Below are 56,524 nucleotides of genomic sequence, written 5' to 3' on the forward strand. Positions count from 1 at the left end.
GGCAAAACTGCTCCCACAGGGAGGCAGTTTGTTGTCTTTGAAGCGTTGTGGTCATGATAAGGATAAGTGCAGTTAGGTTTGCTTAAGGCTTGCCTGAGATGGCAAGCGGGGTATGTATGTCACTACATTAACGAAAATGTTGCAGATTGTAAACTGCCTGAGGTAGATAACCCCCAAGCATGGGTCGGGAATTGCCCCTCAGATAGTGTGTTTAATTTGGTATGGCGCTTTTGCGTTGGCCTAGATGCTTGTCCCAGGCCCGTTTAGCCCGGTTGACTTGGCAGGGAGCAGGGATAGATTCGAATAACTCTAGGGCGTTACAAAAGTGGGCTTGGGCTGCACTCAGGTCTAGGGGCAGGCGGGCGAGGGCGCACTGGAGGTGGGCGGTGGCCAGGTCACCATGGGCACCAACATCATCGAGCAGGGCGATCGCACTCCGACAATCCTCCACGGCCCCTTCCAGATTCCCTCGCTGACTCTTTAAACGTCCCATCCCCACTAGGGCATTGGCCTTAATTTGCAGGTAGTGACCCGCCTCCGCCGCCTGAATAGCTTCTTTGAAAAGGGATTCCGCCGTATCAAGATCTTTGAGATTCAGATAGGTATGGCCCAAAAGCTGGACAAAGAAGGCGTGGCGGCCGCTCTGGCCCCGACCTCTCACTTGCTCAATCACAGAGTTAGCCAGAGTTTTTGCCAAGGCCTGTTGGCCTTGATATGACCTGACCAGGGCAAGGCAGGTGGTGGCTTTGTTAGCCCAGGGCTGGTGGCGGGTGCCGGTGACGGTGGCAATCACCTGGCTAAACCAAGTGGCGGCGGCCTCTAGATTCCATAAATCGAGGTGATAGAGGCCGAGGCTGAGCTGGGAGTCGACCACCAACATGGTGAGGTAGTACCAGCGGTGGGTGGCGGGGTCGGGATTTTCGGCACGCAGGCAGGTTTGGGCGATCGCCATGGCGTTTTGCTGACGGGCGATCGCATCCCCCAGGCGCCCCTGAATCCAATAGAGATCGCCCAGAATGTTGGCCAGCTCGCTGGCGTCGGCATGCTCGACAGAAATGTGGTCGAGGGTGGCGGTAATGGCGTCGGTGACCGGCTGCACCAGGCCCATGCGGTAGAGGGTGCTGCCCAGGGGCAAAAACTGCTGCCACTGGTTGTCGCGGCTATGGAGAATCACCCGCGCTGCCGCGCTGTAGTCACCGATGGCGATGTAGTGATAGTAGGCTTCGAAGGCCTGAAGGGCGTCGTCGAGGGTACAAAGACGCTGAATGCGATCGCTCCAGCAGCGGGCGGCGGCGCGGTGAGCCAACTCCCACTCGGGGGAATTCTCGGCAGTGATCTGAGCCAGCGCTCCAGCCCGCACTACTGGATGCAGCCCATAGCGGCCTTGGCGGCACTCTAGCAGCGATCGATTGCGCAGAGAGGTGACTACGGCCTGGTGACGCTGGGGGGGAATATCGGCCATAAGACACTGCACCAACTCCCAGGGGATAGTGGGCACATCCTGATAGCGGTAGACCCCCAGGCGGCAAAAGAGGCGATGGGCCTCGAGGTCGAGGGCGCGCAGGCGACAGATCTGGCTCTCAACCAGGTTTTTGAGATCCACGGGGCCGAGCAAGTCTTGGCTGTGGGTCTGCCAGTAGAGCACGAGGCTGCTGTCAAAGTCGGCCTCGACAACTCCAGCGAGAATTTCCATCGCCTTGGCGTTGCCGCCGTAGGCGCTATGCATAGCGGTCAGCACATCCCGATTTTCAGGAATGCCTCGGTAGGCAAAGTAGGTGACCCAGGCAGCAAGGCCCAACCCCGGCAGCCGGTAGTGGGCAATGGGGATGCCGGGTTCGCAGAGGCGATCGCGGCTGGTCATCAGGGTCAGCGTTTGCCCCCGATGATCTGCCAGCACCCGCAGCAATTCGCCATAGCGGCGGTGAGCGGCAATAAACTGGCCCTGGGCATCCAGAGCTGGTTCCAGATTGTCGATTAATATGGCGACGTTTTGCTGGCGCAGCTGGCGACGCAGGCGATCGAGCGTGACGCCAAACTCACGCCCCGGCTCGACGCCAAAGTCTTGGCGCAGCCATTCTTCCACCACCCATTCGACGGGGGTAATGTCGGCGGGGTCTTTGGCCATCAGCAATTCGAGGGTGAGATCGACCGGCTGCTGCGTCAAAAAATGCTGGGCCAGGGTGGTTTTGCCGAGGCCGCCCTCGCCCTGGATCAGGATGGTGCGATCGCCCTGGGCAACCAGGGCATTGAGGTGGGCGATCGCCGCCTGACGACCGACAAAGTTGGGATTGATTAGGGTTAAAGCAGCCTTCTCTACAGGCAAAGCTTCGCGCTCACCTGCGGCATCCGTAAACCCGAGGGCAGCACTGGCTCCTGACACATCGATGCCCATCTGGAGCAGCGATCGCTTCAGGGCCGACTTCAGAGTAGATTTGGTCACCTTCTCGCCGGTCACCTTCGACAGCAGCCGCCACATTTGGTAAGCCACATCTTTTATATGGCCCTCGGTATATCCGGCGGTGTTGGCAATATCGAGATACTTTTGGCCGTGCCACACCTGGCGCAGAATAGTGCGCTGCAAATCGTTCAGATGCCGTCCGGTGACGGTAAAGACAAGCCGGTCTGCCAGATCTACTGCATCTGAAGCCATACGCTGTGTGGTGCTCCTACGGCCACAACCTTAGCCGAGATTAAAAGTCTCTACATCCCTAGGGTTGCGGATTCCGACTTTTTCCGCCCCTAGCAATTTAGGCATTGAGGAGTAGGGCCGACTGTTGCCGACTGACCCCAGGCGATCGCAGCGCTAGGGTGAACCTACATAAGTCTAAAGCGTTCATGCGGTGTTAACGATGACTACGGCCATAGTGCTTGCAGCCTCTATACCGGGCAATGAAGATTTGGCAGGAGCTTGGTCGCCCAAGATCGGGTTTGAGCAGGCGCGGCAGAGGGTTAAAGCGCTAACCCAGCGGTATGTGACGGTGGAGTGTTTAGGCGATCGCCTGGCTGACCTGCCCCACCAGTTCCACCAGCCCCAGCCCCGTCGTTGGAGCACCGTAGACTGGGGTGCGATCGCCCCCGACCAGCTCAGCGGCATTTCCCTCGACACCTTCTGTGCCATTCTGCTGGGCACCATCAACACCGAAGCCCCCATTCGCGGCTACACACAGGCCAGCCGTCAATACCTAGGGCATTTTCACTCTCAAATGGCCCAGTTCGTCGGGGGCACCGTGGATAGCGCTGGGCAGCTGATCACCCTAGGCCTGTGGGAACGAGAGGAAAAACGCCACACACCAGCGCTGATCACGCTGTACAAAAAGCTAACGGGGAAGCCTCCAAATTTTATGCCTCACCGCGCTCGCCCCTACACTCCCAGCGGCAACCCCCGCGCCGACCTCTACCGCCATGGGCTGCACCGCATCGCCACCGAATACAGCGCCGCCTGCCTCTACCTGTGGATGATGGCTTACACCACCGGGCCGCTCCAAGCGGTTTTGGGGGAGTTGCTGGTTGACGAAATTAACCACATGACTAAGTTCTGGGGCTTTGGTCGCTGGGCCTACCCCGAAACTAACCTGGGGATGATTGGCCGCACCCTCGCCCAGGAGATGGCGCAAAAGTGGCGACAGCCAAATCTTCAGGGCAGCCTGATTCACACCCTGCGCCGCATGACGGCAGAACTAGCCTGGGAGCAGTGGAGCCTTAGCCAGCGACTCACCTTGCTCTACACCTTTGACCAGGTGATGCGAGTGCTGTGGCGGTGGGATCGCTCCCTAACGCCTGCCTATTTAACCGCATTATTCGGTTCCGCCCCCAAGCCATGCTGCCTGCCGCCCAATCATCGAGCCGCCATGCACGCCCCACTTTTAAGGAACATAAATCTATGAGTCAACCCATCAAGACTTCAACCCTGCCAGCAGACCTGCACCCTGAAGCGCTACCTGCCCACGTAGCGGTGATTATGGATGGCAACGGTCGCTGGGCCACCCAGCGGGGTATGCCGCGAGTAGCAGGTCATCGCCAGGGGGCCAAAACCGTGAAGAACCTGCTGCGCTGCTGCAAAGACTGGGGCATTGGAGCGCTGACGGTCTACGCCTTTTCGACCGAGAACTGGCGGCGACCGATGGAGGAGGTGAGCTTTTTAATGCGGTTGTTTGACCGGCTGCTACGCCGTGAACTAGCGGAGATGCAGCGCGAAGGCGTACGTATTCAATTTTTAGGCGATCTGTCGCCGCTGCCAGAGCGGCTGCGATCGCTGATGGCAGAAGCGATGACCCTAACCTGCCATAACCAGCAGGTGCAGTTTAATGTGGCGGTTAACTACGGCGGTCGGCAGGAGCTGGTCAACGCCGCCCGCACCCTTGCTCAGCAGGTGATCAGCGGCGCACTATCCCTCGATGCGATCGATGAAACCACCCTGGAGAGTGCCTTGCTGACCCAGGGGCTGCCCGATCCTGATCTGCTGATTCGCACCAGCGGAGAACAGCGGCTGAGCAACTTTTTGCCCTGGCAGTTGGCTTATACCGAGCTGTACTTTACCGATCTGCTGTGGCCCGAGTTTGATGGGGCCGCGTTTTACCAAGCGCTGCGGTGGTATCAAGGCCGACAGCGACGCTTTGGGGGCGTGGCGACCGCCTCCCAGACAATACCTTTACTCAATGGGAGCCTCTAGGGTTTTGACGGTCTTGGGCAACAAACATGACAGCCCCAGGCATACCAAGCACAGCGCCAAAACCGCCAGCAGGGTGATCTGCATGGCCTCTACGGCGGCAGTTTGCAAAATTCCTTTGAGGGCGGGCTGAACTGAGTCGGGCAGCTGGGCAAAGATACTGGGGCGATCGCTGCGGCGCAGCGTTTGAATCGCTACCTGGAGCGATCGAATTGACTGGTGTCTCACCTCAGGATCAATGGCCTGCCCTAGCTCAGCAACAATGCCATCCACAATTTTGTAGGAGGCCACACTGATTAACGCCGTGCCCAACAGCCCCCGCCCTAGAGAGGCCCCCAGGTTTTGGAAAGGACGGTACACTCCGCGAGCCTCGACTTTTTCAGTCTTGAGGGTATCAGCAAAGGTAAGGGAGGTGATGTAGGTGGCAAACATGCCGCTGCCCGCTCCCATCACCACTAGGGCTGGCAGCAAGCCCAGAGCTGTAACCGGTGGAGCGATGGTCACCACCAGCAGGGCGATGCCCAGACTTTTGACCACCAGCCCCGTCTGCAACAGGTAGCGGGGCGGAAACTGGGGTCGCCGCTTCACCAGCACCAGCAGCACCGCCAGCTGAGCAATGGTGAAGGGCATCACCGCGATGGAGGTTTGGATCGGGTTGAGACCCATCACCGCTGGAATAAACTGAAACAGGTTGAACTGCACCCCCACCGTGGTCATGGTGTTAAGGGTGCCAATGGCCAAACCAAGGGTGTAGATACGACGGCTAAACACCCCCAGGCGCAGCAGGGAAGGCTGGCCCAGGCGCGATCGCTGCCGTTCCCAAAAGATTAAAATGCCCAGACAAATTAACCCTGACGCCATCAGCACCGGAGCGATGGAAATGCCAAAGGGAGCCAGCACCCCCTCTAGCCGCTGGGGGTCGCCCTGGGCCTGCCACCAGCCCAGATCGGAGGCCAGGCTCAGCCCCACCAGCGTCAGCCCAAACCCCGCCACCGACAGCAGCCCGCCGACCCAATCAGCCGCAGCAGCCCGGGTCGGAGCTGATACCACAATTGATCGCACCAGCAGCCAGATAATCGGTAGCAGGCCGAGTTCAAGGGCAAAAGCCCACCGCCAGCTAAAGTCAAACGCCATCACCCCGCCAGTAATCGAGCCCACTAGAGCACCGATCACACCGGCGATCGTCAGAGCCACCAGGCCATACTTTTGCATCACCTCATCGGTGTAGAGCGCATCCATCAACGCCACCGGAGTGCTGACCAATACCGCCCCCGCCACGCCAATCAGCCCCGCCAGCCCCAGGGTAAAAATGCCAATATCTGGGCTGAAAATGATCAGCCCCAGGCCCAAGGCAAAGAGGGCCATCGCCGCCGCCAGTACCGGGCGACGGCCCAGCCGTCGGCTCAGATTCTCGGCGGTGGGGGCAAAGGATGCCGTCACCAGCGACATCATCACCAAGGCCGACTGCACAAACCCCACGCTGGAATTAAACTCCACCACTAAGGGCGGCATGATCGGCTGCACCACACCAATGGTGTAAGACAGCATGAAGAAGATCAGGCACAGTCCTAGGGGCTGCCCCCAAGCATCCCCTAGGACCCGTTGATTAGCCATAGCAGAGAGCAGGAGCTGAGCGTATGCCCCCGAATAATGAGTCCTAGCAGATTCAGGATACAGGAGGCAGAAGCCAGGTGAGCTGCGATCGCTCCCCTGGCCCTTGGAAACGGCTACTTCGGAACGCTAGCAGCGGCCCCGGCCCCCTCCATCTGGTTGAGGTCAAAGATAAAGGGCACGTTGCCCCCCTGGCCCATCACCAGCACGCGGGGCACCTGGGCACCGCCGTCTTTCCAGGCTTCGATCGCCTCTTTTTGCAGCACCAGTTGCCCCCCTTGGGCCTTGAGGGTTTCAGCAATCAGCCGCTGGGCTTCGGCCCGCCCCTTGGCCCGGTTGATCTCGGCCTGAGCCTCCTGCTCGGCCTCCTGGGCGATGTAGACCGCCCGGCGGGCGCGCTGCTCGGCAATCTGCTTGTCTTCGACCGCCTTGGCAAACTCGGCGGAAAAGGTCAAATCCACCACGCTGGTGTCGAGCACAACAATGCCGTACTTGTCTAAGCGCATGGTAAGGGCATCGTCAAAGTCTTGCTTCAGCTCAGAACGCTGGGTGATCGCCTCTTCTACGGTGCGACGGGCAGCGGCAATCTTAAACGACTCCTGGGTCTGGGGAGCCACAATCTTAGACACGATATTTTCGAGCGTGCCCTGGGTGCGGCGAATAGTTACCACCTCGGTGGGGTCGAGGCGAAAGTTAATGGCAAAACGGCCCGACAGATCTTGCAGGTCTTTGGTGGAGCTTTGGGCTGGCACCTCAAACTTCTGCACCGTCACATCGTAGACATCTACGGTAGACACCAGGGGCGGCTTGAGGTGAATGCCCTCTAGCAAAACCCCATCTTGAGACTTACCGAGAATGCTAAGCACCCCGGCCTGACCAGGATTAATGATGACAAAACTGCTGGTCACCAGGGCCAGGGCCACAATGGCCAAAAAACTGAGCACTACCGGTGGCCAGTTGAGGGTCGAAGATTTCAACGGAAGTTCCTTGTCACACTGCCCTTCTAAGGTATCGGCTATTGGGCTGAGCCGGGGTGTTCTTCAGCAAGGCTTCGGATTGGCTATTCTGGCAGACCGACCACCTGCCCCGAACCCGTGACCACCTCGCCGACCAAGTAAGCCTTCACTTCATGCTGCGTCAACCACTGCAAGGCGGCGTCAACTTCGGCGGGGGGCACTATCAGGGCATAGCCTAAGCCCATGTTAAACGTGTGGTACAGATCTCGCTCGGGTACCTGGCCCGTCTCGGCCAGCCAGCCAAACACCGGGGGCATGGGCCAGCTATTTTTCTCTATATATATACTTTGATCTGGCCCCAGGCAGCGAGGCAAATTTTCGGGCAGGCCGCCCCCGGTGATATGGGCCATACCGTGGAGGGGTACCCCTTCACGGCGGGCCTTGAGCACCGGATCAACATAGATCTGGGTGGGGGTGAGCAGCACCTCGCCCAGGGGGCGATCGCCCAAACTGGGCACAACCTCATCCCAGCGGTAGCCGCTGCCGCCATCGGGACGCTGGCCCTCGGCCACCACCTTGCGCACCAGGCTAAAGCCGTTGCTGTGGAGGCCGCTGCTGGCCAGACCGATGACGCGATCGCCCACCTGTACCCGGCTGCCGTCCAAAATCTGCGATTTCTCGACTACGCCGACGCAAAAGCCCGCCAGATCATACTCGCCAGGGCCATAGAACCCAGGCATTTCAGCAGTTTCGCCTCCGAGTAGGGCACAGCCCGCCTGACGACAACCCGCCGCGATGCCCTCCACCACCTCAGCTAGGGCAGCGGGTTCCAACTTGCCAGTAGCCAAATAGTCGAGAAAAAACAGCGGCTCAGCCCCGCTAGTGAGAATGTCGTTGACACACATGGCCACCAGGTCAATGCCAACGGTGCTGTGGCGCTGGGTTACCTGGGCAATTTTGAGCTTGGTGCCCACTCCGTCGGTGCCCGACACCAGCACCGGCTGTTGGTAGCCAGCGGGTAGCTCACAGAGACCGCTAAACCCGCCGAGCATGCCCAGCACCTCCGGGCGGCGAGTGCTGTCTACGAGAGTGCGAATGCGCTGCACAAAATCCCGTCCAGCTTCTACATCGACGCCAGCATCCCGATAGTCCATGGGGTTTCCTCCTGTTTGGGCCAGTTGCTCACCGCTAAATATGGGTGTCGCCAGCATCAATCACTGCATCACTACACAACGATTGACACATGAATGACTAAGCAATGGCCAGATCAATACGATTGTCTATTAATGTCGGGCAATGTTGGGATCTAGTCGCGACCAGATCCTAGGCAGATACCCCAGGGTAAGAGCAGCCCCATCCCAACTCAGCAGGGGAGCACTACCCGTAGGAAAACTTCGGATCCCTTGGCGAGCTTGGTAGAGCACTGAGCATGCCAGGGAATGTCAAGACCAAGAGCAAACAAACATGAAGTTTTGGATCCAAAATTTAGCTGAGATGATTGGGGACATAGCGTCAGCAGGGAACCACAGGCTCGGGTTGGCTTCTTGTCGGCGATCGCCATTTAGCGATCGCCGACAAGAAGCCATGTGATGAGGAATACATTGCCCCCCTTGAAATCTTCACCTTTTGGTGACACAACGGTGTCCAAATCGATTGTCTTTTCATAACTCAATCAGCCCAACCTATAACAAATACAAAAGTTAGCCCTTGTTCTGTCGGGGCCAGCAAGTCCAGCGTCAGAGCTGACTTGGGCCGCTTCTGGGTGAGCTACTACCGTTTTATTTTTCGTTCAAGGGTTAATGCCTAGGTAATCTCCCCGGATTCGTTACCCCATGTGAACGTGCTAAGTTACGTGTCGACCAAATTTAACGGTCAACCAAATTACCTATCGAGTCAAAACCGAAGACCAATTTGTAATGGGTACGGGATTTAAGGCTGCCCTGTTCAGCCTGTTCTAGCTCCTAGGGCCAGAATCTATCTCCTGCTCTTTCTGTTGATTTCTTTTGGTGTACATGAAACATTCCCTACTGGGCGGACTGACGGTTGCCGTCACTATGTCTGCCATTGGAGCACCTCTCCCAAGTCAAGCTCAAACTGCCAGCGAGAAAACGCTCTCCCTGGAAGCAGAAGCTGAGCAGCACGCCGATCCTCACGTTTTGCCCACCCTAGAGCCTGACACAGGCCTGCTGATTGACTCCGTCTCTCCATCTGCTGAGCCCAATCAACTCGAATCAGCGCTCTCACCTCACATCGCTGAGGAAACTCCAGAAATTCTCGATACTGCGGCAGTTCATCCCCATGCCCTTGATGCTCGGCAAGCCGCCACAGTGTACATTCGCTCAATTCCAGTAATCACCCTGGTGGGTGATTCGCTCGAAACCTTGAGCGCTAGCAGCAGTCCTGCTGCACTTGCTCCGACCTATGAGATTCCGCTTCAGCGGGCCAATGAGATTTTGGCTAGGCTTCAGGACTTAGCCGCTGACGGCGAGGCTACCGATATTGAGGCCCGCTGGGACAGCGACAACAAAACCTATGTGGTGGCCTGGGGCAGCGAGGCTCTTGTGACCCTCGACGATCGGACTATGCTGCCCGACACCACCGCCAACCCTGCTGAGGATGCATTGCAGATCGCCAATCGACTGCGTCGTCTGCTGGGGGATGCTCCACCTCTGGCCCGCGTTGAAGGGCTACCGGCTCCAGCCGCCCCGGCCAATCGTGTGGGCATTGTCACCTCTACCCTAAGTGGAATGGCATCGTGGTATGGCCCTGGCTTTCACGGGCGGCGCAGCGCCAGCGGCGAGGTGTTTAACCAAAACGCGCTGACTGCGGCCCACCGCACCCTGCCCTTTGGCACCCAAGTGCGAGTCACCAATCTATCTTCGGGGCGGTCAGTTGTGGTGCGCATCAACGATCGCGGCCCCTTTGGCCATGGCCGGGTGATTGATTTGTCGGCAGCGGCGGCAGCCCAAATTGGCCTACAGGCCAGCGGCGTCGGTCGAGTACAGATTGAGGTGCTGTCAGCCCAGTAGCTCTCTGCCGCAACTCTGTCGGTAGCCTGCTGAGCCCGTTGCTTTGGCAGTAGTCCAGCTTCAACCCTTCCCATCGTCGAGACTGGGGAGGGTTTTTGGTGAGTTGGACTAGCGGCGGAGCGCTGGCAGAGGCAGGTCAAAACCATAGACAAACAAAGGGCCGAATCAATATACCCCTGACTCTAAATCTGGTAGGGTATTACCTTTGGCAGGGGTGGTCAGAAATTCAGCTGTCACATACACTCACGCATTCAACGGTAAGCCCATCAGAAGGTAGGACATTAGTGCGGGTACTCAAGACGGTTGAAGGCCTGGGACGTTACCTCCAGCAGGAGCGCCAGGGCTCAGTGGGCAGCGATCGCCCTGAGGTCGGCCTGGTGCCCACCATGGGCAACCTGCATCGGGGCCACCGAAGCCTGATTGAGCGGGCGCGCCGAGAGAATGCGCTGGTGGTGGTCAGCCTTTTTGTGAACCCGCTTCAGTTTGGACCCCAGGAAGATCTGGCCCGCTACCCCCACACCCCTGAGAAGGATCTGAGCCTGTGTGAAGATGCCGGGGTAGATGCAGTCTTTATGCCCACTGCCGCCGTGCTCTACGGCAGTGCCACCCCCCAAGCAGCCAACCTGACCCAGGTAATGCCCCCCAAGGCAATGATGGCGGTGCTCTGTGGCCCCCATCGGCCAGGGCACTTTGAGGGGGTGGCAACGGTGGTGACCAAATTGCTCAGCTTGGTGACCCCCGATCGCGCCTACTTTGGCTATAAAGACGCCCAGCAGTTGGCCATTCTCAAGCGCTTGGCTCGCGACCTCGGCCTGCCGGGTCAGATTATGGGCTGCCCCACGGTGCGAGAGCCCAGCGGTCTGGCCCTCAGCTCTCGCAATACCTACCTCAGCGAGACAGAGCAAACCCAGGCGGCGGCTCTCTACCGGGGGCTGACAGCAGCCCAAGAGGTCTTCAAGGCCGGGGAACGCCACAGCTCGGCTCTGGTCGCTGCTGTCCAGCGAGAGTTGGCCCAGGTGTCGGCTCTGCGCCCCCAGTACGTGGAGGTGGTGCACCCAGAAACCCTGGAGCCGCTCGAACGCATTGAGACCCTGGGCATGGTAGCGGTGGCGGCACACCTGGGCCAAACCCGGTTGATCGACAATCTACTGCTGCGCGATCGCCAGCCCATTGTCGCCATCGATGGCCCGGCTGGGGCAGGTAAATCGACGGTGGCCCGCCAGGTGGCCCAGCGGCTCAACCTGATCTATCTCGACAGCGGCGCGATGTACCGGGCGGTAACGTGGCTCGCTCTAGAGCGCGGGGTCAACCTTGAGGATGAGGTGGCGGTGGCCGAGCTGCTCCACGACTGCACCATTCACCTCACCGCCTCGGGCGATGACCCGGCCTTTGCCGCCTTCCCCAGCCGCGTCTGGATCAACGACACCGAGGTCACCCAGCTGATCCGCAGTCCTGAAGTCACCGGGCAGGTATCGCTGGTGTCGGCCCAGCCCACCGTGCGTCAGGTGCTCCTGCGCCAGCAGCAGCAGTATGGTGTTACCGGCGGCGTGGTGATGGAGGGTCGCGACATCGGGACCCAGGTGTTTCCCCAGGCGGAGCTGAAGATTTTTCTCACGGCTTCGGTGGCTGAGCGAGCCCGCCGCCGCCAGAACGACCTGGCCGCCCAGCAGCAGCCCTCGGTACCCCTGGCCGAGCTAGAGCAGGCGATCGCCGATCGCGATCGCCAAGACAGCAGCCGCCTTGTCTCACCCCTGCGCCAAGCCGACGACGCCATCGAGCTGATCTCCGACGGGCTGTCGATCGCTGAGGTAGTCGACAAGATCGTTGCTCTATATCGGCAGACGGTAATACCTAATTGACCGAAATCACTTGACCTAGCCGATCTAAAGCCCCCGACCGGGTTTACTTAATTTCTCTGACTGAGACACCTATGGTTATCACTGGCACCACCCAACTACTCGGCGTCATCGGCGACCCGGTGAGTCACTCCCTGTCACCAGTGATGCACAATGCCGCTCTGGCAGAGCTGGGAGTCGACTACCGGTACGTGGCCTTTCCGGTAGCGGCAGCGGGCTTAACAGATGCGATCGCAGGCTTTGCCGCGATCGGGGTGCAGGGGTTTAACATCACCATTCCCCACAAGCAGGCGATCGTGCCGCTGCTGGCCACAGTGAGCGCAGAGGCCCAGGCCGTAGGGGCGGTGAATACGGTGTGGCACACTGACCAGGGCTGGGTTGGCACCAATACCGATGTGGCGGGGTTTATCGCCCCGCTCAAGGCGGCGCAAGACTGGTCGGGGGCCACGGCCCTGGTGCTGGGCAACGGCGGCGCCGCTCGGGCGGTGGTAGCAGGCTGCGGACAGCTGGGCTTTGGGGCGGTGCAAGTGGTAGGGCGCAGTCGGGCGAAACTAGACGCCTTTCAGGCCATCTGGGCTGAGTCTCCCCTCCGGCCCCCGCTCTCGACCTATGGCTGGGAGGATCTGCCCCAGCTTTTGCCCACCGCCGACCTGATCGTGAATACGACCCCCCTGGGCATGGGCCGCACCGCCGACCAAACACCCCTAAGTGCGAACGAGTTAGCCCTGGCTCCCGCCTCGGCCCTGGTCTACGACCTGATCTACACTCCCCGCCCCACTCGCCTGCTGGAGCTGGCGACCCAGCGGGGCCTAGCCACCCAAGATGGTCTTGAAATGCTGGTGCAGCAAGGGGCCGCCGCCCTAGAAATTTGGCTTCAGCAACCCGCCCCCGTTGCCACCATGCGCCAGGCTCTGGTGGACTGGCTGGCCGGAGGCCAATCCTAGTGCCGCAAGGCAGAGTACCAGAAGGCAGAAGGCTAATACCAATCGTCCATGCCGCTAAAGCAGCACTCCCAACGATGAAAAGCCATGCTATTTTCAGGGCAAATCCAGCTCACAAAACCCCGATTCAAAGCCGATACCTGGTAGGGGCATTGCACTGCAATGCCCCTACGCATAAGGGTGTATGGACATAATTTGGGCTTAAACCCATCGGGCAAAATAATCGCTACTGTATTCAGCAGTACAATAGCCACTGGTTTGCTAACGGTTCTACACCCATGATCGAAGTTGAGCACCTGAGTAAAACCTACGGGTCGACCACGGCCATTCGAGACCTCACCTTTGAGGCCCAGCCTGGAGAAATTCTGGGTTTTTTGGGGCCAAACGGGGCGGGCAAAACCACCACCATGCGGATTTTGGCGGGGTATCTGCCAGCATCGCAGGGGACGGCTCGGGTGGCGGGCCACGATGTCCACAGTGAGTCGATGGCGGTGCGGCAGAGCATTGGCTATCTGCCAGAGTCGCCGCCCTTATACCCCGAGATGACCGTCCAGGACTTTTTGATTTTTGTGGCCAAGATCAAGGGCGTGCCTTCAGACCTACGGCAGCAGCGGGCCGACCTGGCGATGGATCACTGCGGTCTGCTCGACAAGCGCAAGGTGCTGATTCGCAAACTGTCGAAGGGCTACCGCCAGCGGGTGGGCATTGCCCAGGCGATCATCCATGACCCGCCGGTGATTATTCTCGACGAGCCCACGGTGGGGCTCGACCCGCGCCAGATTAACGAGGTGCGCCAGCTAATCAAAGGGCTGGCGGGCAGCCATACGATCATTCTCTCGACGCACATTTTGCCGGAGGTGAGTATGACCTGCGATCGCATTACCATCATCAACCGGGGCCAAGTAGTGGCCACCGACACCCCCGACAACCTCACCAGCCGCCTCTCCGGCGAAGCCGCCTACGAGCTAGAGATCAAAGGCGACGTAGACATTGCCCAGCGCCTGCTGAACGAGCTGGCTCCGGTGCGCCAGGTGACACTGCTGGGGCCAGAGCACCTGCCAGACTATCACCACCGGCTGCGGGTGAATACAGAAGGCGATCGCACCCTAGGAGCCGTCATTTCTACCGCCCTGGTCAACGCGGGCCTCGAACTCCACGAACTCCGTCGCCAGCAGGCCACCCTAGAGGATGTCTTTCTCAACCTCACCACCACCGAGCCATCGGCATTACCTGAGCCGGCGATCGCCGCAGAGGCACTAGACCAGGAAGAAACCTAGCCCCGCCCCGGAAGGAAACTGAACTCATCCTCAATCCGAAATCCTCACAGACCCACCCCTCACAGGCCCACCTCTAGCCCCTCTCAAGAGAGGAACTGAGCTCAATCTACAAATCCTCAATTTAGAATTTCTCAGGGCAGACGCGTGGGTCTGCCCCTACCCATTCGCCCCCATCCATCCACCCCCTACTCCCAATGACCCTGATCTTCAAAAACATCCTCGCCATCTACCAGCGCGAACTCCAGAGCTACTTTGCTTCGCCGCTGCCGTACATCATTGCTGCCGTGTTTTGGCTGCTGGGGGGCTTTTTTTTGGTGGCGATTTTGCTGGGGCCTCAGGGCATTTTGGCCCAGGCGGCGATGGCCGATCAAGCGGTGCAGATGGGTATGCCCCCAGCGCCGCCCTTTGATGTGGCCTACGAGTTTAACAAGGGTTATGTGGGTCTGCTGGGGTCGCTGTCACTGTTTGTGCTGCCGATGCTGTCTATGGGGCTCTACGCCGACGAGCGCAAGCAAGGCACTCTAGAGCTGTTGGCCACCTCACCCGTAACCAACTGGGCGGTGGCCCTGGGCAAGCTGCTGGCGGTGGTGAGCTTTTACCTAGCTATGGTTTTGCCGCTGATGGTTTGCCAGTCGGTGGCCCTGGGGGCGGCAACTCCGCCCACGGGCTCGGGGGTGTTTTTGCTCTCTCACCTGGGCCTGGTGCTGATGGCCGCCAGCATTTTGGCCCTGGGCATGTTTGTCTCGTCGCTGACCGAGAGCACGGTGCTGGCGGCGATCATGACCTTTGCACTGATTTTGCTGCTGTGGCTGGTCGATGCGATCGCCCAGGGGCTGCCTGGGGTGCTGGGGCAGGGGCTGGCCCACCTGTCGCTACTCAAGCATTTCACCGACTTTACCGAGGGCATCTTTGACACGGGCGGGCTGGTGCTGTTTCTCTCGTTTATTGTACTGGGCCTGTTTTTGACGGCTCAATCCATCGAAACCCTCCGGTTCCAGCGGTCTTAGGGTTTTCCAGTCCAGCTTATCCGCCGGTGGCTACACCCCTTCCCCAGCAAAGGGGCAGTCCCTCCAGACATCACATCAGCAGCAGTAGCGAACCATGACCATGAAATCCTTCGCGGTTTATCAAAAGTATCTGAAATACCTCGCCCTGCCAGGGCTGGCCCTACTGACCGCAGGTCTCCTGGTCGGCACCCTGGCCGGGTGGACGCTGCTGCCTGCCGGGTTGCTGCTGGGCGGCGTGGGCCTGCTGCTCGTGGGCCTGGTGCTGGGCAACTACGGCCAAGGTACATTTTGGGGCCAGCGCTCGACCGAGGCCGGTGCCAACGCCCTGGTGTCGACCCTGGCGGTGCTGGCGATCTTGGGCCTGGTCAATTTCTTGGCGGTGCGCTACGCCAGCCGGGTCGACCTGACCGAAAACCAGCTGTTTACCCTCGCACCCCAGTCGCAGCAGGTGGTGCAGGCTCTGGAGAACCCCACCCGCGTTGTGGTGTTCGACCCGTTGCCCAACCCCCAAGACCGGCAGCTGCTAGAGAGCTACCGCCAGGCCGGGCCGCAGTTTACCTTTGACTACGTAAACCCCTACAACGATCCGCGCCAGGCTCAAGCCTTTGGGGCTACTCAGACAGGCATGGTGTTTTTAGAGAGCGGGGACAGCCGCCGCTTTTTGCAGAATGTGGGGCCGGATGAGCGGCTGTCGGAGCGGACGGTAACCAATGCGATCGACCAGGTGGTGAGCGATCGCCCCCTCACCGTCTACTTCACCCAGGGCCACCAGGAGTTTGCCTTTGACGGCAGCGAAACCGGCTTTTTGCAGGCCGCCACCGCCCTGGAGGGCAAAAGCGCCGTCGTTCAGCCCCTGGATCTGTCCCAGGCTGGCTCGGTGCCTGAGGATGCCAGCGTAGTGATCGTTGCTGGCCCCGCCGCCGAGTTTTTTGAGGCCGAAGTCGCCGCCCTGCAAACCTACCTCGACGGCGGCGGCAGCCTGATGCTGCTGATCGACCCGCGCACTAGCCCTGGCCTAGATAGCCTGCTCGACCCCTGGGGGGTTAGCCTTGACGATCGCATCGTGCTCGACACCTCTGGGACTGGCCAACTGGTGGGCCTCGGCCCCGCCGCCCCGCTGGTCACCGACTACGGCGATCACCCGATCACCCGCGACTTTCGCAACGGGCGATCGTTCTTTCCCCTAGTCAGACCGGTGAATGTGGAAGAGGTGGCTGGGGTCACGGCTGTGCCATTGCTCCAGAGCAACCCCCAAAGCCGAGCCGAGGCTCTATCTACTGAAGGCGAGCTCCAGTTTGACGAAACTGCGCCACCCTCTGGCCCCTACACGCTGGGGGTCGCCCTCAGTCGCCCAGTAGCGGGGGCAACAGCAGCTGAGGATGAGCCAGCGCCCGAGTCGCGCTTAGTCGTAATCGGCAATGCCACCTTCGCCACCGATGGCCTGTTTGAGCAGCAGCTCAACGGCGATGTCTTTCTCAACGCGGTCAGTTGGCTGGGGCAGCAGACCGACGCCACCCTCTCCATTCGCCCCCGCGAAGTGACCAACCGCCGCATTGTCATGACTGTGCAGCAGCAGATCGGCCTGGGCGTATTTGCATTGCTGGTGCTGCCTTTGATTGGCTTTGGTCTGGCCTTTCTCATGTGGCTACGCCGCCGGTAGCTGGCGCTAGGGGGTCGGGTGTTCACCTGCATATCCTGAGGCTATGCCCTCCCCCCCACCTAGACAAATCGCGATAAGCTGTTAAAGGCCAACGTTGCTTACTTCTCCTCGACCCATGGCACTACGCAGTCTTTTTACAGCTCTTTTGGTAGCGGGTCTCTGGCTGCTGAGCGGCGTTGGGCTGGTAGCCCAGGCGCTCACCCCCATTGAGCTGAGCAATGTGGCCTACCACCCCTGCCCTGCTGAGTATGCCGAGGGTATGGTGGCGGCGGGCTCTATTCAAGCGGCCAAATGTTTTTTAATCACCGGCAAAGCCATTAACCACACCAACAAGCCCGTGCTAGATGTGGATATTTTTGGCCGCGTTTTTGATGCCAACGACAACCCGGTAATGCAAAACCGCAGCCGCCTAGGAGGCATTCCAGAAGTGCTGCCCGGCGAGAGCGACTTCGAAATTCGCATTTCGGTGGCGGCCAACCAGCCAGAGCCGCTCAAGCTCAAGCAGTTTAAGGCCTCGGGCTTTGCCAATGCGATCGGGCGCTAAGACTGCCTCCCAGGGCTAGCTGCGAAACAGCCGCGTGTATAGCGCCTCGTGCTGCATGGTGGCCAGCGATGTACCCCAGCTGCTGAGGCAGAGGTCTTCTAACCCGTTGACAGCAAGGCAGCGATCGCCAGTTTGCTCCAATACTGGGTATAGCCCCAGCAGCATCTCTTGACCCACCGTCTGCCCCAGGGGCACCAGCTTGACGGCACTGGTGATCAGGTTGGCAGCCCAGCTGTGTAGATAGCCCAGCACTGCGGATTCCGGGTCGATCTTCCAGTGGGTCGCAACCAGGGCAAAGGCCACCGCAAAGTTGCAGGGGCTGCCCACAGCGTTAAACCAGGGTTTGAGATCGGGTTGCAGGTGGGTGGCCATGCGCACTAGCGATCGCCCCATATCCCAGCTTTGCTGGCGGGTCTCTTCACTGTCGCGCAAGGCCGAGAGCTGGTGGTTGAGCGCTGCGATCGCCTCGATCACCTCACCTGTGCCAGGTTGATCTAGGGAGATAGCCCGCCGCTGGACTAACCCAATGGCGGCGGTGTCGATAGCAACCATGCCATGGGCTAGCTCTTGCTCTAGCCAGGCCACCATAGCCTCAGGGGTGACAATCACCCGCTGCTCGACCAGGGTTTCTAGCCCTTCAGAATAGCTGTAGGCACCCACCGGCAGAGCGGGGCTGGTGAGCTGGAGTAGGCACAGCAGGGCTTGGGCGTTAGTTGTGGTCATGGCCGTGGCTGTAGGGATGGCCGCTAGACCGGTAGGCACCGGTTTCAGGCTCAAAGGGTAGGGTTGCCGGTGACAGGGTGAGGCCCCCAAGCTGGGCCAACATGCCCTCCAGTACGGGGTCTGGCTCTAGCTTAAGGCTCTCTGGAGCCAGCTCTAGGGCCACATGGCGATTGCCGAGGTGGTAGGTGGCCCGCAGCAGCTCAAAGCCAGATTGGGCGGTGACGACCACCACAGGTTCTGGCTTGGCGATCACGCGAATCCAATCGTCGGCATCGCTACCGAGTAGATCGCCGCCGCGCAGCACCGTACCCCTGGGCAGGTTTAGGTAGACCGGGGTGCCCTCGTCAGCGGTAAACCGATGGCGCGACTTGGCGCGATCGCCCGCCGTTAGCGACAGGGTCGCCACTACGGGGGCATCGGCATTGGGAGGCAGCAGACGAGTTACAGTCAGCAAAGCGCTCAGAGAGAAGACAGTCTATTTTTTCTACCACAACGAACGGCCATGCTGCTTAAAGTGACCCCAATCATCAACCTCGGCCATCATTGCTAGGGCTATACCAGCACCGCTTCAACGGGTCGCCGGAGCGACTTGGGCATCGCTGGCCCCCGACCAAAGCGCACCACCAGGTCAGGCCGAGCAGCCCCCAACCCCAGCGCCTGGGCAAAGGCGGGCCGCAGCGCCGCTGCTTCCACCGGCTGGTTAAAAAACGCACTACGAATGCCCAAGGCCGTCGCTTGTAGGGCAAAGCGCTCGTAGCAGCGGCCTACCTCCACCCAGTGGGCCTGGTCGCTGGGCTCAGACACAAACACCGCCACCCCTGCCGAACTCCGCAGCTGCCGGACACACTTCTCATTCTCTGGGTTGGGCCGCAGCACCAGCGGCAAGATCAGACGCCCCAGCCAGCGCGGCAGCGACGGATTCCCCGACGCCGCACTGTAGAGCCCATCGCCTTTGCGTTCTGCCTCCGCTTGGTTAAAGCGAATCCACGACATCAGCTCTTGCACAAAAGCAGGATTTTTGAGCTGAGCGGTGTTGCCCTGCACCACAAACTCCTCCACTATGGCCAACTCAGCCGGACTCGTCAGCATCACCACCCGCACCCCATCCCCCGTTCCCGCCGCCGCCAGCAGAGCTAACTCCCCTGGGGGCAGGGGCTGGCCGTCGTACTCCGTGCGGCTGCACTGGCGGTAGGGAATAGCCTCAAACAGCGGAGCGGCCTCTGGCTCACAGGGGGCAAAGGTTAGGTGTACCGTGCCTTCCCCAGTGGTATCAAAGCTTATCTGCCCGGCCAGTCCATGGCCCTGGGCCGCCTGTAGGATATTCTCGGCAGCACAGCCTAGGGAAACGTAGAGGTGGTGATCGTCGGGATCAACAACCGGGCAGCGGCGGGATAGGTCAGGGAGGATAGCAATGCTCTGCTCATCTACCTGAAACCGCCAGCACTGGGTGTTGTGGCTAGAGGCGGCCAGGGTGCCATAGTGAACGAGGTCTTTGAGGAGGCCGGAGTTATCCATGGGGCTGCCTCTGTCTAAGTAGAGAACATTGCGATCAGCGATAGCAGGCTCGATCAATGGTGCAGCGGAAAAATTCACCCTCGGTCTCAAAACGATCTGTACCCAAAAACCACCCCGCCCGAAGTTGGGTGGGAATGGTGTAGCCGTCAAAGGTGCCGCTGGCTTCAGCGATGATGCCAAAGGTGTCGTAGTGATAATCGCCCCCCTCGGGGTTGCCCCACCGCTGGATGATCGCCTGCCGAATTGCCCCCTGAACATCTAGGGTCAGCGTCAGGTGGGCGGGTTCGCCGAAGGTGGTAAAGTCTGCCCGCACCTGAGAGTCATTCAACTCTGTCCAACCGATCTCAGGATGGCAGAGCACCGAGGGCAACCACACCGCCTCGCCCTGAATGCGCCCCACCCCCGATCGCGCCACATCGGCCCCACTGGCCTGCATCACCGGCAGCAGCCCCAGCAGTCTCCAGCGCATGTCGCCCTGGCCATCTACCAGGCGATCGGCCCCAAAGATCGGCAGCCCCTGCATCCAGGTGGTGGCCCGCCAGATCATGCCCCGCTGCCAGTGGATCACTTCTTCGCCCGTGAATCGATGCCACTGGTCGCCCAGCTTGATGGTGCCGTGCATCTTTAAGCGTACTGCTGATACCAGGGGAGTGCTGGGGGCGATCGCCCAGCTCAGGTAGCGACGCGCCAAGCTAGGCAACCGGTCGAGTGTGGCTGGGTCAAAGGTCGCAGTCGCAGCGGGCGAAGACTTCCAGAGGTCTTCTAGAGCAACGGGTTTAGCGGCAGCAAGAGGTCGAAGCATCGCACCCTCCTATACACAGACCGAAGCAGATGCCTTAAGTAGATCTACTTATGATCTTAGGGCGATCGCCCCAGCTCACCCCAATAACGATTCAAAACTTAAAGGCTCATACCAAATCCTGCTCGCCTACCCCCAATTCAGCAGGGCGACCCGCTGTTTGCCCCTCCAGGTTGGCCGGTTGGAAATCGGGGGTATGGAATTCGGATGCGGTGTTACAGCCACCCTAGCCCCCCAGAAAAAGGCATTTAAGCCCGCTTCAATGGGGACGTGAGGAGAACAATGCTAGCGCCCAGGGGAAAGGTAAAAGATGGGCAGTCCAATCCGCTACATTTTCCTCCTTGAAGCTGGCACAAACAAAGAAAATCCCGGCAGGATTATCTCCTGTCGGGACGCTTCTACTAATAATCAACTCCGATCACTACTAAAATCTATCGCTTTGATAGATTGGCCCGATAGATTCGCTTGCGGCGAGCCCGTTGGCCTGCGGGCAACCCGATCATCCCTAGCAACCCTACGATAGGTAAAGCCTGCTGGCGATGATTTAGTGACGAAGTTTGTACTTCAGCTGGTTGATGGGGTTGAGTTGTCTGTCGATACTCTGCCCCAGCCAAAGAAACCAGCCCGGCCACAATAAAAGCACTCAGGTGATTGAGCGAATGATCGATCGCAGGCACTTCGTAATGGATGGTAAAAGTTCTCGCCAAAAACCAGAAGAAAACACCAATGCCAATCAGCAACGCAACAGTGTTAATGGCAGGGCTACCGGCAAATGTATAAATCGCCCCACCCGTAGGGCCATCAATGGCCCCTTGAAAATCTTCAAAGGTGGAAAATGGGCTTGACATAATTCCTTGCTCCTTAAAATGGTCAACACCAAAGACTCAACCTGCTGAGATGATTCCAACTAAATACTTATCTGGGGTCTCGCCGCGATCGGCCTAGCGGATCAAGTTCGCGTCATTGAGATAGATATTTTTAGCTGGGATACTTTTAAGACTTCGGTGCTACCTCCGTCATGGGCATGACCGGCAAATTGCTATGACCGTTTTGCTGGGACAAAATCGAGTATTCTGGATAGCCTTCAATACCGAAGTCAGCCAGGTCAAGGCCAGCAATTTCCACGTCTTCAGAAACCCGTAGCAGGCCCATCTTCTTAAGCACTAGGCTCACCCCATAGCCAGGCAAAAAGCCGAGCAACAGGGCACAAATAGCGACTCCCACAAACTGAGCACCGAAGTTAATTACAGGAATGCCTTCAGGCTGCGGATAACCGGCGGCGAAAATGCCTACAAAGAGCGCACCCAGCACCCCACAGTAGCCGTGTACAGCAAAGGCACCCACGGCATCATCAATGCCAGCTTTTTCGACCGCGTTGCCCACAAATGGCATGGTGTAGGCCCCAATAAACGCCAGCAGAATGACGATTGCAGGACTGTAGAGATCCATTGCCCCGCCGACGGAAATAATACCCGCCAGACCGCCAGAAATGGTGTAGAACGGGTCTGCCTTAGAGCCCATGTAAGCGCCGACCAAACCCGCCGACAGCGCCAGCGTTGTATTGACTCCAACCGATGAGAGGGTCATCGGGTTGCCGTAGATGGAGGTTGCTACGGTTTGACCAGGTACAAAAATAACGCAGGCGGCCAAAAAGGCATAAAAGCCAACAAAAATTAGCATCAGCCCCACCATGGTGAGGGGCAAGTTGTGGGGCATGATCACCCGGGGATTACCCTGGGCGTCAAACTTACCAATCCGGGGGCCGAGGTTGATCAGCACCCCTAGAGCAAAGAACCCCGCCACCGCATGGAGCAAGCCAGCACAGCCAAAGTCGTGGTAGCCCAACTGCGTAAACAGCCAGCCGTAGGGGTTCCAGCCCCAGGCGGCGGCTACTACCCAGGTAAAAGAACCTAGCACAATCGCCAAAATGGAGTAAGCACCGACCTTGATGCGCTCAATCACCGCACCCGAGAGAATGGACGCAGTCGTCATTGAAAATAGCGCAAAGGCAAACCAGAACACGCCAGTCAAGTTGTCGGCAATGTTTGGCCCCAGAGCGGGAGACCAAGGATACGAGGCCTGCACTAAGGCCAACACATCGCCCACCACTCCTTCAGAGGCTGAGTCTGTCCAAGGCCCGACTACGCCACCCTGTAAGGGAAACAGCGGGAAAGCATTGTACACCCACCAACCAAAATAGAAAAAAGTCAGCCCCACCAGTGAGAGGGTCATGAGGTTTTTGACCATGGTGGCTAGCACGTTTTTGGAGCGAGCTGCGCCGCCTTCATAGGCCAAAAAACCCACGTGGATAAGCAGCATAAACACAGAGGCCCAATAGTAATAGGACTCGGTTACAAAAGCTGCTAAAAACTCTTGTGATTCAGGAGACATACGACGCTACTCCTAGCTGTCTAGAACGATATACGAGGGAGTCACAAACTAGGCATCAGAATCAAGCCCGCCTTAGCTAAGGCATGCTTGATATTGCCTATCAAGCCAATTCCAATAAGATGCCTAAGTTGTGCTAAAAAACGAGACATAGAGTAGCCAGAGGCAGCTACAAACCACCCAGGCTGAGCCAGAATTGACCGCTAACCGATCTTGGCAGATAAGGTCAACTTGTTATGTCAAGAGTGTGCAATGCAATTTAAGGATGGGCTGTAGTCAGCGATACTGAACTACTGCTGAAGGGTCGAATAACGGCCCACAAGTTTTGAATTTGTGGGCGAGCCAGGTGGAGTTCTAACATTGGCTGACCCACGATCGGATGGTGCCACATCACCACAGAAATCTGCCCCACTTGCACCGGCACCGCCCGGTGCAGGGGTAGGGGATGGAGTCGATGGGGTGCCCGAACGGTGGCCTGGGCAGCTAAGACAGACAAGCGATCGCTGGGCAAGGTCACCGCCGCCATCCAGGCTAGCTGGGCGACCCAGAGCTGTAGGTTGAGGGGGGCAATAACCTGATCGAGCGGGCCGGGGTAGGTGATGCGAAAGTTGCGATCGCACAGCCGCAGCACCGAGCAAGCCTCCCCCTCCAGCGCTGTCTCCAACGACTGAAACGGGGCCAAATGATCCACCGCCGCGCCAAACAACGCTCTCGCCGCCACCAAGCCATCGGCCCCCACCATATCCCAGGGCTGTGAAATCGTGAAATCGCTCATGCTCGCACCCGGCTTTTGGTAGGGTCAAAGGCCGCCAGGGTTCCGACGGTGGCCCTTACCCGTCGCTTCAAACCATCCAGCATGCCCACGTCCACCTCGGTTCCGGGCTCTGCGTAGGCTGGAACGATCTGGGCCATGGCAATGCTGGCGTTGAGCATGGGCGAAAATGTGGCGCTGGTGATCTGCCCTACCCGCCAGCGTTCTCTAGCGGCAAAGACCGGCTGCCCGTGGGCGGCGACCTCTGGCCCCTCTAGCACTAGCCCCACCGCCACCCGAGGGGGGTGCAGGCGAAGGGCTTCGAGCGCCGCTTTGCCAATAAAATCGGGCTTTTTCATCGCTACGGCCCAGCCAATGCCCGCCTGGTAGGGCGAGATTAAATCGTCAAACTCGTGGCCCATCGCCAGCAAGCCCGCCTCAATGCGAGCGCGATCGAGCGCCTTCATGCCCAAAGGCAGCATCCCCAACGGCTGTCCCGCCTCCATGAGAATGCCCCACAGGGCCGCGCCGTGCTGGGGCTCTACAAACAGCTCGTAGCCCAGTTCCCCGGTATAGCCCGTGCGAGATATCCACACTGGGATTGCCTCAATCAGAGATTCTACAAACTGAAAGTAGCCGAGGGACTGAACCTCTGGCACTAGGGTTTTGAGAAGATCGCGGGAGCGGGGGCCTTGGAGAGCGAGGTTGTGGAGATCCACGGTCTCGACTACCACTGACCACCCTTTTTCCTGGGCGATCTGTCTGAGCCAGGCGGCGTCGGTGTCGCAGTTGCCCACGTAGCGGTAGTGGGTAGGGCCAAAACAAAAGACAATGCCGTCATCGACAATGCCGCCGTGGGGGTTGAGCAGACAGCCGTAGGCCCCCTGCCCGGTTGCAATCTTCTCCAAATTGCGCGAGAAAGCGTACTGCAACAGGGCAAAGGCATGGGTGCCGTGAATCTCAAATTTGCGTAGAGCCGAGAGATCCATCAGCGCGGCCCGCTGGCGCAGCGCCCAGTACTCGGCCCGATCGCCCTGGTGGGCAAAGGTTTGAGGCACCCAAAAGCCGTTGTATTCTGCCAGGTCGTCGGTCAGCTGGCGAATGCTAGAGGTAAAACCGCTGTCCTGGGTCATCCGCAGGGGTAAATCTGCCGCCACCCGCCGCCCCATCGCCCGCGCCAAGCGCTGACCCGCTGCATAGATGCGCACATAGATCGGCGTGGGGTGCCAGCCGTTGGCCGGGTCAATGTCGTCGGGGCAGGAGGAGCTGGCGCAGAGCAAATCTTGGTGAGCCAGCAGCAGCACGTAGTCGCCGGGGCGAGAGAGGGGCTCTGCGAAGGCGATCGCCCCCTGGCCGTCAACGCTGGTGTTGTAGAAAAAGTTGAGCGCAGGCCAGCCGGGACGGGGGGCAATGCCGTAGGCGGCCAGCACCCGATTAAAGTTGTCGCTACAGCTGGGGTGGCCGGGGTAGCCCGCGTCTTCGTAGTAGCGGGCGGTGCAGGCGAGCAAAAAGCTGTCGTGGCGACCACAGGTGTCTTGCACCACCTCCGTCAGCGGCTGCATTGACTGGGAGAAAAGTTTGCTGGGTAGCCCCGCCTGGGGCACGGCGACGCCAGTCAGGGTGCGAGTCACCGTGGCATCGAGGGGGTCGCTGTAGCTCTCACCACCAAAGGCCAGGAAGTCGGAGCACTGGGAGCCTTCGACATCAATGATTTGGATATATTGGCCAGCGGTGACGGTGTAGGCGATCGCCGCCCCCGGCGCAATGCAATACTCGGCCACTACTTCGCCTAGGGGTGGCGGTAGGTCGGTAAACGGGGCTGTTTTAGGCGGGTACAGTGCAGTTGTCATAACAAGATTGCACCAGAGGTACTGGCTTGCCGCAGTGGTGCAGACTACCGAACCAGATCAATTTAGGAGCCAGATGCTGCTGCCAGCAACCCAGCTATCGTCAGCCAACAGCTGACGTTTTGAACCCGATTTACCGCTGTCAGTGGGGCCTAGCTCCAGTGAGTCTAAAGCGAGATCCGCTCGATTACATCCGCTCTAGCACTCGAATGCCCAGCAGCGAAAGGCCCAGCTTGAGGGTTTTGGCGGTCAGGTCGCACAGCAGCAGGCGCGAGGTGCGCTGGGGCTCGTCGGCCTGGAGCACAGAGCAGCGATCGTAGAACTGGTTAAACTTTTGGCTCAGCTCAAACAGGTATTGGCAGAGGCGGTTGGGATAGAGATCTTGGGCTACGTCTCCCAGCACCTCGTCGAGCTGGAGCAGGTGGCGGGCCAGGGCAAACTCGCTGTCATCTTCTAGGTGAATGCGGGCCTCGGCAGGCAGGCTGTCCAGATCAATTCCGCCTTTGCGGGCGATGCCCTGCACCCGCACGTAGGCGTAGAGCATGTAGGGGGCGGTGTTGCCCTGAAGCGCCAGCATTTTGTCAAAGCTGAAGATGTAGTTGCTGGTGCGGTTTTGGCTCAGGTCGGCATACTTGACCGCGCCCAGGCCCACGGCTTCGGCCACGTCTTGGATAAATTCCTCCGTTTCCTGCCGCTCTTCGGTGTGAATGCGGGTCTCCAGGTCGGTGCGGGCGCGACTGACCGCCTCATCCAGCAGATCCTTGAGCTTTACCGTGTCGCCAGCGCGAGTTTTAAACTTTTTGCCGTCTTCGCCCTGCACCACACCAAAGGGCACGTGGGTCAGCTCGACACCCTGGGGAATCCACCCGGCCTTGGCCGCCACCTGAAACACCAGGGCAAAGTGGTTGCCCTGGCCCGCATCGACCACGTAGAGCACCCGCTCCGCTCCATCCTGCTGGGTGCGGTAGCGAATGGCGGCCAGATCTGTAGTGGCGTAGTTGTAGCCGCCGTCGGTTTTTTGAATGATCAGCGGCAGGGGGTCGCCGTCTTTGTTGGTGAAGCCGTCGGCAAAGACTACCTTAGCCCCCTGGTCTTCGACCAATAGCCCCAGGGTTTCCAAATCCGTCACTACGTCCGCCAGCAGGGGGTTGTAAAAGGATTCGCCCCGCTCTTGGATGGTGATATCGAGGCGATCGTAGAGCTTTTGGAACTCTTGGCGCGACTGATCGCAGAGGGTCTGCCAGGCTTTGGTGGAAGTCTCATCCCCAGCTTGTAGCCCCACCACGGCCTCGCGAGAGCGGGTCTTGAAGTCGTCATCTTCGTCGAAGCGTTTTTTGGCCTGTTTGTAGAAGGTCACCAGGTCGCCAATATCGACGGTAGAACCCGCCTCTAGCGCCTCGGGGCAGGCTTCCTTTAAATGGGTAATCAACATACCAAACTGGGTGCCCCAGTCGCCCACGTGGTTGAGCCGCAGCACATCGTGGCCCATAAACTCTTGCACCCGAGCGATGGAGTCACCGATGATGGTCGATCGCAGATGCCCCACGTGCATCTCTTTGGCAATGTTGGGGCTAGAGAAATCGACGATTACCGTTTGGGGAGTCTTCACCGGCTCTACCCCCAGGCGCGGGTCGGTCTGCATGGCCCGCAGCTGATCTTCTAAGTACTCGGTCCTAAAGCGCAGGTTGATAAAGCCGGGGCCAGCAATTTCGGGCGGTTCGCAGAGGTCGCTGAGGTCGAGCTTTTCGACGATCTGGGTGGCGATATCGCGAGGCTTTTGCTTCAGCGGCTTGGCCAGAGACATGGCCAGGTTGGCCTGGTAGTCGCCAAACTTGGGGTTGCTGGTGGGTACCAGCATGGGGTCAGTGCCCGCTAGGTCTGGGCCAAAGGCGGCGACCAGCGCCTGGTCAAACCGAGCGGTGAGTTGTGCCAGTGTAGACTTCATGCTGTGCTTTCCCCTAACCCCTGTCTAAAAATCCTGCCTGCTGCCGTCGGGTGGGCAATACCCACCCACCACGCTACTACCAAAACGCTCTATGGCCCATCCTCACCCGCTTCTGACCGCCGCGACCATCGCCGCCCTGCCCGAATCTACCTTCGTCCATCCCCTCAATCCTAAGGCAATCCGCCACGGTAGGTCGCTGGGAGATGCCGTTGGCTTTGAGCACCTCGGCATTCACCTGGTACGGGTCGAGTCAGGCTACGACTCGACCCAGTACCACGTTCACCACGCTGAAGAAGAGTTTATCTACATCCTCTCTGGGCGGGGGCTGGCGGAGATTGGCGATGAGACTGTGGAGGTTGGCCCCGGCGACTTTATGGGCTTTGTCACGGGAGGGTTGGCCCACAGCCTGAGCAACCCCTTTGAAGACGATCTAGTTTACTTGGTCGGGGGTATGCGGCTGGAGTTTGATATTTGCGACTACCCCAGGGTCAACCGACGGCTGTACCGTCGGGGAGAGCAGCGGGAGTATGTGGAATTGGGAGAATGAGCGATCGCACTTACCACCGCTTCCTCGGTGTTGACCTGGGCTGGCAGAGCGGCCCCACCGGGCTCTGCTGCCTGCATATGTCGGGAAAATCGCTGGAGCTGTTAGCGCTAGATCGCCTTCAGAGCACCGCCGACATTCTCGCCTGGATTGCTCACTGGACAGAAGGTGCCACCAACGCTGTGGTTGCTGTCGATGCGCCGACGCTGATACCCAACGAAACGGGGATGCGCCTGCCCGATCGCCTAGCCCACAAGTATTTTGGCCGCTACGACGCGGGCTGCTACCCCGCCAACCGGGGCCGCCCCTTTGCCGAAAAGCTGATCGCCTTTGGCCTGGCCCTAGAGGCGCTGGGCTTTCAGCACCAGCCCCACGGTGAACCCCAACCCCAGGGACGGTTTCAGCTAGAGGTCTTCCCTCACCCGGCGACGGTGCATTTGTTTGGCCTCAGCAAGATTCTCAAGTACAAAAAGGGCACCCTGGCCCGGCGTTGGCCCGAGCTGCAAAAACTGCGCCAGTACCAGCTCGATGTGCTGCCCAAACTAGACCCAGCGCTGGTATTACAGGAAGCTGATTTACCCGAAATCCCCACCACTGGAGCGGCGATGAAAGCAGTGGAAGACCAGCTCGACGCCCTCACCTGCGCCTATGCAGCAGCCCACTGGTGGGTGTGGGGCCTGGAGCAAAACTGGGTGCTGGGCGATGTCAGCGAAGGCTACATTGTGGTGCCAGCCCCAGTGAACAAAAGGGACGGAGATTGGCTTGTCTAACAGCGATGTAACGCCGTAATTTATGACCTCTTGATTGGTGAATATGACTCTTAGAGCGCGATCGCCAATGACCTCAGCTTTTCTACCTTTGAGAGCTTCATGCCATCGGGAGACTTTCTATAGAGGCAATTAAGCTTTTTATATCATTAGTAAAGTCGGGGTCGTAGCGCACTCTAGACACATTTAATCGAGTGAGCGGATGTAAGCTTTCTGGCAAGTCCTTCGCTTTAGGAGACTTCGCGTTCCCGACCAATACTGGAATGACTCGCAAATCAGTCATGCTGAGCGCCGTCTCAGCCTCTATTCGAACATGATCATTTTCCTGAAATAGACGAGGCAAGGCATCTGACTCTGGATCACTCTTAAGGCTACTCCATTCTTCACCAATCATAATGAGGACTACAGCAGCTCTATTCGTAAGCCAGTCTTTATAGTATTTGGAAAAGTCTTCTCCTGGTGGAATACTATCTACATCCATGAAGACAGTTTCAGCGCCAAAATGTTCAACTAACTTTTCTCTAATTCGCCCTGTAACAGCCTGCGTATCAGCACGACGGTATGAAAGAAAGATGCCGTTCTTTGGCGAATTCTGGGTATCTCCTAACCCTAAGGATTGCTTGAGATTCTCTAGAATTGATCTGTAATCTGGATCAGGTAAAAACCACTGATAATCATTGAGAAATCTCATTTCATCAGATTCGTCAAGAGCTTTTTCTAGCAAGGTCATCTGTTCCTTGTCTTCAAATATTTTCTCTGAGACTACCGGATAGATTGGTAGCTCTCGGATCTTAGCTAGCAAAACCTCATGTTTAATATTTTCACTGGTAGCAGAACCAGGGGAAAGACATACAATAAAATGCTTTGCTTGTCTCAATCCAGAATACATTGCCTCACGCCAGTTATCTCCGACTTTAAAATTAAGCAAATCGAGCCAGGTAGAAGCCCTTGCAAGTTCTAAATCTCTTGCTAACCTCTGAGAGAACTCTCTGTCTGTCCTCAAGTAATAGCTAATATATACTGGCTCAGAGTTTAGCGGAGATGGCTTTTTAACTGGTTGTATTACATCTGCCAGCTCTTCGAAGTTCTTCTCATAAGATCCTCTACCCCAAACTGGATAAGAGCCACTAAAATCTAGAATATAAAGATCTTCAATCCCTCTAATAGCATATTGAAATTTATGCCCAGCATCGACGATATCCTTAAGCGGGCTGCTATCAGAAGAAAAATTATCAATCAGAACTGGAAGAATTTTAAGATTGTATGCCCGAGCCAAGTAGATTTGAGTCCGGCATAATGCATCCTGCAAAAAACTAGGTGATAAGCAGGCAATGAAAAAATCAGAGCTGATTATTCCTTTGAATAGCGACTCTCGCTTCGGCTGTCCTGGCTTGACATCTTTGGTGTCAAGCCAGGTTGCTATACCTCTCTTTTGCAAATCATCATGCAACTTCTTGACAGCTAGATTATTGTCTTTGTGATAACTTACAAAAACTTTTTGTTTCATAGGAGTTCATGAACTGGAAGACTAATGATCATGACATCAATTTATAAATAGCGATTAGAGGTCAAACTTCCAGCACCAATGACTCTCTAAATACCCAATATTTGTGAGTAGTGTACTTCAGTCTGTCGAATAGCCCAAGGGCTTGAAAAAATTCGTTTGTAGAAATTCTCAAGCCTAGGGAAGATACTCGGTTTCTTAAAGAAGCCGAGTATCTTATCGTAGTGTACTAATCCACCCCCTCAATCGGCGCGAAGCCCTGGCGCTGGACGTTTTCGCTGACGTGGCGGGGTTCTAGAAATTGCAGCAGGTAGTCGGGGCCACCGGCTTTAGAACCCACCCCCGACATTTTGAAACCGCCGAAGGGCTGGCGGGAAACGATCGCCCCCGTAATCCCCCGATTGATGTAGATATTGCCCACGGCAAACTCGGTCTGCACTCGCTCAATGTGGGAGGGCGTGCGGGAGTAGAGGCCGCCGGTTAGCCCGTAGTCGGTGTCGTTGGCAATGCGCAGGGCATCGTCAAAATCCTTGGCTTTGATGACGGCGAGCACCGGGCCAAAGATTTCTTCCTGGGCGATCGCGGCATCGGGCTTCACGTCGGTAAACACTGTGGGGCCAACGAAGTAGCCGTCGGCGGGGGTGGGCATCTCTAGGGCCAGGGTGGCTTCGGCCTTGCCCTTCTCGATGTACTCCTTGATTTTGGCCTGGGCGTTGGCGTCGATCACGGGGCCGACCTTGGTGCTGGGTTTCACCGCTTCGCCCACGTTGAGGGAGCGGGTGGCTTCCACCAGGCGATGGACAAAGGTGTCGTACACCGAGGCGACGACGATCGCCCGCGAGCAGGCCGAGCACTTCTGGCCGCTGTAGCCAAAGGCGGAGTAGACGACACCTTGGACAGCCTGATCCAAATCCGCGCTTTCGTCGATGATGATGGCGTTTTTGCCGCCCATTTCAGCGATTACGCGCTTGAGGTGGCGCTGGCCCGGTCGCCACTGGGCAGCGTCGGCGTAGATGCGGCAGCCCACCTCGCGGGAGCCGGTGAAGGCAATCATGTGCACATCGGGGTGGTTGACCAGGTGCGCACCCACCGTGGAGCCTCGGGCTGGCAGGTACTGAAACACGCCGGGGGGCATACCTGCTTCGATCAAAATTTCGGCGATCTTGGCGGCGATCACGGCGGAATTTTCGGCGGGTTTGAGGATGGTGCAGTTGCCGGTCACCAGGGCGGCGACGGTCATGCCCGTGGCGATCGCAAGGGGAAAATTCCACGGCGAAATTACCACCGCAATGCCCCGGGGGAAGTACCGATAGCGGTTGGTCTCGCCCGGATAGTCGTAGGCGTAGCCCCCGTCGAGCCGCTCCATTTCGTCGGCGTAGTAGCGGCAGAAGTCGATCGCCTCAGAGACCTCAGGGTCGGCCTGGCCCAGGGGTTTACCGACTTCGTAGACCATCCAGGCGTTGAGCTCGTGGCGGCGCGCTTCCATAATTTCAGCGGCGCGACGGAGGATGGCTCCCCGCTCTTTGGCCGGGGTGGCGGCCCAGGCCGGGAAGGCGGCTTTGGCGGCGGCGATCGCCGCATCGGCCTGTTCTTGACTCGCCAATCCCAGCTTGCCCACCAGTTCCGCTGGCTTCGAGGGGTTCACCGAGTCGGCTGTGGCCTCCGTATCGACCGCTTCGCCGTTGATGATCGGGTTGTAGCGCTGGCCGAGCTGGGCGTGGACGGTCTTGAGGGCTTCGGTGGCCTGGGCGCGTTTGGTGGCGATCGCGAAGTCGAGGTCAGGGGCGTTGGGGTAGGGCACAGCGTGGTATTCAGCCTCAGCCCCCGCCACATCTTCTGCCGCGAACTCGGGTGCCGCCAGCAGGGTTTCTACGGCCACATCTTCTTGGTTTTGGCGCAGGAAGGAGCTGTTGGCGGTGTTCTCCAGCAGGCGGCGAATCAGGTACGACATCCCCGGAATCAGTTCGCCAAAGGGGGAGTAAACCCGCACGCGGTAGCCCTTGTCGGCCAGGGTTTTGGCGAGCTTATCGGCCATGCCGTAGAGCACCTGTAGCTCGATGTGGCGGCGGGGAATGGCCAGCTCTTCGGCGATCGCCATGGCGTGGGCCTGCGACCTGACGTTGTGGCTACCGATCGCCGCATACAAATACTGATGGTTCTCCAGCAGCAGCCGGGTCATGCGCTCGTAGTTGGCGTCAGTAGACACTTTCTGGCTGTAGACCGGGGTGGGCCAGCCGTTTTGCCGGGCGGTAATAGTCTCCTGATCCCAGTAGGCCCCTTTCACCAGGCGCACGGTGACGGGGGTGCCTCGGTTCTTTGCCCACAGCACCAGATCCTTCAGGTCGTTGTAGCTGTCGCGCAGGTAGGCTTGCAGGGTAACGCCGATGTTGTCGCGCTGGCGGAACTCGGCCTCCATGAGAATGTCTTTGAGAATGGCCAGGGTGAGCGCCTTGTAGCGGTACTGCTCCATATCAAAGTGGACGGCGACGCCGAGTTCTTGGGCGCGGCGCAGCAGGGTACGAATGTGCTCGCTGACTTTGGCGCGGCTGCCCTCCGCATCCAGCGGGTCAAACTGGGAGTAGAAGGCGGTGAGTTTGACGGAAACCTGGACTTTAGACAGTTCCTTGCCGTCGGCCAGGTCGATCGCATCCACGGTTTTCCAGGTCTTTGCCGCCGTGGAAAGCTGCTCCATCAAATCCATGTACCGCTGGAGGTAGGCCTGGGCCTCTGCCTCGGTGATCACCGCTTCACCCAGCAAGTCCATGGTGAAGGTGAGTTTGTCCTTCCGCATCCGCTCGATCGCCTTGATCGATTTCTCGATGGTTTCGCCCGAAATGTAGCGGTAGGCGAGGGTTTCCACCGCTGGGGCGACGGTGGTGGCGGCCAGCTGGCCAGGGACAGAATCGGGGTTAGTGAAGTTCAGCAAGCCCTTCAGCGCGTTAGGCAGTTCTACCTCTTCGGCAGACAGATACTCTTGCAGGTGGCGGGCGATCTCGGGCTTGCTGCGCAGGGCGGGCAGAGCGTCGATGAAGCGAAACAGCTGCACCTTCAGCCCTGGGTTACCCATGGCAAAGTCCATAATTTTGTCGTCCCAGCGCATTTGGTCGCGCATTTGGGCAAAGAGATTTTTTTTCTCGCGGGTGGCCCCGAGCAGGGCGTTTGCGATCGCGAGGGTCTTGGCCTCGTACTTGAGTGAGTCAGTCTGGGGCGAAATTGCGGGGGCTACCACGGTTTTGTCTCCTTATTCCCTAGCTCTATCTTGAGTGAAAAGCAGACCCCTTGGGGGCACGCCGTCACGATATTTTTTATGCCCAGATTTCCTGTCCCGACTTTGCGCCCTGACTTTGCGCCCCGACTTTGCACCTAGACGTTGAGCTTTACCAGCACCCTGTTTTTAGCCAGCCCGCTTTCTCTACGGACTGGCCGCTCCTGGGGGTACAACCACCACCTCTCCGGAAGGTAAAAACTGCACTTCTACAGTAATGACGTCGTCTCTGTCCACCCCCAGCAGCGTGGCACCGGGCTGGGGCAGGGTAGGCGTAGTTTGATAACTTGCCGAAAAATCGTTGAGCGGCTCCAGTGCCTCTACCGTGCCATCTGGCATGAGGGTGAGACGATAGCGCAACGGAGCAGCGAGGTTTGCAGGCGGTCGCCACTGCTGCTGAAGGGTGCTAGTGAGGGCCGCAATCCAATCTAGGGCCGTAGCTGGGGCGCTGGCAACCTCTGGGCTAGCGTCGAAGGTGTCTGGGCTGGCGGAGGCCGCTGGCGCAGCGGGGCCACCGGCAGGAGAGGCGGCCTGTTCTACTAGGGCGTCTGAGTCGGGGCGGGTCAGCCTTGCTCCGGCGCGGGCTTCGGCCTGGGGCGGGTAAGCGGGAGCGGGTTCAGGCTGGGGCGATCGCACCTCTGGAGTAGGAGCTGCCACAGGCGCTTGGGGCAAACCCTGGGGCATTGCTGCCGTACCCGAGTCGCTGAGGGTAGTCGGTGCCGTTGTGACCGGTGCTGGCAAGGCTTCCCCAGCGGCGGTGGGCGCTGCTGGGGCTAGAGAATCCGCTGATTCAGCCGTTACACCGGTCTCTGGTGCCGCTTCTTCTAGGCTTAGCTGCCGCTCATCGGGAGCTCCATTTTTAGCCACGCCATTAGCCGCGCTGCTGGGCGTCTGCGATTCGCTGGGAGACAATACGACTGGGCCAGGGGAGGTAGTAAGCAACTGGTTGCTCAGCAGGGCAGCAATACCCACCGCCGCCACCGACCCCAGCCACAGCGGCAACCTGGGGCGCGCAGAACGAGCCGCCTTGGGCAACGCCCCATCGGGCACAATTTGGAGTGAGCCTTCGGCTTGCTCTAGGGCATCGGCCAGGTCGGCTAGCTGTAGGGTAGACAGCTCTACAACGGTGGGTGAGCTGCTGTCTGCAGCCAGGGTCAGGCGATGGCGGGTGAGCCCCACCGGCTGTAGGGCGCTAGACCCCTGGGTCATGGCCTCTCCACTGCCCAGGGCAGCGGCACCGAGATGGTGCTGCACATAGCCCTGCACCAAATGAGCCAGGGTCGAAAACTGTGGCTCGCGCCCGCTGGCCTCAAACATCACGGCTTGGTTAGCAGCGGCAGACTGCTCATCGCCCCGCACCTGGAGCGTAAAGCGCGATCGCCCCAACACCGGGCGGCCCGTCACCTGGCTCAGCGGCGATAGCTCGCCCACCAGCCGTAGAGTACAGCTGCCCGCCGCGTATTCGTAGGAGGTGATGGTGGCGGTTTGAGCCATGAACTTAGGCAGGGTAGAGTGAGCTAACGCAGGCAGAGTCAGGATTACTTTTCGGTGCGATCGAGCAGGGCTACCCAAAGTTTTCGCTGACCGCCATTGCCACTGTAAAACAGCAGATCAACCAGCAGCTTCAGCCCTAGGGCAGTGAGCTCGTCGGTGGTAGCGGCTTGGTCACCTTCCATGCGGTCTTGGTAGGCGTTGCTAAAGGTGTCGAGGTAGTCGCCCAGTTGAGCGGCGCGGTGGGGGGCTTGCCCCTGGGCCAGAGCCTTTTCAAGCCGCGCCACAGCCTGACGAATGGGATCGCGATGGCTGGCCGCTAAATGGCAACTTACCAGCACCAGGGCGCGGGCTTCGTCCACATCGAGCTTTTTGCGGCCCTGGCCCTTGCGCAGGGGGCTAGCCTGGCGCAAGCGCCACAGATTGACGCGATCGCTCAACAAATCCGATACCCCTAGAGCATCTGCCGCCGCCAGCATGGCATCCGACCCCAGGCCGGTAAGGGCTTCTAGGGCCAGCAGCACCAGATCGAGCTGGGCCTTGATGCTGTGTAACTGCCTCGGGGTCAGAGAACCCTGGGGCTGGGCTGAGTTTGGCTCGCTGTTTAACTCTCTGGGGGAAGGCGGTTCCACCGGGTGGCCCTGTTAATAACGTAGAGGATTGGGCTAATTGTGGCACGGAGGTTGCAGTTCTTGAAACGGGTCGCCATGACCTGAAGTGGTCAAACCTCCGCTATATGATCAGGGATGGAGAGAATGGCTCTATGGATAGCAGCTTACTGTTGAAGGTGTTGGCGGCGGCCCTAGCCATTGTGGTGGGTAGTGGTGGGGCAATTGCGCTGTTCTACGGGGCAAATGAGCTGCTGGAGCGGTTTGCCCCAGCATGGCTCAAAGATCGCCTTTTGCCCTGGGTATTTTTGGCTCCGGCCCTGCTATCGCTGGGGGCGTACCTGGTGATTCCAACAATTGTGACCATTTGGATTAGCCTGCTAGATGCCCGTTCCCAAACCTTCGTCGGCTTCGCCAACTATCTGGGCCTGTTGAACGACCAGGACATGGGGGTCGCCGTTCGCAATAACCTGCTCTGGCTGGTGGGGGTGACCGGGGTGAGCGTCAGCCTGGGCCTGCTGATCGCCGTGCTGGCTGACCGGGTGCGCTACGAAGCGGTGCCCAAGACGTTGATCTTCTTGCCCATGGCCATTTCTTTCGTGGGGGCCAGCGTGATCTGGAAGTTTATCTACGCCTTTCGCCCGGCGGGGACGACCCAGATTGGCTTGCTGAATGGGGTGATCACCAGCCTGGGCTTTGAGCCGGTGGGCTGGCTGGTGGAGCGATCGCTCAATAATTTTGCCCTGATCGCCATTATGATCTGGCTGCAAACAGGATTTTGCATGGTGCTGCTCTCAGCGGCGGTGAAGGGCATTCCCCAGGAAATGTTAGAAGCTGCGCGCATGGATGGGGCCAACGAGGTGCAGATTTTTTGGCGCATCATTCTGCCCATGATCCGCTCCACCGTTTTGGTGGTCTCGACCACCACCGTGCTGCTGGTGCTCAAGGTCTTCGACATCGTCTACGTGATGACCGCAGGCAACCAGGGCACCGAGGTGATCGCCAGCCGCATGTTTAAGGAGATGTTTAGCTTTCGCCACTATGGTCGAGGCAGCGCGATCGCGGTGATTCTCCTGCTCGCCGTCATCCCTGTCATGGTCGTCAACATTCGCGAATTCCGCAGCCAAGAGCCTAGCCGCTAGCCCATTTCCCCAACGTTCCCATGCCCAAGCTTCATCGCCTCACTCTCTGGCTCAATCACACCCCTATCCACCTGGCGCTGATCGCCCTCTCTCTCCTGTGGACTCTGCCCAGCCTGGGGCTGCTGATCAGCTCCATGCGCCCCCCGGCTGACGTGCTCTCCACGGGCTGGTGGACGGTATTTATGCACCCCTTTGAGTTCACCCAGTACAGTCTGGAGAACTACCGCGCGGTGCTGGGGGCGGCAGGGATGGGGCAAGCACTGCTGAACAGCTTTACCATTGCGATTCCGGCGACGGCAATACCGATCGCGATCGCCGCCTTTGCCGCCTACGCCCTAGCCTGGATGGAGTTTCCCGGTCGCCAGGGGCTGTTTTTGGCGATCGTGGCGCTGCTGGTGGTGCCCTTGCAGATGACGTTTATTCCGCTGCTGCGGGCCTACCGCGACCTGGGCCTGACGGGCACCTTTGCCGGGGTGTGGCTGGCCCATACCGGCTACAGTTTGCCCCTGGGCATTTACCTGTTGTGCAACTTCATCCGGGCGCTGCCGAAGGATTTAATCGAGGCGGCGGCTATGGATGGGGCTACGCACCGGGCAATTTTTACGCGGGTAGTGGTGCCGCTGTCGATGCCTGCGATCGCCTCCTTTGCAGTCTTTCAATTTCTCTGGGTGTGGAATGATCTGCTGGTGGCCCTGGTATTTTTAGGCGGCACCCCCACCGTCGCGCCCCTGACCATTACCCTGACGAATCTGGTCGGCTCGCGGGGCCAAGACTGGCACCTGCTCACCGCTGGGGCATTTATTACCATGACGGTGCCGCTGCTGGTGTTTTTTGCCCTCCAGCGATACTTTGTGCGGGGGCTGCTGGCGGGCTCGGTAAAAGGATAGAAGCGTTGTTCGCGTAGCGTCTCCGAAGGCGAAATGCTGAGGTTTGAGTTTTCCGGCCTCAAATCTCAAACCTACCCTCATTGTTTCTTACCCACGGCAACCCCCATGGCTTCGGTCACCTTCAAGTCTGTTACCAAGCGCTACGACGATTTTGTAGCCGTGCGTGATTTAGATATCGAGATTGGCGATCGCGAGTTTCTGGTCTTTGTTGGCCCCTCGGGCTGCGGCAAGACCACGACTCTGCGACTGCTGGCGGGGTTAGACACCGTCACCGCTGGGGATATCTACATTGGCGATCGCCGGGTAAATGACCTGTCGCCGCGCGATCGCGACATTGCCATGGTGTTTCAGTCCTACGCGCTGTACCCCCACATGACCGTGTACGACAACATGGCCTTTAGCCTCGGGCTACAGGGCCTGGGCAAAGGCGACATTCAGCAGCGAGTGCAGCGGGCGGCGCAGCAGATGGGCATCGAAGACCTGCTCCAGCGCAAGCCGAAGGAGCTGTCGGGCGGGCAGCGACAGCGGGTGGCAGTGTGTCGGGCGATCGTCCGCGAACCAGCGGTGTTTTTGATGGATGAACCCCTGTCAAACCTAGATGCCCAGCTGCGGGTGCAGGCCCGCACCGAAATCAGCCGCCTGCACCGTGAGCTAGAGACGACATTTATCTACGTCACCCATGACCAGGTCGAAGCGATGACCATGGGCACCCGCATCGCTATTTTGAACCACGGCGTCTTGCAGCAGATCGACACCCCGCAGACCATCTACAGCAAACCCAAAAACAAGTTTGTAGCCGGGTTTATGGGCAGCCCAGCGATGAACTTCTTCGACGGGGCGCTAGTGGAACTGGCCGATCAGCTCTGGCTTAACTCTGAGGCGCTGACCCTGCCCTTACCGCCGACCACCCCGACCCAGTACCGGCGCTACATTGGCCAACGGGTCATCTGCGGTCTTCGCCCTGAAGATATTCACGACGCTGGCTACGTGCCCCCCGGCATTACTACCACCCCGCTCAAGGGCACCATCAGCCATATCGAGCCCATTGGCAACGAGGTGATTGTCTACCTCACCCTAGGCGATGGGCAGACCTTTGCCGCCCGGGTTGACCGGCGATCGCCCCTGGCCCTGGGCAACACCGTTGAAATGGCCGTCAATATAGACGCCCTGCACCTGTTTGACCCCCATACTGAAGCAGCGATCGCCGCCTAGGGTCGGCATCTATGCCCAAAATTATCTCCAAAACTCAGGCCAGCGGCATCGCCAGGGTAGATCGTTGCGAATCCTAGCGATCCTAGGGAATTGCGCCAGCGCCATCGTAGGGTGAGCAAAGACAAAAGTAGCTCAGAGTTACGCTGCGATCGCGCTCCTATCCAGCTTCGGCATTTAGCCGCCTCCTACCTTTATGGCAAAACTTTTCCCGCTTGTTGGCTTGTCTCTCACCGTGAGTGTTTTGGTTTTTGGGTGCAAATCCCAGCCTGACGATCCCCAAACCACCGCAGTGCAGCCCGGTGACACCATCACCATCTTGGGCACTCTGACCGGCGTGGGTGAGGCCAAACTGCGGCAGGCCATGGCCCCCTTTACCGAGGCCACCGGGGTTGAGGTCATCTACGAAGGCAGCGACGCTTTTACGACCCTCGTGCCCGTGCGGGTCGATTCGGGTAACCCGCCCGATATAGCCCTATTCCCCCAGCCGGGGCTGATGCTAGATTTTGCCCGCGAGGGGCAAATGGTGCCCCTGACTAACTTTATCGATCGCCCCACCCTGGCCGCTGCCTACGACGAGTACCTGCTAAACCTGGTCAGCCTAGACGACGATGTCTACGGTCTATGGATGCGGGCCGACGTGAAAAGCCTGGTGTGGTACAACCCCCAGGCCTTTGCGGCCAAGGGCTACACCGTGCCAGAGACCTGGGCCGAGCTGGAGGCGTTGAGCGATCGCATAATCGCCGACGGCAGCAAACCCTGGTGCATGGGCATGGAAAGCGGCCAGGCCACGGGCTGGGTCGGCACTGACTGGGTCGAAGACATCCTGCTCAGGCAGGCGGGGCCAGCGGTGTATGACCAGTGGGTCAGCCACGAGATTCCGTTCTCAGACCCCCAGGTTAAGGCGGCCTTTGAGGGCTTTGGGGCGATCGCCCTCAACCCCGACGCAGTGCTGGGTGGCACTACCGGCATTCTCAGCACCCCCTTTGGCGAAGCCCCCCTGCCTCTGTTTGCCGACTCACCAGGCTGCTACCTACACCACCAGGCCAGCTTTATCGTGGAATTTTTGCCAGACAGTATCGAGCCCGGTGTCAATATCAGCGTCTTTCCCCTGCCGCCGATCGACCCCGACCAGGGCCAGGCGGTGATATTGGGCGGCATTCTCTTTGGCGTGTTTAACGATACGCCAGCGGTGCGCGCCTTAATGACCTACCTGGCCACCCCCGAACCCCACAGCATCTGGGCTGGGCTGGGCAGCTATATCTCACCCCACCAGCAGGTGAGTCTCGACGCTTACCCCGACGACCTTACCCGCAAGCAGGCCGAGATTCTACGCGAGGCAGATATCCTCCGCTTTGACGGAGCCGACCTGATGCCTGGGGCCGTTGGCACCGGGGCGTTTTGGTCGGGCATTGTCGACTACGTCGATGGTCAAGACCTCGACACGATACTGGGAAACATCGATGCCGCCTGGCCCCCCGACAGTCAGTAGGCAATGCGCTAGTTATTAAGAAGCCAGCCTTGCTTTATACCTTGTCATACTAGACATCAACGCCATTAGCTCTGGAGTAGCCCGCCATGGCAGTGACCCTGACTCGCTGGACACTGGACGACTATCACCGCATGATTGAGGCTGGGTTGTTCGTCAACCGACGGGTAGAACTTTTGAATGGGCTAGTTGTTGAAATGGCTCCGGAAGGCCCTGATCACGCTGACCTCTCAACCGATGCCGATGAGCTGTTCGTAGCGCAAGCGCGAGGGCGGTATCGAGTCCGCGTTGCCAAGCCTATGACCATAGCCGCAACGGGCAGTGAGCCTGAACCTGATATTGCTTTGGTTAAGCGCAAATCTTATCGCCAGGGGCACCCAGCACCTGCGGATGTGTACCTCATTATTGAATTTTCAAATACAACCCTAGCCAAAGACACTGACGAAAAGCGCCTAGCCTACGCCGCAGCGGGCATCCAAGATTACTGGGTAGCCAACCTCAAGGACAGAGAACTCATCATCTACCGTCAACCGATAGAGGGCGATTATCAGATTGAGCAGCGCCTGCGTCAGGGGTCAGTAGCGCCGCTCGCTTTTCCCGATATTACCGTAGCGGTTGACTCGCTGATCTAAAGCGATCCCAGCGCCGTAGCCTGGGTCATGAATTGGGCCTGATCATTTGTTTCAACGGGCTGGAGTCCATTCTTATCATACCCGTTGCCTCTGGAGGCCAGCACGGTCGGGAACCGGGTTTACGAACAGGCTGCGATCGCTAAACTAGAAGAAATCCAGTGAGGCAGAAACCCGATGGCACAGTGGCTGTTGACAGAGGCGCAAAGCAACTTACAGCACCTCATCGATCAAGTGACCCAGTCTCACCAGCCAATTGTGATCGCTGGGGCCGAGAGCAATGCTGTGCTGCTGTCCGAAGAAGACTGGGCCAGCATTCAAGAAACGCTCTATTTACTCTCTGTGCCCGGCATGCGGGAATCAATTAAAGCAGGGCTGGCCACTCCAACTGACGCCTGCGATTGAGGATGAACACACCGTAAAAATTCTGCGGATGTGGACTCATTATGAGTAAATGGCGATCGCCTCTTCAAAGCCCTAAAAACGCCTGCGTGTGCCGCCAGATGTCGGCCTCTACTTCCGTCAGGGCGTGATCGCTGGGCAGTTCGACCAGGCGCACCCAGGGGCGGGTAGCCGCGTAGGCGCGGCTGGCTTCTATAGAGATAGTCTCGTCCTCGGTGCCGTGAAGAATTAGGGTGGGGATGTTAGCCCGCAGATCTTCGTCTTTGTAGCCCTGGGCATCGGTGATGAAATTGTAGTGGAGGGGAATCTGCTGCTGCTCGGTGTAGTGGTAGACCGAGAGGGTGCCCTCAGTGCGCCAGACTTCAAGTGCTTCTGATCCAAGGCGCGGTAACCACTGCTTAAGAAAGTGGAAGGCGGGGGCCAGCAGCACCAGTTTCTCAATGCGTTCGGTAATGCTGACCTGCTGGGCGACCCAGGCGGCGGTGAGGCCCCCCAGACTAGAGCCAATCAGCACCGTGGGTTCATCCTGAGCCAAAATCAGGGCGCTGACCTGCTGAATCTGGCGGCTGAGGGTGAGGTGGGCAAAGTCGTCCCGGTTCAAATCAGGAACAACTAGATCTAATCCTAAGGCGGCGAAGCGGGCCTGCATGGCCTGGGCTTTGGCGGAGCTGGGGCTGGAGGCAAAGCCGTGAAGGTAGAGATATTGGAGCATGGGGTGGGGAGTGGGTGAGTAGGTGGGTGATTCTTTTGAGAGACCGCAGATTAAATCAAAGCAGGAATCTCGTAGGGGCAAACGGTTGTTTGCCCAGACAGGGTATTGGCCACAAGCTAGAGTTAAGTGGGTCAGGTTGGGTATTAATCAGTTGGTAGAAAGCAGACGGGGTAGGGTTGGCCCCTGGGGGTATGATATTGAATCGGTGTGCTTCCCAGGCTGGTTGGTGGGCAGTGCCCACCCAACGGTAAATCACATTTCTCCAACGCTATGACTTCGACTTATCGCATTACCCTGCTGCCCGGTGACGGCATTGGCCCTGAGATTATGGCGGTGGCGGTGGATGTGCTTAAAACCGTGGGCAGCCAGATGGATCTGGCCTTTGAGTTTGAGGAGGCGCTGATTGGCGGGGCGGCGATCGATGCCACTGGGGAGCCGCTGCCGGAGGCGACGCTGAAGACCTGCAAGGCCAGCGATGCGGTGCTGCTGGCGGCGATCGGCGGCTACAAGTGGGATGCATTGCCCCGTCACCAGCGTCCTGAGACGGGGCTGCTGGGTCTGCGATCGGGTCTAGAACTCTTTGCCAACCTGCGCCCAGCCACCATTTTGCCGCAGCTGATCGATGCCTCTTCCCTTAAGCGAGAAGTCGTCGAGGGCGTAGATATTATGGTGGTGCGAGAATTAACCGGCGGCATCTACTTTGGCAGCCCCAAGGGGGTGTTTGAGAGCGAAGCCGGGGAAAAGCGGGGGGTCAACACCATGGCCTACACCGACAGCGAGATCGATCGCATCGGCAAAGTCGCCTTTGAAACGGCCCAAAAACGGCGTGGGCAGCTGTGCTCAGTGGATAAGGCCAACGTACTGGAGGTGTCGCAGCTGTGGCGCGATCGCATCACCGCCCTCTCCGCTGACTATCCCGATGTCACCCTGACTCATATGTATGTCGACAATGCCGCCATGCAGCTGATCCGCTGGCCCAAGCAGTTTGACACCATTGTCACCGGCAACCTGTTTGGCGACATTCTCTCAGATGCGGCGGCAATGCTGACCGGCAGCATTGGCATGCTGCCCTCTGCCAGCCTGGGGGCCAGCGGGCCTGGGGTCTACGAACCCGTCCACGGGTCGGCCCCCGACATCGCCGGGCAAGACAAGGCCAACCCCCTGGCCCAGGTGCTCAGCGCCGCCATGATGCTGCGCTACGCCCTCGATCAGCCCGTTGCCGCTGACCATATTGAGCAAGCCGTGACAAAAGTACTCGATCAGGGTTATCGAACTGGCGATATCATGTCGGAGACCATGACCCAGGTGGGGTGCAAAGCCATGGGCGAAGCCCTGCTGCGCGCCCTGGCGTAAAGTTCTTTCTAGAAGCCCTTCTAGAGTTTGCTGCCCCGGTCAAGATCAATTAAAGTCTTGTCTATAAGCGCACAGGTGAGCCGTGTACGGTCTACAGCAACCCCCTTCCTCTATTCCGCCTTCTGTCCAGCCCAGCCCCCAGCTACCAGATGCGGGTATCTTTCCATCGGCGCTCAACCCGGCTCTGCTAAAGTCAGCCCGGCAAATTTACCGTACCTACTACGAAGTCCATCCCGAAGACGTACAGCGCCCCATCGGCATTGCCATTAGCACCAAGACCCACCGCGGCAAGCTGATTTTTGGCGATCGCCCCGTGCTGCTGCCCAACGAGTGTTTCGTCCCCATTAGCCAGATCGAGCCAGGCCTCCACTAAAGGTCATTTTCACCCCAACACATCCCCGATTAACAAACCGTTCTTTCGTAGGGGCAAACGGCTGTTTGCCCGATTTAGCGATATCTGTTGCGGGAAATAGCCTAGAGCTCATAGCAAATCCGAGTCACATAACCCCGATTCCCAAAAGGCCGAACCGTAGGGGCAAACGGTTGTTTGCCCTGCTGAATCGGGGTAGACAAGGAGGATTTAGTATTAGCCGTAGCCAGAGGCCTCACTCCCCAACTATGGCGCGAGCAGTTGAGCCTTGAAGGGGTGAAAATCTCGGTGCCCGCAATTTGGCTGACAATGCGACAATAGGGCAAATTAGCGCCTGCCCAACCAGTTCGATATGGGCAGGTCACTGACCCAATCTTGAGAGATAGACCTATGCGCTCTGACTTACAACGCGCCCTTGACACCCGCAGCGCCATCAAAATCATCAGCGGCCTCACCAACTTTGACCCCCAGCGGGTCGTGGCCGTGGTCAAAGCCGCCGACCAGGGCGGGGCCACCTTTGTGGATATCGCCGCCGATGCCGACCTAGTGCGTCTGGCCAAGGCTGCCACCACATTGCCCATCTGCGTCTCCGCCATTGAGGCTGAAGCCTTCCTCGCCCCCGTAGCCGCTGGCGCTGACCTAATCGAAATTGGCAACTTCGACGCTTTCTACGCCCAGGGTCGCCGCTTTGAGGCCCCCGAAGTGCTAGAACTCACCCGTCGCACCCGTGCCCTGCTGCCCGAGATCACTCTGTCGGTCACGGTGCCCCACATTCTGGCGCTCGATGAGCAGGTCAGCCTGGCCGAAGCGCTGGTAGAAGCTGGAGCCGACATCATTCAAACCGAGGGCGGCACCTCTAGCCAGCCTGCTCACCCCGGCACCCTGGGGCTGATTGAGAAGGCAGCACCTACCCTGGCGGCGGCCCACGCGATTTCGCGAGCAGTCAATGTGCCTGTGCTCTGTGCATCGGGCCTGTCGGATGTAACAGCTCCCATGGCGATCGCCGCTGGGGCCGCTGGGGTCGGTGTTGGCTCTGCGGTCAACAAGCTCGACAATTCGCTGGCCATGGTGGCCGTGGTGCGCCAGCTGGTCGAAAGCATCCAAGCCGTACGGGTTAGGGTTGTAGGCTAAGCCCTAATATCGACCCAAAGCAAAGAGGGGGAACTCACGCGACGAGTTCCCCCTCTTTGTTTAAGCGATTTTATTTAAGCGATCGCAAATCGGTTAGCTCATCTGTAGCTCAGAGCGCGACAGGCGACCCAGGGCTAAGGCTTGAATGGTGGCTTTCTCAATCAGCCCCGAGAGAGAACCGTCGCTTTGAATGACAGCCAGGGTCTGAACCTTCTGGCTTTCTAGCGTCTGCATCACTTCCAGGAGAGGACGAGCTGCTTCCACGGTAGCGATGTCCTCAGCAGAGGCCATGATGGCCGCGACGGAAGTGGTTTCCCATTGCTCACGGGGCACCTGCTTGAGCGCATCTATCAGCACCGTGCCCACCAGACGCCCCGTGGCATCGGCCACCAAAAACTTGCGCCATGCCGAAGGGGCCGCCAGCAGGGCATCGTCGGCAAACTCTCGCAGAGACACCGCAGCAGCAATGACTGGGCTGTCGGGAGCAACCGCATCAGCCGCCGTGAGGCCGGTTAAGCGTCCCTGAAATTCACCAAACTGGGCCGTGCGGTTGGCGTTTTGCAGCATAAAGAGGCCAATCAGCAGCGTCCACAGGCTGCCAATGGGGCTCAGTCCAACGATGGAGGCGGCACCCAGGGCGATCGCACTCCAGCCGATTACCTGACCGACGCGGCTGGCAAACACCAGACCCTTGTAAGGCTGGCCGGTAATCTGCCAAACGATCGACTTCAGCACGTTGCCGCCGTCTAGGGGCAGGCCAGGGATCAGGTTAAAGGCACCCAGCGCTAGATTGATGTAAGCCAGCAGGCCGACAATGCCGGCGATCGGGCCAGTTAGGGGCAGCACCTGCCCAGCCACAGAGAACAGCCCAAACAGGGCAAAACTCACCAGGGGGCCTGCGATCGCCACCCAAAACGCACCCTTAGGCGTCTCAGACTCTTTCTCTAGGGCCGCCAAGCCGCCAAACAAAAACAGCGTAATCGAGTTCACCCCAATGCCCTGGCGCAGCGCTGCAAAACTGTGGCCCAGCTCGTGGGCCAGTACCGAAGCAAACAACATCAGTGCCGAAGCCAAACCCAGCACCCAGGGCAGCGCCCCACCCAAGTAGGGAAACGCCACCGCCAAACCGCTGCCGTACTGCCAGGTCACCAGCAGCAGCACCAAAAACCACGACACATTCACATAAAAGGGAATGCCAAACAAATTCCCTACTCGCAAGTTGCCATTCATAGGGCACCTCATAATCAAAACCTGAGGATAGAGAGGGCCATCCTGGGACGTAATTCTCTATCCATGGCCTCATTGTAACGAACTGTTAACTAACCTCTCATCTGTCCGTAGTGGGGAGAACCGAAGGATTCTGGATGGGTTAGCGCCGGGGCACAACCAGAGGTTCATGGCTCTATCACTGGCACCAAAGCCAAAATCTCTTTGCCGATCGCCACATAGTCTTGCCAACTGGCCTCCGCCTTGGGGTCTTTGACATCGTAGACCGCCGTACCGGCTAGGGCCGCCTTTTGAAAGGCCGCATAGCGACGAATGCCCCCCGCCAGCAGGGGCAGACCGGTCGTGGTGAGCATAGCCCGCACCTCCGCCCCCGCCCGACTGGGGTACGGGGGTATCATCGTCAGCAGGATGCGGTAGGGCTGGCTGGGTATGCCAGCCAGGTGTTGCACCGTCAGAGCCAGGGCATCTAACGCCAGAATATCTGGCGTCGTCGGCAGCACCAGTAAGTCACAGGTGGCGGCCAGCTCGGCTAAATCGTCCCTGGTGGGGCGCGCCGGGGTGTCGATCACCACATGGCCATGGGGGCGGGGAATATCGTTAGCCTGCCAAGGGTCAACCACCCAAAAGGGCAGCTCACCGCGGCTGGCCCAGGCCAAGGCTGAGCCATTGGGGTCGGCATCTATCAGCAGCGTTTCGGCATGGCCCTGGAGAAAAGCCGCCAGATGGATAGCGGTGGTCGTTTTGCCTACGCCCCCTTTAAAGCTAGCGACGGTCACAATCATCGGGTTGTGTAGCTCAAAACTCCCAGGGTTCTCTCTCCTAGGGTATAGTCAATTGCCAGCGGCAACGGGAGAACCATTGCAGGCAACACCGTAGAACTTCCGAGGTTATGTGAGCCGTCTTTAAAGCTGGCCGTGATATTTCTGTAAACTCTCAGTGATCATACCCAGGGAGGTGGCTGATTAGGTAAGGTAGACCTAAGCGCTAACAGGGCGGCTTAGTTTTTCATAACTTGCACGTCAGACAGGCGTCTCCTGATGGGGTTTCCCCCGGCTTATGCCGGGGGTTTTTATTTGCAAGGGCGATCGCACGCCACCACAAACACTGCATTCAAGTTGATCGAGAGCCGCAACCTTGTCACAATAGGTACATAATCAGCGATTCAACTTTTTTGGCGGTGCTCCCCTGCAATGAACTCGATTGGCATTTTCAGCCTGCTGCTGGCGCTACCAGCGGCGGGGCTAGCGGTCTACTTTCTGACACCCCGCCGTTACGAGTCTGCCGACTCGGTGGCCAACTCCTACGACCAGTGGACTGAAGACGGCATTTTAGAATTTTACTGGGGTGAGCACATTCACCTCGGTCACTACGGGTCGCCGCCGCGCCGCAAAGCCTTTTTGGCCGCCAAGGCAGATTTTGTCCATGAGATGGTGCGCTGGGGGGGCTTAGACCGCCTGCCAGCGGGCACCACCGTGCTCGATGTGGGCTGTGGCATCGGCGGCAGCAGCCGAATTTTGGCCCGCGACTACGGGTTTGCGGTCACCGGCGTTACTATCAGCCCCAACCAAGTCAGACGGGCGCAGGAGCTGACTGCCGCTGGGGTCTCGGCCCGGTTTCAGGTCGATGACGCCATGGCGCTGTCGTTCCCCGATGCCAGCTTTGATGTGGTTTGGTCAGTGGAGGCTGGCCCCCACATGCCCGACAAGGCCGTATTTGCTCGCGAGCTGCTGCGGGTGCTAAAACCCGGCGGTATTTTAGTCGTCGCCGATTGGAACCAGCGGGACGATCGCAGGGTTCCACTCAACGCCTGGGAAAAGCCGGTAATGCGACAGCTGCTCGACCAGTGGTCTCACCCCGCCTTTGCCAGCATTGAAGGCTTTGCCGAACAGCTAGAGTCCACAGGGCTTGTGGCAGGCCAGGTCGACACCGCCGACTGGACCCAAGCCACGCTGCCCTCATGGCTTGATTCGATCTGGCAGGGCATTGTCCGGCCAGCGGGGCTAGTCAAGTTTGGCCTGCCGGGCTTGATAAAGTCGGTGCGGGAAGTGCCCACCCTGCTGCTAATGCGGCTAGCCTTTGGCGCTGGGCTTTGCCGCTTTGGCATGTTCCGAGCGGTGCGGGCTGAGGTCGCTGCTGCCCCACCCCCAGTGACCACCGCCGCCCATAATTACCCCACCTAACCAACCTGAGTTTGGGATTGGAAAAGTCCTTAACGAAGCAAGCCCACTGTCCCCTCCTGGGAGGGGTAGGGGTGGGTTGGTCCATGCCAGATAGCAACCCGTCCACCCATGGACGGTTGCCTCTGCCCATCTCTCCAAACTAGGAGACTATTCAGCCACTTCGGTAGACTCGCCAGTGGTCGCTACAGGTTCAGTAATGGCTTCGGCCTCGGCTTCAGCAGCCTTTTTGCGGTCTTCACGCTTTTTGCGATCGGCGGCGATCACGTCTTTCATCACCTCTTGGGCCTGGGCAAACTTCTCCAGGTTGCTGCGGTAGAGTTCGACATCCTTTTGCAGCTTGTCGGTAGAGAAGTTAAGCTTTTCGCCCAGGCTCTTAAACAGCGCTTCGACGGTCTCTTTGTCCTTTAATTCGTCGTCTTTGGCGACGGCTTCTACCAGGGTGTAGAGACCAATGCCAAAGGGGCGGCTGTACTTAAACTTTTCTTTGCCCGCTACGGCAGATAGGGTACCGCGCAGGCCATCGCCACCATCACTCAGATTCTCAAACTGTCCTTTAAGGTCGTCGAGAGAGAGCCCATTTACGGTATTTTTGACCGCTTCGGCGTCACCCCGATAATGCTCAGGAGTGCTGTTGATCGATCGGCACAAAGCATTAAAAATGGAGGCCTTGTCGGCCTCAGGCTCGTAGCCCACCATGAAGCGATCGAAGGTGGTGACCACGCCCAGGGCGTAGATAGGGTCGTAGGCAAAGTCAACGTTGACCGAGAGCAGGTGCATTTCTACCATCAACTCGTCTACCACGCGCCGATAGATGGAGTTGATAGGACGAGTGTGGTGGGCGTAAAAGTCGCGCTTGGCGTCAGATACGGTGCGTACGGGTGCGTTGTTCACAGCCTAGGGTTCAAATATTACAGTTCTTATATTGTCTCGTGTGACTGTGCCTTTGCCAACCTACTAGCCAAAAGCTGGGGATCGCAGAGTCATAGGTGGTCTGTGGAGGCAGGCATCCAAGCTCCCCCGCCTCCCGACTCCCTACCCCTGGGATCTCCCTAGCTTTTTGCGAACTTTAGTGACGGTACGCCGCAGCCACAGGCGAGCCAGGCGCGATTGGGTCAGGTCATGAATGTCGGCGGGGTGCTTGGCGCGGTAGTCGAAAAACTGGTTGATCTCTTTGAGAATCACCGCCAGCCTTGGCATTAGGGCGTCGGCGCGGTAGGGGGCTAGATCTGCTGGGGTCATGGCAAGGGGGACAGGAGTTTGGCAGGCGGTGAGAATGCGATCGCAGTCATACCCCACCGAGTGCACGCCGATCTTGTAGCAGTTAAACCCAGGGTCTAGATAGTCGGCTAGCGCTCCGTTGACGCTGCTAAAGACCTGGCAACCGCAGGCCATCGCCTCCATTGGGGGCAGACCAAACCCCTCGCTCACCCGGCTTAGCGCCCAGTATTCTGCCGAGTCGTAGAGAAAGACCTTGCTGCGGTTGAACAGCACCGAGAGGTCATCCACAAACCCGGTCAAAGTGACCACGTTACAGCGGGTTTCTAGGGCTGGCACCAGCTGGTTGAGGAGATAATCTGACGACTTGCGCACCTGCACCAGCACGTCGATATCCCTGGGCTGGGCTTGGTTAGTAAACTCCGGCGAAATCTGGTTGGGCAGATAAAACAGCAGCCCCGTGGGCCGTTTTTGCCCCCAGTAACCCATAGAGTTGCGGCTAACGGTGAGAATCGGAATCTCCCCCGGCAGGGTAAACCCGTAGCCACTGCTGTGGGCGTGATAAACCACTTGGTGGCCCCGCAGTCGCTTCACCAGGCGGGGAATGTGAAAACCCCAGCTCACCACAAAAATGCTGTTGTCAAGATTGGGCTGCCGCAGCAGGTCGTCGAGAAACAAGGTGTCTGACTCCCGCTGGTCGTAGGTGACCACCTCGGCAGAGCAGACCTGCTGGGCCAGCTTGAGCATCTTAAGCTCAGCAAACAGCCCGCCACAGTGGTAGCGCTTGCCGGTGCCCGGCACAAGAAAATAGAGGTGACGCATGGGGTTGGCGATCCTGAGACTCATCCAACCACTATGATGCTTGCTGGAGAACGCCTTAGGGCATTTCATCCCCAAAACATCCCAATGCAGACTGAGCCAAAGCCTGATTTCGGCCCTCGGCCCCTCCTAGTGAGGCCCCAAATCGAAATTAAATTGGTCTGGGGGTGGGCCAGGCTAAAGTTGGGCTGCGAGGCCAGCGAGGAATCTGGAGTTTTTCCACAGGCCAAACCCCACAGTTGGACAGGAATGGGGTTTATCTAACCGGAACAGGGACGAGTTGACCAGCCCAGCGCCGCCGGCTGTAGACCTGAAACAGCTGCTTGCGTCGCCGCTGCCGAGGCGGGCCGGTCAAAATCGCCAGGCTGTAGGCCACCAGGTAAACCCCAGCCCAAATACTGTAGGCATGGACAGACACAGTCCACTGAGGGCCACCGTTATAGACTAGGAGCCGGGTGCCCAGGTCTGCGAAATAGATGCCAAATATCGCCCAGCGCACCAGCGGAAAACACTTTCTCGCCAGGGGATATCGAGCTGAGCCGATAAATAAGACGGGGTATTGAAGATACATCAATAAAAAGAACGCCATGGCAAACACAATGCCGATAGCCGCCAAAATTGGGTGGGTTTCCCCTTGGGAATGCAGGGTTAGGCCAATGGCCAACAATATAGCCGCAGTCACGTTGCTCATCGCGATCCCTTCAACAGTCGCTGTTTTATAGCAGAGATTGTTCTCGGAGATAGAGTTCCCAACCTCGGGCAAAGTTAGTCAACTCAGCAATTTCTTTAAAGTTGCGTCAAGGTGAGCCCTGATGGGGAGTGGTCAGCAATCACCGTGAGTTTCCCCCAGATTGGCATAGCACTATTTTTTGCCGGTGACGCCCAAGGTGATGTCTGGGAATTTTCCTTCCCCATGGTAGGCACGGCCCACCCTCCAGCGCCGAGGATGTTGTCTACAAGCGGTCTTTGTTTTTGCTGCGCACCCGGTCGTAGAGGCTTTCCATCGCCTCAATAAACGAGTTGTCACGGCTCCAAAAAGCGGGAAAATCGCCCTGCTTTTTGACCAAAATGGCAGGCACTGCCGATGGCGTGGCGACTTCAATGGTCTGGGGCAGGCGCTTCTCTCCCTGCCAAAACGCCTTCAGGCTAGGAGCCGACGCTTCGGCGACCTGGGGCTGGGTGTAGTAGTGCTCTACGGGGTCGGGGGGGCACACCTGGGCCGAGAGCTCTGCTGAGAGAGCCTGGCCGAGGGGCGATTTGGCTAGCTCTGCCTGGAGCTCGGCCCTGGGCAACCCTCGCAGCTCGAAGAGCAGGAAGGGATCGCGATCGAGCTCGGCAGCAATCAGGTAATAGACCCCGGCGATGTGTTTGCAGGGGTTGCTGTAGTCGGGGCAAGAGCACTGGGTCTTAAAGTCTTTGGCGCTGGCGGGCAGCAAGTTTAGCCCCAGGGTTTTGAAGCTGTCTTCGATATTGTTGGGCATTTCGTTTAGCAGCAGCCGGGAGATCAGGCTGGCTTTGGAGGCGACCAGGGCGATCGCCGCTGCCCACTTGGCTTTGCTGATGGGGGCAAAATCAATGGTGGTTGTGTAGAGGGGTTCTTTGGTTACCCCAAAGTAGGGGTTCACCGACCCGCGCACATTGGCGGTGACCAACCCACCGTCAATCTCAAAGCTTTTGACCTTGCCGCCGCTGGCGTAGGAGCGCCCCCGCTGCAATCGCCCCGAGTCGGTCAGGCGCTCGATCGCATCGATAAAGTTTTTTCCCCACCAAGTGCGGCTAAACGTTGCCATCGCCAAGGTCCAATGCTGGGTTTATTGTAATCCGAGCTTACCCATCGGGCAGGGTAAGACCGCTCTTGCCATCGGCCGAGCCTGGTCGTTAGTCATACCCAGTCTGGCTCAGAATCTGTAGGTTTTGCTCAGGGCCCCTTAACCTCTCGGGTTAGATGGGGTCTATCGGTGCGATCGCTCAAGCGCGAGATAGCGTTCTCTCTCGCTAACCCATCCTCGGGCAGATGTACTCTCGTCAGCGCTTCGATAAAGTTCCGAATGACAAATTCCTAGGGGTCATTTATGCAACGCCTGTTGATGCACAACCCCATCGCCGTGGCCGCCCTGTGGATTGTCGCCTACGTGCTGATCTGCCTGTTTCCGCTGGCGGTGGCGCTGTTGCACCCTACCCCGGTGAATCGCAGCTTCTGGGTGGAGTTTTCTGTCGCCCTGGGCTTTATTGGCCTAGCGATGATGGTACTCCAGTTTGTGCTGACCGCCCGAGTCAACCGCATCGAGACGTCCTACGGCAGCGATATCTTAATTCAGTTTCACCGCTTTACCTCCCTAGCCGCCTTTGCCATGGTGGTGGTGCATCCGATCATTCTATTTATCCACGACCCCGAGACGCTGCAACTGCTGAACTTTCCCCAGGCACCGCTGCGGGCACAGTTGGCCACCATCGGCACCCTGGCATTTTTGGTCATGGTGGTGACCACTATCTGGCGACAGCCATTAAAGATTCCCTACGAACCCTGGCGGCTGTTGCACAGCGTGCTGGCGGTGCTGGCGGTGGGCTTTGGCTTTGGCCACGCCATGCTGGTAGGCAACTACCTGAGTCTGTTTTGGCAGGTAGTGCTGTGGTCTGGGCTGGTGCTGGCGGCCCTGTGGCTGATCGTCTATGTGCGGCTGGTCAAGCCCTGGATGATGACCAAAAAGCCCTACCTGGTAGAAGCGGTGATTCCCCAGCGGGGCGACGTCTATACTCTGGCCCTGCGTCCCCACGGCCACGACGGTTTTACCTTCGAGCCGGGGCAGTTTGCCTGGTTGACTCTAGGGGTCCATCCCGTACACATGCGAGAACACCCGTTTTCCATGTCCTCATGCGCGGATCAAGGCGATCGCATTGAGTTTGGCATTAAAGCGCTGGGCGACTTCACCAGCCGCATCAAAGACGTGAAACCGGGCACCAGGGCCTACCTGGATGGCCCCTACGGAGTATTTACCACCGAACGCTACTGGGACAGCGCTGGCTTTGTGCTGATTGCGGGAGGCATTGGCATTACGCCGATGTATAGCATGATCAAAACGGCGATCGCCCGTCAAGATGACCGCCCCTTCTTGCTGATCTATGCCGCCAAATCCTGGGACGAGTTTACCTACCGGGAGGAGATAGAGGCGATGAAAGACCAGCTAGATCTAACCATCGTCTATATTCCCCGCGAGGGCCACGACAGCTGGGAGGGCGACACGGGCTACCTAGACAAAGCCTTGCTCGATCGCTACATTCCCCTACACCGAGGCAGCCGCCAATACTTCATCTGCGCTGCCCCAGTGATGATGGACGCGGTAGAAGCCGCGCTGTTTGACCTAGATGTGCCTGTACCCAACGTCCATATGGAGCACTTCAATCTGGCTTAGATCGTTCTAACAAAAGGCTCGCCCACGATATCGCCGCAACTGACCCAGCGAGCCGAGTTTGCCCCTGGGCAGGAATGTTGTTTGAGCTGGAATACTGATAGGAGATAGGAGACCCTATGCGCTACAGCATCATGCTGCAAATCGTGGTGGGCACCACGCTCATTCTAGTGGGAGCGGGGGCTTTCTTTGGCTGGTTGCAAACCCGTCCGACCGCAGACCCCAGCGCCTCTCGCCTGGGTATTGCCAGCCCCTTGGCCCAGGGTTAGAGGTCTGGGCTATTGCCTGCGAATTGATCGGCTCTACACCGCTGCCAACTCAGGCTTAGCCGCCACAGCGCTGCCGTCTAGGGGCACCGATGCGTAGACTTCGGCAGAGTTGTTAGGGCTTTCGATTAGCTTCACCTTGTGCAAGCTAGCGCCTAGGTCAGCGATCGGCCCTTGCAGCAGGTCGCGAATGTGGACTGCGATATTCTCGGCGGTGGGCACCACCTCGGCAAAGTAAGGAATGTCTTTGTTGAGGAAGGTGTGGTCGAAGGGCTCTACTACGTGATTATCAATGGCAGATTGGAGGGCAACTAGGTCGACCAGCATACCGGTGCGGGGGTCGATTTCTCCCTTGACGGTGACCTCTAGGTGATAGTTGTGGCCGTGGCCATTGGGGCGGGCGCACTTGCCGTAGATCTCGCAGTTTTCTTCGAAGCTGAGGCGGGGCGAGGCCAGGCGGTGGGCGGCGCTAAAGTGGGTGCTGACGGTGAGAAAGGCTTCCATGGCGTTACCTGAGTAGTCGGACCAGAGTTCGGGATGCTCGAAAAGCTGAATGTTGACGATGGGCAAATGGGGGGCGAGGCGATCCCAGATGGCTTTGGCCATAAATTCGGTGGTGGGCAGGGTGCGCTCAAACTCGGGCCAGACATCGTTGAGGTAGGCAAAGTCAAGCTGGCTGGTGACTTCTTTTTTGATCACATGCTTAACGTCAGACAGGTTGAGCACCATGCCGTACTCATCGAGATCGCCCTCCATGGCCACGTAGAGCACGTAATTGTGGCCGTGACCAGGGGCATTGGCGCAGAGCCCGAACTGCTGAATATTTTCAGCCTCGCTGAGCTCGGGCAGCCAGTAGCGGTGACTGGCAGAAAACTGCGCCCGGCGATTGATAATGCATTTCATAGATGGGGCAACCCCGCAGATGGTGGGAGGCAGTTGTTAAGCAACTGTTACATATCCAGCATAGTCTAATGGCGGCAGCCCGACAGCATGGGCACGGCGATCGCGGCCATTTCCGCCCAGACAAGTCTCGCCTCTGCCTGCGGGAGATTTTGCTCTCGAAAGTAAAGAATTGCAGCGTTGCGATCGCCGCCCTTTTAACGCCCAAGCCTTGTCTAGCCAGGCTTTCACACCGACGGATAGGGCATGAGTCAAAATCCCATGAGTTGCTGACATCTGGAATATTCGGTAAAATCGAATACAGAAAGTAAGTTGACGTTCATCTGAGGCCATCCGGGGCATGTTGCTCCCGTCGCGCCCTAGACGGAAGTAAGGAGCCTGACTCCTGAAGGAACGCACCCTGCTTAGGCAGTTTGTTAAATCCTTAGTCAACAGGAGGCGTGACATGAAACTTTGCTATCGCGGCGTAGATTACGACTATAACCCGCCTTCTCTCGAAGTGCGTGACAGTGAGCTGACCGGGTGCTACCGAGGTCGCCCGACTCACTTTAAGTATGTGAGCCACATGCCGGTACCCCAGCCGGTGGCCAACTACACCTATCGCGGTGTGGACTACAGCACCAATGCCCTAGGGCAGGTACAGCCTCCGACGGAGGTGGCCCAGCGTCAGCCCATTTTTCAGGCCGGGCGCGCGGCCGCAGGCTCAGGGCTAAAGGCGCGGCGACATCTGCTGCGCGAAGCGACGGCGGCCCACCGCGTCAACGTTCAACAGTCGATCCAGCATCGTATTGAGGTGGCTCGTTCTCAGGGGAACGATCAGCTGTTACGTCAGCTTGAGGATGAGCTACATCAGCTCGCTTAGTTTGCGCCGTCGATTCAGCTTTGTGCTGTAGCTGGAGCAGTGAAAGGCATTCCGAAAGGGGTGCCTTTTTTTTGATCACACCCTGTTGTGTGCTGGCAGGCAAAGCGGGCGATCGCCACTCACCTCGTCCCCAAACGAGTACCACAGCCAGGGCAGCCCCCGATCACTTCGCCCGCTGAGGCTGGTGGGTATGACCGCCGGTTAAGGGGCCATACGGGCGATCGCGCCTACCGTTCCCTCGGTTGCCGTCAGGTAGTCTGGGGGGGCCAGCCACAGCATTAGCCCCCGCTTGCCCGCCGACACCGCCACCCGGTCAAAAGTGAGGATTGACTCATCTACATACACTGGGTAAGCCTTTTTGGTGCCCAGGGCAGTGACGCCGCCGCGAATGTAGCCGGTGAGGGGCTGCACATCTTTGAGGGGCACGGTGTCGGTCTTGCGATCGCCCGCCAGCACCGCTAGAGCCTTTAAATCGAGCTGGGCACTGCCGGGGATGACGGCCAGGCAGACGCCGCTGCGATCGCCCTTCACCACCAGCGTCTTAAACACCTGCTCCGGCGGCAGGCCCAGTTTGGCTGCCGTGCTCTCAGCGGCCAGATCGTCGGGGTCGACGTCATACTCCAGCAGGTC

Annotated in this window: 50 protein-coding genes and 1 riboswitch (1 of these 51 cut by a window edge); of the genes, 24 read left to right on the forward strand and 26 right to left on the reverse strand. The window is 58.6% G+C overall.

Translation table 11 applies throughout. The annotated features are described in order from the left end of the window. Positions 1 to 211: 211 nt before the first annotated feature. A complete protein-coding gene (locus AC0QKW_RS16690) occupies positions 212 to 2,650 on the reverse strand; it encodes a helix-turn-helix domain-containing protein (RefSeq protein ID WP_473152217.1) in 2,439 nt (812 codons plus the stop codon). Between the two features lie 199 nt (positions 2,651 to 2,849). Here AC0QKW_RS16690 and AC0QKW_RS16695 point away from each other — a divergent pair, with 199 nt between their 5' ends. Both AC0QKW_RS16695 and AC0QKW_RS16700 read left to right on the forward strand, forming a co-directional pair. Next, a complete protein-coding gene (locus AC0QKW_RS16695) occupies positions 2,850 to 3,884 on the forward strand; it encodes a ferritin-like domain-containing protein (protein ID WP_473152218.1) in 1,035 nt (344 codons plus the stop codon). Then, a complete protein-coding gene (locus tag AC0QKW_RS16700) occupies positions 3,881 to 4,669 on the forward strand; it encodes an isoprenyl transferase (protein WP_473152219.1) in 789 nt (262 codons plus the stop codon). The genes AC0QKW_RS16695 and AC0QKW_RS16700 overlap by 4 nt, the downstream gene beginning before the upstream one ends. Here AC0QKW_RS16700 and AC0QKW_RS16705 read toward each other — a convergent pair. From AC0QKW_RS16705 to purM, 3 genes are all read right to left on the reverse strand, one after another. Beyond that, positions 4,649 to 6,280, reverse strand: coding sequence for an MFS transporter (locus AC0QKW_RS16705; protein ID WP_473152220.1), 1,632 nt, complete (start codon positions 6,278 to 6,280; stop codon positions 4,649 to 4,651). The two genes, AC0QKW_RS16700 and AC0QKW_RS16705, sit on opposite strands and share 21 nt — an antisense overlap. A gap of 113 nt (positions 6,281 to 6,393) precedes the next feature. Continuing rightward, positions 6,394 to 7,221, reverse strand: a complete 828-nt coding sequence (locus AC0QKW_RS16710) for a prohibitin family protein (RefSeq protein ID WP_473152294.1) — start codon at positions 7,219 to 7,221, stop codon at positions 6,394 to 6,396. Between the two features lie 116 nt (positions 7,222 to 7,337). Then, the gene (purM, locus tag AC0QKW_RS16715) at positions 7,338 to 8,387 is read right to left on the reverse strand and encodes a phosphoribosylformylglycinamidine cyclo-ligase (protein WP_473152221.1); all 1,050 of its coding nucleotides are present in this window, start codon (positions 8,385 to 8,387) and stop codon (positions 7,338 to 7,340) included. A gap of 858 nt (positions 8,388 to 9,245) precedes the next feature. Between purM and AC0QKW_RS16720 the strand changes: the two genes are divergently transcribed. The 7 genes from AC0QKW_RS16720 (at position 9,246) to AC0QKW_RS16750 (ending at position 17,547) form a co-directional block, all read left to right on the forward strand. After that, positions 9,246 to 10,262, forward strand: coding sequence for a septal ring lytic transglycosylase RlpA family protein (locus tag AC0QKW_RS16720; RefSeq protein ID WP_473152222.1), 1,017 nt, complete (start codon positions 9,246 to 9,248; stop codon positions 10,260 to 10,262). Positions 10,263 to 10,546: 284 nt separating this feature from the next. Next, entirely contained in the window at positions 10,547 to 12,121 is a 1,575-nt protein-coding gene (locus AC0QKW_RS16725; RefSeq protein ID WP_473152223.1) for a bifunctional pantoate--beta-alanine ligase/(d)CMP kinase, read from the forward strand. Positions 12,122 to 12,192: 71 nt separating this feature from the next. Further along, positions 12,193 to 13,062 carry a shikimate dehydrogenase gene (locus AC0QKW_RS16730; RefSeq protein WP_473152224.1) on the forward strand — a complete coding sequence of 290 codons (870 nt, stop codon included), beginning with the start codon at positions 12,193 to 12,195 and terminating at the stop codon, positions 13,060 to 13,062. Between the two features lie 275 nt (positions 13,063 to 13,337). Continuing rightward, entirely contained in the window at positions 13,338 to 14,336 is a 999-nt protein-coding gene (locus AC0QKW_RS16735) for an ABC transporter ATP-binding protein (protein WP_473152225.1), read from the forward strand. A 194-nt stretch (positions 14,337 to 14,530) separates the two neighbouring features. After that, complete coding sequence (locus AC0QKW_RS16740) at positions 14,531 to 15,343, forward strand: ABC transporter permease (RefSeq protein ID WP_473152226.1); 813 nt, start codon at positions 14,531 to 14,533, stop codon at positions 15,341 to 15,343. A 94-nt stretch (positions 15,344 to 15,437) separates the two neighbouring features. Beyond that, complete coding sequence (locus AC0QKW_RS16745; RefSeq protein ID WP_473152227.1) at positions 15,438 to 17,003, forward strand: GldG family protein; 1,566 nt, start codon at positions 15,438 to 15,440, stop codon at positions 17,001 to 17,003. Positions 17,004 to 17,118: 115 nt separating this feature from the next. After that, entirely contained in the window at positions 17,119 to 17,547 is a 429-nt protein-coding gene (locus AC0QKW_RS16750; protein WP_473152228.1) for a hypothetical protein, read from the forward strand. Positions 17,548 to 17,562: 15 nt separating this feature from the next. On the opposite strand, the gene AC0QKW_RS16755 is transcribed toward AC0QKW_RS16750, so the two are convergent. From AC0QKW_RS16755 to argS, 9 genes are all read right to left on the reverse strand, one after another. Continuing rightward, positions 17,563 to 18,270 carry an urease accessory protein UreF gene (locus AC0QKW_RS16755; protein WP_473152229.1) on the reverse strand — a complete coding sequence of 236 codons (708 nt, stop codon included), beginning with the start codon at positions 18,268 to 18,270 and terminating at the stop codon, positions 17,563 to 17,565. Continuing rightward, a complete protein-coding gene (gene ureE / locus AC0QKW_RS16760) occupies positions 18,257 to 18,724 on the reverse strand; it encodes an urease accessory protein UreE (protein WP_473152230.1) in 468 nt (155 codons plus the stop codon). The genes AC0QKW_RS16755 and ureE overlap by 14 nt, the downstream gene beginning before the upstream one ends. A gap of 98 nt (positions 18,725 to 18,822) precedes the next feature. Then, positions 18,823 to 19,785 (reverse strand): Acg family FMN-binding oxidoreductase, encoded by a 963-nt coding sequence (locus tag AC0QKW_RS16765; RefSeq protein ID WP_473152231.1) that lies wholly within the window; start codon positions 19,783 to 19,785, stop codon positions 18,823 to 18,825. A 34-nt stretch (positions 19,786 to 19,819) separates the two neighbouring features. Then, positions 19,820 to 20,587, reverse strand: coding sequence for a DUF6920 family protein (locus AC0QKW_RS16770; protein ID WP_473152232.1), 768 nt, complete (start codon positions 20,585 to 20,587; stop codon positions 19,820 to 19,822). A gap of 428 nt (positions 20,588 to 21,015) precedes the next feature. Beyond that, positions 21,016 to 21,432, reverse strand: a complete 417-nt coding sequence (locus AC0QKW_RS16775) for a hypothetical protein (protein ID WP_473152233.1) — start codon at positions 21,430 to 21,432, stop codon at positions 21,016 to 21,018. A 145-nt stretch (positions 21,433 to 21,577) separates the two neighbouring features. Continuing rightward, positions 21,578 to 22,975, reverse strand: coding sequence for an ammonium transporter (locus AC0QKW_RS16780; RefSeq protein ID WP_473152234.1), 1,398 nt, complete (start codon positions 22,973 to 22,975; stop codon positions 21,578 to 21,580). A gap of 256 nt (positions 22,976 to 23,231) precedes the next feature. Continuing rightward, positions 23,232 to 23,747, reverse strand: coding sequence for a hypothetical protein (locus AC0QKW_RS16785; protein ID WP_473152235.1), 516 nt, complete (start codon positions 23,745 to 23,747; stop codon positions 23,232 to 23,234). Continuing rightward, a complete protein-coding gene (locus tag AC0QKW_RS16790) occupies positions 23,744 to 25,573 on the reverse strand; it encodes a DUF1989 domain-containing protein (protein WP_473152236.1) in 1,830 nt (609 codons plus the stop codon). The genes AC0QKW_RS16785 and AC0QKW_RS16790 overlap by 4 nt, the downstream gene beginning before the upstream one ends. A gap of 184 nt (positions 25,574 to 25,757) precedes the next feature. Further along, positions 25,758 to 27,515 carry an arginine--tRNA ligase gene (gene argS, locus AC0QKW_RS16795; RefSeq protein ID WP_473152237.1) on the reverse strand — a complete coding sequence of 586 codons (1,758 nt, stop codon included), beginning with the start codon at positions 27,513 to 27,515 and terminating at the stop codon, positions 25,758 to 25,760. A gap of 91 nt (positions 27,516 to 27,606) precedes the next feature. On the opposite strand from argS, the gene AC0QKW_RS16800 reads away from it, so the two are divergent. Both AC0QKW_RS16800 and AC0QKW_RS16805 read left to right on the forward strand, forming a co-directional pair. After that, positions 27,607 to 28,062, forward strand: a complete 456-nt coding sequence (locus tag AC0QKW_RS16800) for a cupin domain-containing protein (protein ID WP_473152238.1) — start codon at positions 27,607 to 27,609, stop codon at positions 28,060 to 28,062. Then, positions 28,059 to 28,829, forward strand: a complete 771-nt coding sequence (locus AC0QKW_RS16805) for a DUF429 domain-containing protein (RefSeq protein ID WP_473152239.1) — start codon at positions 28,059 to 28,061, stop codon at positions 28,827 to 28,829. Before AC0QKW_RS16800 ends, AC0QKW_RS16805 begins: the two co-directional genes overlap by 4 nt. A gap of 97 nt (positions 28,830 to 28,926) precedes the next feature. On the opposite strand, the gene AC0QKW_RS16810 is transcribed toward AC0QKW_RS16805, so the two are convergent. From AC0QKW_RS16810 to AC0QKW_RS16825, 4 genes are all read right to left on the reverse strand, one after another. Continuing rightward, positions 28,927 to 30,333, reverse strand: a complete 1,407-nt coding sequence (locus AC0QKW_RS16810) for a toll/interleukin-1 receptor domain-containing protein (protein ID WP_473152240.1) — start codon at positions 30,331 to 30,333, stop codon at positions 28,927 to 28,929. A gap of 226 nt (positions 30,334 to 30,559) precedes the next feature. Further along, on the reverse strand, positions 30,560 to 33,559 hold the full coding sequence (gene pruA, locus AC0QKW_RS16815) for an L-glutamate gamma-semialdehyde dehydrogenase (protein WP_473152241.1): 3,000 nt from the start codon (positions 33,557 to 33,559) through the stop codon (positions 30,560 to 30,562). 183 nt (positions 33,560 to 33,742) lie between these two features. Next, the gene (locus AC0QKW_RS16820; RefSeq protein WP_473152242.1) at positions 33,743 to 35,089 is read right to left on the reverse strand and encodes a DUF4335 domain-containing protein; all 1,347 of its coding nucleotides are present in this window, start codon (positions 35,087 to 35,089) and stop codon (positions 33,743 to 33,745) included. A 44-nt stretch (positions 35,090 to 35,133) separates the two neighbouring features. After that, entirely contained in the window at positions 35,134 to 35,718 is a 585-nt protein-coding gene (locus AC0QKW_RS16825; protein WP_473152243.1) for a DUF3038 domain-containing protein, read from the reverse strand. Between the two features lie 131 nt (positions 35,719 to 35,849). Between AC0QKW_RS16825 and AC0QKW_RS16830 the strand changes: the two genes are divergently transcribed. The 6 genes from AC0QKW_RS16830 (at position 35,850) to AC0QKW_RS16855 (ending at position 41,455) form a co-directional block, all read left to right on the forward strand. After that, a complete protein-coding gene (locus tag AC0QKW_RS16830; RefSeq protein ID WP_473152244.1) occupies positions 35,850 to 36,836 on the forward strand; it encodes a carbohydrate ABC transporter permease in 987 nt (328 codons plus the stop codon). Between the two features lie 20 nt (positions 36,837 to 36,856). Then, positions 36,857 to 37,723: a carbohydrate ABC transporter permease gene (locus tag AC0QKW_RS16835; RefSeq protein ID WP_473152245.1), complete on the forward strand. Its 867-nt coding sequence runs from the start codon at positions 36,857 to 36,859 to the stop codon at positions 37,721 to 37,723. A 105-nt stretch (positions 37,724 to 37,828) separates the two neighbouring features. Continuing rightward, positions 37,829 to 38,935, forward strand: a complete 1,107-nt coding sequence (locus AC0QKW_RS16840; RefSeq protein WP_473152246.1) for an ABC transporter ATP-binding protein — start codon at positions 37,829 to 37,831, stop codon at positions 38,933 to 38,935. A 232-nt stretch (positions 38,936 to 39,167) separates the two neighbouring features. Continuing rightward, positions 39,168 to 40,424, forward strand: a complete 1,257-nt coding sequence (locus AC0QKW_RS16845; protein ID WP_473152247.1) for an ABC transporter substrate-binding protein — start codon at positions 39,168 to 39,170, stop codon at positions 40,422 to 40,424. 86 nt (positions 40,425 to 40,510) lie between these two features. Further along, complete coding sequence (locus AC0QKW_RS16850) at positions 40,511 to 41,053, forward strand: Uma2 family endonuclease (protein WP_473152248.1); 543 nt, start codon at positions 40,511 to 40,513, stop codon at positions 41,051 to 41,053. Between the two features lie 174 nt (positions 41,054 to 41,227). Next, positions 41,228 to 41,455, forward strand: coding sequence for a type II toxin-antitoxin system Phd/YefM family antitoxin (locus tag AC0QKW_RS16855; RefSeq protein WP_473152249.1), 228 nt, complete (start codon positions 41,228 to 41,230; stop codon positions 41,453 to 41,455). Between the two features lie 64 nt (positions 41,456 to 41,519). On the opposite strand, the gene AC0QKW_RS16860 is transcribed toward AC0QKW_RS16855, so the two are convergent. Next, positions 41,520 to 42,164, reverse strand: coding sequence for a YqiA/YcfP family alpha/beta fold hydrolase (locus AC0QKW_RS16860; protein ID WP_473152250.1), 645 nt, complete (start codon positions 42,162 to 42,164; stop codon positions 41,520 to 41,522). 270 nt (positions 42,165 to 42,434) lie between these two features. On the opposite strand from AC0QKW_RS16860, the gene leuB reads away from it, so the two are divergent. From leuB to AC0QKW_RS16875, 3 genes are all read left to right on the forward strand, one after another. Further along, positions 42,435 to 43,517, forward strand: coding sequence for a 3-isopropylmalate dehydrogenase (gene leuB, locus AC0QKW_RS16865; protein WP_473152251.1), 1,083 nt, complete (start codon positions 42,435 to 42,437; stop codon positions 43,515 to 43,517). A gap of 82 nt (positions 43,518 to 43,599) precedes the next feature. Next, complete coding sequence (locus AC0QKW_RS16870) at positions 43,600 to 43,890, forward strand: hypothetical protein (protein ID WP_473152252.1); 291 nt, start codon at positions 43,600 to 43,602, stop codon at positions 43,888 to 43,890. 387 nt (positions 43,891 to 44,277) lie between these two features. Further along, positions 44,278 to 45,018, forward strand: coding sequence for a DUF561 domain-containing protein (locus AC0QKW_RS16875; RefSeq protein ID WP_473152253.1), 741 nt, complete (start codon positions 44,278 to 44,280; stop codon positions 45,016 to 45,018). Between the two features lie 93 nt (positions 45,019 to 45,111). On the opposite strand, the gene AC0QKW_RS16880 is transcribed toward AC0QKW_RS16875, so the two are convergent. Both AC0QKW_RS16880 and AC0QKW_RS16885 read right to left on the reverse strand, forming a co-directional pair. Then, on the reverse strand, positions 45,112 to 46,248 hold the full coding sequence (locus AC0QKW_RS16880; protein WP_473152254.1) for a site-2 protease family protein: 1,137 nt from the start codon (positions 46,246 to 46,248) through the stop codon (positions 45,112 to 45,114). Between the two features lie 164 nt (positions 46,249 to 46,412). After that, positions 46,413 to 47,027, reverse strand: a complete 615-nt coding sequence (locus AC0QKW_RS16885) for a ParA family protein (protein WP_473152255.1) — start codon at positions 47,025 to 47,027, stop codon at positions 46,413 to 46,415. A 408-nt stretch (positions 47,028 to 47,435) separates the two neighbouring features. Between AC0QKW_RS16885 and AC0QKW_RS16890 the strand changes: the two genes are divergently transcribed. Beyond that, complete coding sequence (locus AC0QKW_RS16890) at positions 47,436 to 48,425, forward strand: methyltransferase domain-containing protein (RefSeq protein ID WP_473152256.1); 990 nt, start codon at positions 47,436 to 47,438, stop codon at positions 48,423 to 48,425. 147 nt (positions 48,426 to 48,572) lie between these two features. On the opposite strand, the gene psb29 is transcribed toward AC0QKW_RS16890, so the two are convergent. The 4 genes from psb29 to AC0QKW_RS16910 form a co-directional block, all read right to left on the reverse strand. Beyond that, positions 48,573 to 49,316, reverse strand: a complete 744-nt coding sequence (gene psb29, locus AC0QKW_RS16895; protein ID WP_473152257.1) for a photosystem II biogenesis protein Psp29 — start codon at positions 49,314 to 49,316, stop codon at positions 48,573 to 48,575. A gap of 141 nt (positions 49,317 to 49,457) precedes the next feature. Next, positions 49,458 to 50,462 carry a glycosyltransferase gene (locus AC0QKW_RS16900; protein WP_473152258.1) on the reverse strand — a complete coding sequence of 335 codons (1,005 nt, stop codon included), beginning with the start codon at positions 50,460 to 50,462 and terminating at the stop codon, positions 49,458 to 49,460. A gap of 253 nt (positions 50,463 to 50,715) precedes the next feature. Next, a complete protein-coding gene (locus tag AC0QKW_RS16905; RefSeq protein WP_473152259.1) occupies positions 50,716 to 51,150 on the reverse strand; it encodes a hypothetical protein in 435 nt (144 codons plus the stop codon). Positions 51,151 to 51,412: 262 nt separating this feature from the next. Continuing rightward, on the reverse strand, positions 51,413 to 52,249 hold the full coding sequence (locus AC0QKW_RS16910) for an SWIM zinc finger family protein (RefSeq protein WP_473152260.1): 837 nt from the start codon (positions 52,247 to 52,249) through the stop codon (positions 51,413 to 51,415). 282 nt (positions 52,250 to 52,531) lie between these two features. On the opposite strand from AC0QKW_RS16910, the gene AC0QKW_RS16915 reads away from it, so the two are divergent. Next, complete coding sequence (locus AC0QKW_RS16915; RefSeq protein WP_473152261.1) at positions 52,532 to 53,869, forward strand: ferredoxin reductase family protein; 1,338 nt, start codon at positions 52,532 to 52,534, stop codon at positions 53,867 to 53,869. Positions 53,870 to 53,985: 116 nt separating this feature from the next. Beyond that, positions 53,986 to 54,135, forward strand: coding sequence for a hypothetical protein (locus AC0QKW_RS16920; protein WP_473152262.1), 150 nt, complete (start codon positions 53,986 to 53,988; stop codon positions 54,133 to 54,135). A gap of 33 nt (positions 54,136 to 54,168) precedes the next feature. On the opposite strand, the gene AC0QKW_RS16925 is transcribed toward AC0QKW_RS16920, so the two are convergent. Further along, a complete protein-coding gene (locus AC0QKW_RS16925) occupies positions 54,169 to 55,035 on the reverse strand; it encodes a 6-carboxytetrahydropterin synthase (RefSeq protein ID WP_473152263.1) in 867 nt (288 codons plus the stop codon). 311 nt (positions 55,036 to 55,346) lie between these two features. Further along, positions 55,347 to 55,432: riboswitch (Glutamine riboswitch) on the forward strand. Positions 55,433 to 55,477: 45 nt separating this feature from the next. Between AC0QKW_RS16925 and pirA the strand changes: the two genes are divergently transcribed. Next, positions 55,478 to 55,894, forward strand: a complete 417-nt coding sequence (gene pirA, locus AC0QKW_RS16930) for an arginine synthesis PII-interacting regulator PirA (protein WP_473152264.1) — start codon at positions 55,478 to 55,480, stop codon at positions 55,892 to 55,894. Between the two features lie 201 nt (positions 55,895 to 56,095). On the opposite strand, the gene ybaK is transcribed toward pirA, so the two are convergent. Further along, positions 56,096 to 56,524, reverse strand: the 3' portion of a protein-coding gene (ybaK, locus tag AC0QKW_RS16935; RefSeq protein ID WP_473152265.1) for a Cys-tRNA(Pro) deacylase. It continues 51 nt past the right edge of the window; the window shows 429 of its 480 coding nt (coding positions 52-480); its start codon lies off the right edge, out of view — the gene reads right to left on this strand; its stop codon occupies positions 56,096 to 56,098.

The organism is Pseudanabaena sp. PCC 9330 (assembly GCF_055795045.1).

What these genes read in the sequence shown, in the direction of transcription:
- AC0QKW_RS16835 (WP_473152245.1), top strand. Translation starts at nt 36,857, where the DNA reads ATGCCCAAGCTTCATCGCCTCACTCTCTGGCTCAATCACACCCCTATC.
- AC0QKW_RS16890 (WP_473152256.1), top strand. Translation starts at nt 47,436, where the DNA reads ATGAACTCGATTGGCATTTTCAGCCTGCTGCTGGCGCTACCAGCGGCG.
- AC0QKW_RS16770 (WP_473152232.1), bottom strand. Translation starts at nt 20,587, where the DNA reads ATGCTTCGACCTCTTGCTGCCGCTAAACCCGTTGCTCTAGAAGACCTC.
- AC0QKW_RS16730 (WP_473152224.1), top strand. Translation starts at nt 12,193, where the DNA reads ATGGTTATCACTGGCACCACCCAACTACTCGGCGTCATCGGCGACCCG.
- AC0QKW_RS16790 (WP_473152236.1), bottom strand. Translation starts at nt 25,573, where the DNA reads ATGACAACTGCACTGTACCCGCCTAAAACAGCCCCGTTTACCGACCTA.
- AC0QKW_RS16690 (WP_473152217.1), bottom strand. Translation starts at nt 2,650, where the DNA reads ATGGCTTCAGATGCAGTAGATCTGGCAGACCGGCTTGTCTTTACCGTC.
- AC0QKW_RS16915 (WP_473152261.1), top strand. Translation starts at nt 52,532, where the DNA reads ATGCAACGCCTGTTGATGCACAACCCCATCGCCGTGGCCGCCCTGTGG.
- AC0QKW_RS16810 (WP_473152240.1), bottom strand. Translation starts at nt 30,333, where the DNA reads ATGAAACAAAAAGTTTTTGTAAGTTATCACAAAGACAATAATCTAGCT.
- AC0QKW_RS16840 (WP_473152246.1), top strand. Translation starts at nt 37,829, where the DNA reads ATGGCTTCGGTCACCTTCAAGTCTGTTACCAAGCGCTACGACGATTTT.
- AC0QKW_RS16765 (WP_473152231.1), bottom strand. Translation starts at nt 19,785, where the DNA reads ATGGATAACTCCGGCCTCCTCAAAGACCTCGTTCACTATGGCACCCTG.
- AC0QKW_RS16700 (WP_473152219.1), top strand. Translation starts at nt 3,881, where the DNA reads ATGAGTCAACCCATCAAGACTTCAACCCTGCCAGCAGACCTGCACCCT.
- argS (WP_473152237.1), bottom strand. Translation starts at nt 27,515, where the DNA reads ATGAAGTCTACACTGGCACAACTCACCGCTCGGTTTGACCAGGCGCTG.
- AC0QKW_RS16910 (WP_473152260.1), bottom strand. Translation starts at nt 52,249, where the DNA reads ATGGCAACGTTTAGCCGCACTTGGTGGGGAAAAAACTTTATCGATGCG.
- AC0QKW_RS16695 (WP_473152218.1), top strand. Translation starts at nt 2,850, where the DNA reads ATGACTACGGCCATAGTGCTTGCAGCCTCTATACCGGGCAATGAAGAT.
- AC0QKW_RS16740 (WP_473152226.1), top strand. Translation starts at nt 14,531, where the DNA reads ATGACCCTGATCTTCAAAAACATCCTCGCCATCTACCAGCGCGAACTC.
- AC0QKW_RS16920 (WP_473152262.1), top strand. Translation starts at nt 53,986, where the DNA reads ATGCGCTACAGCATCATGCTGCAAATCGTGGTGGGCACCACGCTCATT.
- AC0QKW_RS16885 (WP_473152255.1), bottom strand. Translation starts at nt 47,027, where the DNA reads ATGATTGTGACCGTCGCTAGCTTTAAAGGGGGCGTAGGCAAAACGACC.
- AC0QKW_RS16805 (WP_473152239.1), top strand. Translation starts at nt 28,059, where the DNA reads ATGAGCGATCGCACTTACCACCGCTTCCTCGGTGTTGACCTGGGCTGG.
- AC0QKW_RS16780 (WP_473152234.1), bottom strand. Translation starts at nt 22,975, where the DNA reads ATGTCTCCTGAATCACAAGAGTTTTTAGCAGCTTTTGTAACCGAGTCC.
- AC0QKW_RS16720 (WP_473152222.1), top strand. Translation starts at nt 9,246, where the DNA reads ATGAAACATTCCCTACTGGGCGGACTGACGGTTGCCGTCACTATGTCT.
- AC0QKW_RS16850 (WP_473152248.1), top strand. Translation starts at nt 40,511, where the DNA reads ATGGCAGTGACCCTGACTCGCTGGACACTGGACGACTATCACCGCATG.
- AC0QKW_RS16830 (WP_473152244.1), top strand. Translation starts at nt 35,850, where the DNA reads ATGGATAGCAGCTTACTGTTGAAGGTGTTGGCGGCGGCCCTAGCCATT.
- AC0QKW_RS16880 (WP_473152254.1), bottom strand. Translation starts at nt 46,248, where the DNA reads ATGAATGGCAACTTGCGAGTAGGGAATTTGTTTGGCATTCCCTTTTAT.
- AC0QKW_RS16900 (WP_473152258.1), bottom strand. Translation starts at nt 50,462, where the DNA reads ATGCGTCACCTCTATTTTCTTGTGCCGGGCACCGGCAAGCGCTACCAC.
- AC0QKW_RS16875 (WP_473152253.1), top strand. Translation starts at nt 44,278, where the DNA reads ATGCGCTCTGACTTACAACGCGCCCTTGACACCCGCAGCGCCATCAAA.
- AC0QKW_RS16800 (WP_473152238.1), top strand. Translation starts at nt 27,607, where the DNA reads ATGGCCCATCCTCACCCGCTTCTGACCGCCGCGACCATCGCCGCCCTG.
- AC0QKW_RS16735 (WP_473152225.1), top strand. Translation starts at nt 13,338, where the DNA reads ATGATCGAAGTTGAGCACCTGAGTAAAACCTACGGGTCGACCACGGCC.
- AC0QKW_RS16705 (WP_473152220.1), bottom strand. Translation starts at nt 6,280, where the DNA reads ATGGCTAATCAACGGGTCCTAGGGGATGCTTGGGGGCAGCCCCTAGGA.
- AC0QKW_RS16860 (WP_473152250.1), bottom strand. Translation starts at nt 42,164, where the DNA reads ATGCTCCAATATCTCTACCTTCACGGCTTTGCCTCCAGCCCCAGCTCC.
- AC0QKW_RS16745 (WP_473152227.1), top strand. Translation starts at nt 15,438, where the DNA reads ATGACCATGAAATCCTTCGCGGTTTATCAAAAGTATCTGAAATACCTC.
- AC0QKW_RS16820 (WP_473152242.1), bottom strand. Translation starts at nt 35,089, where the DNA reads ATGGCTCAAACCGCCACCATCACCTCCTACGAATACGCGGCGGGCAGC.
- pirA (WP_473152264.1), top strand. Translation starts at nt 55,478, where the DNA reads ATGAAACTTTGCTATCGCGGCGTAGATTACGACTATAACCCGCCTTCT.
- AC0QKW_RS16755 (WP_473152229.1), bottom strand. Translation starts at nt 18,270, where the DNA reads ATGACCACAACTAACGCCCAAGCCCTGCTGTGCCTACTCCAGCTCACC.
- purM (WP_473152221.1), bottom strand. Translation starts at nt 8,387, where the DNA reads ATGGACTATCGGGATGCTGGCGTCGATGTAGAAGCTGGACGGGATTTT.
- AC0QKW_RS16750 (WP_473152228.1), top strand. Translation starts at nt 17,119, where the DNA reads ATGGCACTACGCAGTCTTTTTACAGCTCTTTTGGTAGCGGGTCTCTGG.
- AC0QKW_RS16905 (WP_473152259.1), bottom strand. Translation starts at nt 51,150, where the DNA reads ATGAGCAACGTGACTGCGGCTATATTGTTGGCCATTGGCCTAACCCTG.
- AC0QKW_RS16855 (WP_473152249.1), top strand. Translation starts at nt 41,228, where the DNA reads ATGGCACAGTGGCTGTTGACAGAGGCGCAAAGCAACTTACAGCACCTC.
- AC0QKW_RS16785 (WP_473152235.1), bottom strand. Translation starts at nt 23,747, where the DNA reads ATGAGCGATTTCACGATTTCACAGCCCTGGGATATGGTGGGGGCCGAT.
- AC0QKW_RS16775 (WP_473152233.1), bottom strand. Translation starts at nt 21,432, where the DNA reads ATGTCAAGCCCATTTTCCACCTTTGAAGATTTTCAAGGGGCCATTGAT.
- leuB (WP_473152251.1), top strand. Translation starts at nt 42,435, where the DNA reads ATGACTTCGACTTATCGCATTACCCTGCTGCCCGGTGACGGCATTGGC.
- AC0QKW_RS16925 (WP_473152263.1), bottom strand. Translation starts at nt 55,035, where the DNA reads ATGAAATGCATTATCAATCGCCGGGCGCAGTTTTCTGCCAGTCACCGC.